At 64.7% G+C, this 48134-nt stretch carries 42 protein-coding genes (1 of these 42 cut by a window edge); 19 read left to right on the forward strand and 23 right to left on the reverse strand.

What is annotated here, in order from left to right:
- The 5 genes from QM467_RS09890 to QM467_RS09910 form a co-directional block, all read left to right on the forward strand.
- On the forward strand, positions 1-40 hold the 3' portion of the coding sequence (locus QM467_RS09890; protein WP_283366142.1) for a MarR family winged helix-turn-helix transcriptional regulator. It extends 407 nt beyond the left edge of the window; 40 of the gene's 447 nt are visible here — the last part of the coding sequence; the start codon falls outside the window, past its left edge; it ends in the stop codon at positions 38-40.
- A gap of 44 nt (positions 41-84) precedes the next feature.
- Positions 85-927, forward strand: a complete 843-nt coding sequence (trpA, locus tag QM467_RS09895) for a tryptophan synthase subunit alpha (RefSeq protein ID WP_283366143.1) — start codon at positions 85-87, stop codon at positions 925-927.
- Positions 924-1784, forward strand: a complete 861-nt coding sequence (gene accD, locus QM467_RS09900) for an acetyl-CoA carboxylase, carboxyltransferase subunit beta (RefSeq protein ID WP_283366144.1) — start codon at positions 924-926, stop codon at positions 1782-1784. Before trpA ends, accD begins: the two co-directional genes overlap by 4 nt.
- A gap of 10 nt (positions 1785-1794) precedes the next feature.
- A complete protein-coding gene (locus QM467_RS09905) occupies positions 1795-3108 on the forward strand; it encodes a bifunctional folylpolyglutamate synthase/dihydrofolate synthase (RefSeq protein WP_283366145.1) in 1314 nt (437 codons plus the stop codon).
- 68 nt (positions 3109-3176) lie between these two features.
- Positions 3177-3809, forward strand: a complete 633-nt coding sequence (locus tag QM467_RS09910; RefSeq protein ID WP_283366146.1) for a GNAT family N-acetyltransferase — start codon at positions 3177-3179, stop codon at positions 3807-3809.
- Here the strand turns inward: QM467_RS09910 and QM467_RS09915 are convergent.
- On the reverse strand, positions 3768-6110 hold the full coding sequence (locus tag QM467_RS09915; RefSeq protein ID WP_283366147.1) for an Orn/Lys/Arg family decarboxylase: 2343 nt from the start codon (positions 6108-6110) through the stop codon (positions 3768-3770). The genes QM467_RS09910 and QM467_RS09915 overlap by 42 nt on opposite strands.
- Positions 6111-6312: 202 nt before the next feature.
- Between QM467_RS09915 and QM467_RS09920 the strand changes: the two genes are divergently transcribed.
- The 5 genes from QM467_RS09920 to QM467_RS09940 all read left to right on the forward strand — a co-directional run bounded on the left by QM467_RS09920 (position 6313) and on the right by QM467_RS09940 (position 12860).
- Positions 6313-7659, forward strand: coding sequence for a TIGR03808 family TAT-translocated repetitive protein (locus QM467_RS09920; RefSeq protein ID WP_283366148.1), 1347 nt, complete (start codon positions 6313-6315; stop codon positions 7657-7659).
- A gap of 136 nt (positions 7660-7795) precedes the next feature.
- Positions 7796-8755 (forward strand): glutathione synthase, encoded by a 960-nt coding sequence (gene gshB / locus QM467_RS09925; protein ID WP_283366190.1) that lies wholly within the window; start codon positions 7796-7798, stop codon positions 8753-8755.
- A 77-nt stretch (positions 8756-8832) separates the two neighbouring features.
- Positions 8833-11565 carry a [protein-PII] uridylyltransferase gene (locus QM467_RS09930; protein ID WP_446737760.1) on the forward strand — a complete coding sequence of 911 codons (2733 nt, stop codon included), beginning with the start codon at positions 8833-8835 and terminating at the stop codon, positions 11563-11565.
- A gap of 67 nt (positions 11566-11632) precedes the next feature.
- Positions 11633-12229: a nucleotide exchange factor GrpE gene (gene grpE, locus QM467_RS09935; RefSeq protein ID WP_283366150.1), complete on the forward strand. Its 597-nt coding sequence runs from the start codon at positions 11633-11635 to the stop codon at positions 12227-12229.
- Positions 12230-12254: 25 nt separating this feature from the next.
- Positions 12255-12860 carry an alpha-ketoglutarate-dependent dioxygenase AlkB gene (locus QM467_RS09940; protein WP_283366151.1) on the forward strand — a complete coding sequence of 202 codons (606 nt, stop codon included), beginning with the start codon at positions 12255-12257 and terminating at the stop codon, positions 12858-12860.
- Between the two features lie 6 nt (positions 12861-12866).
- On the opposite strand, the gene QM467_RS09945 is transcribed toward QM467_RS09940, so the two are convergent.
- From QM467_RS09945 to dnaK, 6 genes are all read right to left on the reverse strand, one after another.
- Positions 12867-13490: a 2,3-bisphosphoglycerate-dependent phosphoglycerate mutase gene (locus QM467_RS09945; protein WP_283366152.1), complete on the reverse strand. Its 624-nt coding sequence runs from the start codon at positions 13488-13490 to the stop codon at positions 12867-12869.
- Between the two features lie 137 nt (positions 13491-13627).
- Complete coding sequence (gene dapB / locus QM467_RS09950; RefSeq protein WP_283366191.1) at positions 13628-14425, reverse strand: 4-hydroxy-tetrahydrodipicolinate reductase; 798 nt, start codon at positions 14423-14425, stop codon at positions 13628-13630.
- Positions 14426-14751: 326 nt separating this feature from the next.
- Positions 14752-15453, reverse strand: coding sequence for an orotidine-5'-phosphate decarboxylase (gene pyrF / locus QM467_RS09955; RefSeq protein ID WP_283366153.1), 702 nt, complete (start codon positions 15451-15453; stop codon positions 14752-14754).
- Between the two features lie 70 nt (positions 15454-15523).
- On the reverse strand, positions 15524-16315 hold the full coding sequence (locus QM467_RS09960; protein WP_283366154.1) for a class I SAM-dependent methyltransferase: 792 nt from the start codon (positions 16313-16315) through the stop codon (positions 15524-15526).
- Positions 16316-16441: 126 nt separating this feature from the next.
- Positions 16442-17575 (reverse strand): molecular chaperone DnaJ, encoded by a 1134-nt coding sequence (gene dnaJ / locus QM467_RS09965; protein WP_283366155.1) that lies wholly within the window; start codon positions 17573-17575, stop codon positions 16442-16444.
- 163 nt (positions 17576-17738) lie between these two features.
- Positions 17739-19634 (reverse strand): molecular chaperone DnaK, encoded by a 1896-nt coding sequence (gene dnaK, locus QM467_RS09970; RefSeq protein ID WP_283366156.1) that lies wholly within the window; start codon positions 19632-19634, stop codon positions 17739-17741.
- A gap of 413 nt (positions 19635-20047) precedes the next feature.
- On the opposite strand from dnaK, the gene QM467_RS09975 reads away from it, so the two are divergent.
- The 3 genes from QM467_RS09975 to QM467_RS09985 all read left to right on the forward strand — a co-directional run bounded on the left by QM467_RS09975 (position 20048) and on the right by QM467_RS09985 (position 22550).
- Entirely contained in the window at positions 20048-20851 is an 804-nt protein-coding gene (locus tag QM467_RS09975) for an OmpW/AlkL family protein (RefSeq protein ID WP_283366157.1), read from the forward strand.
- A gap of 142 nt (positions 20852-20993) precedes the next feature.
- Positions 20994-21914 (forward strand): hypothetical protein, encoded by a 921-nt coding sequence (locus QM467_RS09980; RefSeq protein ID WP_283366158.1) that lies wholly within the window; start codon positions 20994-20996, stop codon positions 21912-21914.
- Positions 21915-21971: 57 nt separating this feature from the next.
- On the forward strand, positions 21972-22550 hold the full coding sequence (locus tag QM467_RS09985) for an NnrU family protein (protein ID WP_283366159.1): 579 nt from the start codon (positions 21972-21974) through the stop codon (positions 22548-22550).
- 4 nt (positions 22551-22554) lie between these two features.
- Here QM467_RS09985 and QM467_RS09990 read toward each other — a convergent pair whose 3' ends face one another.
- The 4 genes from QM467_RS09990 to QM467_RS10005 form a co-directional block, all read right to left on the reverse strand.
- Complete coding sequence (locus QM467_RS09990; RefSeq protein ID WP_283366160.1) at positions 22555-24639, reverse strand: ABC transporter ATP-binding protein/permease; 2085 nt, start codon at positions 24637-24639, stop codon at positions 22555-22557.
- A gap of 90 nt (positions 24640-24729) precedes the next feature.
- Positions 24730-25713: a bifunctional riboflavin kinase/FAD synthetase gene (locus tag QM467_RS09995; RefSeq protein ID WP_283366161.1), complete on the reverse strand. Its 984-nt coding sequence runs from the start codon at positions 25711-25713 to the stop codon at positions 24730-24732.
- A gap of 155 nt (positions 25714-25868) precedes the next feature.
- Complete coding sequence (locus QM467_RS10000) at positions 25869-26915, reverse strand: patatin-like phospholipase family protein (RefSeq protein WP_283366162.1); 1047 nt, start codon at positions 26913-26915, stop codon at positions 25869-25871.
- Between the two features lie 21 nt (positions 26916-26936).
- The gene (locus QM467_RS10005; protein WP_283366163.1) at positions 26937-27722 is read right to left on the reverse strand and encodes a 3-hydroxybutyrate dehydrogenase; all 786 of its coding nucleotides are present in this window, start codon (positions 27720-27722) and stop codon (positions 26937-26939) included.
- 190 nt (positions 27723-27912) lie between these two features.
- Between QM467_RS10005 and ispG the strand changes: the two genes are divergently transcribed.
- Complete coding sequence (gene ispG / locus QM467_RS10010; protein ID WP_283366164.1) at positions 27913-29211, forward strand: flavodoxin-dependent (E)-4-hydroxy-3-methylbut-2-enyl-diphosphate synthase; 1299 nt, start codon at positions 27913-27915, stop codon at positions 29209-29211.
- 12 nt (positions 29212-29223) lie between these two features.
- On the opposite strand, the gene QM467_RS10015 is transcribed toward ispG, so the two are convergent.
- The 6 genes from QM467_RS10015 to QM467_RS10040 all read right to left on the reverse strand — a co-directional run bounded on the left by QM467_RS10015 (position 29224) and on the right by QM467_RS10040 (position 35988).
- Positions 29224-29919, reverse strand: coding sequence for a DUF1345 domain-containing protein (locus QM467_RS10015; protein ID WP_283366165.1), 696 nt, complete (start codon positions 29917-29919; stop codon positions 29224-29226).
- Between the two features lie 4 nt (positions 29920-29923).
- Entirely contained in the window at positions 29924-30856 is a 933-nt protein-coding gene (locus QM467_RS10020; protein ID WP_283366166.1) for a polyprenyl synthetase family protein, read from the reverse strand.
- Positions 30857-30964: 108 nt separating this feature from the next.
- A complete protein-coding gene (locus QM467_RS10025) occupies positions 30965-31411 on the reverse strand; it encodes a DUF4399 domain-containing protein (RefSeq protein ID WP_283366167.1) in 447 nt (148 codons plus the stop codon).
- 122 nt (positions 31412-31533) lie between these two features.
- Complete coding sequence (locus tag QM467_RS10030) at positions 31534-31914, reverse strand: META domain-containing protein (protein ID WP_283366168.1); 381 nt, start codon at positions 31912-31914, stop codon at positions 31534-31536.
- 302 nt (positions 31915-32216) lie between these two features.
- Entirely contained in the window at positions 32217-34667 is a 2451-nt protein-coding gene (gene gyrB / locus QM467_RS10035) for a DNA topoisomerase (ATP-hydrolyzing) subunit B (protein WP_283366169.1), read from the reverse strand.
- 124 nt (positions 34668-34791) lie between these two features.
- Positions 34792-35988, reverse strand: coding sequence for a penicillin-binding protein activator (locus tag QM467_RS10040; protein WP_446737759.1), 1197 nt, complete (start codon positions 35986-35988; stop codon positions 34792-34794).
- Positions 35989-36253: 265 nt separating this feature from the next.
- Between QM467_RS10040 and rsmI the strand changes: the two genes are divergently transcribed.
- From rsmI to rpmF, 3 genes are all read left to right on the forward strand, one after another.
- On the forward strand, positions 36254-37195 hold the full coding sequence (rsmI, locus tag QM467_RS10045; protein ID WP_283366170.1) for a 16S rRNA (cytidine(1402)-2'-O)-methyltransferase: 942 nt from the start codon (positions 36254-36256) through the stop codon (positions 37193-37195).
- A complete protein-coding gene (locus QM467_RS10050; protein WP_283366171.1) occupies positions 37192-37560 on the forward strand; it encodes a YraN family protein in 369 nt (122 codons plus the stop codon). Before rsmI ends, QM467_RS10050 begins: the two co-directional genes overlap by 4 nt.
- A gap of 134 nt (positions 37561-37694) precedes the next feature.
- Positions 37695-37883 carry a 50S ribosomal protein L32 gene (rpmF, locus tag QM467_RS10055; protein ID WP_283366172.1) on the forward strand — a complete coding sequence of 63 codons (189 nt, stop codon included), beginning with the start codon at positions 37695-37697 and terminating at the stop codon, positions 37881-37883.
- 180 nt (positions 37884-38063) lie between these two features.
- Here rpmF and QM467_RS10060 read toward each other — a convergent pair whose 3' ends face one another.
- From QM467_RS10060 to QM467_RS10070, 3 genes are all read right to left on the reverse strand, one after another.
- The gene (locus QM467_RS10060; protein WP_283366173.1) at positions 38064-39080 is read right to left on the reverse strand and encodes a restriction endonuclease; all 1017 of its coding nucleotides are present in this window, start codon (positions 39078-39080) and stop codon (positions 38064-38066) included.
- Positions 39081-39219: 139 nt separating this feature from the next.
- Positions 39220-39945 carry an acetoacetyl-CoA reductase gene (gene phbB / locus QM467_RS10065; protein ID WP_283366174.1) on the reverse strand — a complete coding sequence of 242 codons (726 nt, stop codon included), beginning with the start codon at positions 39943-39945 and terminating at the stop codon, positions 39220-39222.
- Between the two features lie 116 nt (positions 39946-40061).
- Positions 40062-41237, reverse strand: a complete 1176-nt coding sequence (locus QM467_RS10070) for an acetyl-CoA C-acetyltransferase (RefSeq protein WP_283366175.1) — start codon at positions 41235-41237, stop codon at positions 40062-40064.
- Positions 41238-41565: 328 nt separating this feature from the next.
- Here QM467_RS10070 and phaR point away from each other — a divergent pair, with 328 nt between their 5' ends.
- The gene (phaR, locus tag QM467_RS10075) at positions 41566-42177 is read left to right on the forward strand and encodes a polyhydroxyalkanoate synthesis repressor PhaR (protein ID WP_283366176.1); all 612 of its coding nucleotides are present in this window, start codon (positions 41566-41568) and stop codon (positions 42175-42177) included.
- Between the two features lie 21 nt (positions 42178-42198).
- Here phaR and QM467_RS10080 read toward each other — a convergent pair whose 3' ends face one another.
- Complete coding sequence (locus QM467_RS10080; RefSeq protein WP_283366177.1) at positions 42199-44001, reverse strand: bifunctional diguanylate cyclase/phosphodiesterase; 1803 nt, start codon at positions 43999-44001, stop codon at positions 42199-42201.
- A 125-nt stretch (positions 44002-44126) separates the two neighbouring features.
- Complete coding sequence (gloB, locus tag QM467_RS10085) at positions 44127-44897, reverse strand: hydroxyacylglutathione hydrolase (RefSeq protein ID WP_283366178.1); 771 nt, start codon at positions 44895-44897, stop codon at positions 44127-44129.
- Positions 44898-45064: 167 nt separating this feature from the next.
- Here gloB and QM467_RS10090 point away from each other — a divergent pair, with 167 nt between their 5' ends.
- Complete coding sequence (locus QM467_RS10090; RefSeq protein ID WP_283366179.1) at positions 45065-45838, forward strand: methyltransferase domain-containing protein; 774 nt, start codon at positions 45065-45067, stop codon at positions 45836-45838.
- Positions 45839-45876: 38 nt separating this feature from the next.
- Here QM467_RS10090 and QM467_RS10095 read toward each other — a convergent pair whose 3' ends face one another.
- Positions 45877-47919, reverse strand: a complete 2043-nt coding sequence (locus QM467_RS10095) for a M23 family metallopeptidase (RefSeq protein ID WP_283366180.1) — start codon at positions 47917-47919, stop codon at positions 45877-45879.
- Positions 47920-48134: the final 215 nt, after the last annotated feature.

Genomic DNA, 48134 nt, shown 5'->3' on the forward strand with positions numbered 1-48134 from the left:
GGCGGCAGACTTGCGGCAGGCTTTGCGCGATTTGGCTTGAAGCGCCCGTTTTCAAGGCCGGCGCATTGTGCTACCCCCACGGCCATGACCGCTCGCCTTGAAAACCGTTTCGCTGATTGCCGCGCGAAAAACCGCGCCGCCCTCGTCACTTTCGTCATGGGGGGAGACCCCGACCCGGCGATCTCGCGGGAGATCGTCAAATCGCTGCCCAAGGCTGGCGCCGACGTCATCGAAATCGGCATGCCCTTCAGCGATCCCATGGCCGACGGCCCCGCCATCCAGGCGGCGGGCCTGCGCGCGCTGCACGCCGGCATGAAGCTGAAAGGCGTGCTGAAGCTTGTCGCGGATTTCCGCCGCGAGGATTCCGACACGCCGATCATCCTGATGGGCTATTACAATCCGATCTACGTGTATGGCGTGGAAAAATTTCTCATTGACGCCAAGGCCGCGGGCGCGGACGGCATGATCGTGGTCGATCTTCCGCCGGAAGAGGATGAGGAATTGTGCCTCCCCGCGCTCAAGGCGGGGCTGGCCTTCATCCGTCTGGCGACGCCGACAACGGACGACGCCCGCCTGCCCGCCGTCCTCGCCAATACCTCCGGCTTTGTCTATTATGTCTCGATCACCGGCATCACCGGGGCGGCGCGGCCCGACTATTCCCGGGTCGCCGCGGCGGTGAAGCGCATCAAGGGTCATACGGCCTTGCCGGTCGCCGTCGGCTTTGGCGTCAAGGACGCCGCCGCCGCCCATGAAATCGCGTCCAACGCCGATGGCGTGGTGGTTGGCTCGGCGCTGATCGACGCTCTGGCCAAAACGCTCGACGCCCAGGGGCGCGGCGGGCCGGCGACGGTCGCGGCGGTCGGCAAGTTGGTGGGCGAACTGGCTGCGGGCGTCGCCAGCGCCGCGAAGGAGAGCGTGAACCCATGAACTGGATCTCCAATGTCGTTCCGCCGAAGATCCGCTCCTTTCTGAAGCGCGACACGCCGGAAAATCTCTGGGTCAAATGTCCCGAAAGCGGCGCGCTGGTCTTCCACAAGGATCTGGAAGCCAATCTCTTCGTGGTGCCGTCTTCCGGCTATCACATGCGGATTCCGCCGAAGGCGCGGCTGGAGGCCCTGTTCGACGACGGCGCCTATGACAGCCTTCCGGTTCCGGAAGTTACCGCCGATCCTTTGAAATTCCGGGACATCAAGCGCTACACCGACCGCATCAAGGACTATCGCGCCAAGACCGGCGTCTATGACGCCGTGACCCTTGCCGCGGGCGCCTTGCAGGGAACGCAGGTGACGGTCGCGGTGCAGGATTTCGACTTTTTGGGCGGCTCGCTCGGCATGGCGGCGGGCGAGGCCATTGTTTCCGGCATGTTCCGGGCCATCGAGAAGAAGACTCCCTTCATCATTTTCACGGCCTCGGGCGGCGCGCGCATGCAGGAGGGCATGTTCTCCCTGATGCAGATGCCGCGCACGACCGTGGCGGTGGAGCGGCTGAAGGCGGCGAAATTGCCCTATATTGTCGTTCTGACCAATCCGACCACCGGCGGCGTCACCGCCTCCTACGCCATGCTGGGCGACATCCACGTCGCCGAGCCCGGCGCGGTGATTGGCTTTGCCGGCGCGCGCGTGATCGAGCAGACCATTCGCGAGCGCCTGCCGCAGGGTTTCCAGCGCGCGGAATATCTGCGCCAGCACGGCATGGTCGACATGGTCGTTCCCCGCGCCGACATGCGCGAAACACTCGGCCGCATCTGCCGCCTGCTGACCAAGGCGCCCGCGCAAGCGGCCTGACAAGGCGGACATGACAGCGCCCGACGTCCTTCTCGGGCGCCTGCTCGACCTGCATCCCAAGCGGATCGACCTTTCGCTGGGCCGCATCCTGCGGTTGCTGGCGTCGCTCGGCGAACCGCAGCGCCGCCTGCCGCCGGTGATCCATGTCGCCGGCACCAATGGCAAGGGCTCCACCATCGCCTTCATGCGGGCGATGCTGGAGGCTTCCGGTCTCGGCGTCCATGTATACACCTCTCCCCATCTCGTCGCCTTCCGCGAGCGCATCCGGCTTGCCGCGCCGGGCGGCGGCAAGCTGGTGTCCGACGAGGCTCTGGCGCAGGCGCTGGCGGCGGTCGAGACTGCCAATGCCGGCGAGCCGATCACCTTTTTCGAGGCGACCACGGCGGCGGCGCTCAAACTCTTTGCAGATCATCCAGCCGATGTCCTTCTGCTCGAGGTCGGACTCGGTGGTCGCTTCGACGCCACCAATGTCATTGACGCGCCCGCCTGCGCGGTGATCACGCCGATTTCCATCGACCATGTGGAATTTTTGGGCGATTCCCTCGCCAAGATCGCCTTTGAAAAGGCCGGGATCATCAAGTCCGGAGCGCCCGTCATCGTGTCGGCGCAAAGCGACGAGGCTTTGGCCGTCCTGGAGCGCGAGGCCGCCCGGCTGCGTGCGCCGCTTTCGCTCTATGGGCAGGATTTCCTGTGCCGCGCCGAACGCGGGCGCATGGTGTATGAGGACGAGCGCGGCCTGCTCGATCTGCCTTTGCCGCGGCTCGCGGGCCGCCATCAGCTGGTCAATGCGGGAACGGCGATCGCCGCCTTGCGGCAATGCCTGCCGGACCTGCCCTTCGCGGCGTTCGAAACAGGCGTCGTGAAGGCGAACTGGCCAGGACGGCTACAGAATATTGGGCGCGGACGGCTCGCGGCGCTAGCGCCCAAGGGCGCCGAGCTTTGGCTCGACGGCGGCCATAACGAGGCCGGTGGCCGCGTGCTGGCCGAGGCTATGGCCGATTGCGAGGAGAAGGCGTCGCGCCCGCTGATTCTGCTCTATGGCGGCCTTCAGAGCAAGGACGCCGCCGGATTCCTGCGCCATTTCGTCGGGCTTGCGACGGAGGTTTACGCCCTGCCGGTGCGCGGCGAACAGGTGGGGCGGGCCCCTGAAGAGCTCGTGGCGATCGCGCGGAGTCTGGGCCTGAAAGCGGAGAGCTCCGCAGGCGCAGAAGGGGCCCTGCGCGCGCTCGCCCGCCATGATTCGCCGCCGCCGCGCGTTCTCATTGCCGGTTCGCTCTATCTCGTCGGCGAAATTCTTGCCGCCAACGGAACGCCGCCGGAATGACAGCCCTCCCGGCCGGCGCGAAAATCGGTTAAGGGAAGGCGCCCACGCCAAATAGAGCGGCCCCGCCCATGCAGCCCATCGCGCCGGACCAGCAGACCGATAGCCCGACGACGCCGGAAACCGGCAGGATCGTCGTCCGCCCCTCGACCGAGGCCGACGCCCCGGCGATGCTCGCCATCTACAAGGGCTATGTCACCCATGGCCTGAACAATGGCGCCGAATTCGAGCCCATGCACGCCGACGACATCAAGCGCCGGCGCAAGAACATGCAGAAGCATCGGCTGCCGCATCTGGTCGCGGAGCTGGACGGCGTGGTGATCGGCTACGCCTATGCCGTGCCCTTCCGCAAGCGGCCGGCCTATCGCTATTGCGTCAAGCATTCGATCTATGTGCATGAAAATCATCTGCGCGCCGGGGCCGGGCGCAGGCTGCTTCCAGCGCTGATCGAGGCCTGCGCCAATGCGGGCTACCGCCAGATGATCGCCTATGTCGATTCGGAAAATCAGGCGTCGCTCAACCTGCACGAAGCCTGCGGCTTCCGCCGCGTCGCCTTTCTCGAAGGCATCGGCTTCCGCTTCGGGAAGTGGACGGACAGCGTGATGCTCCAGCGCGCGCTGGGGCCGGGCGCCAGCGAACCGCCGCCCGGCTACGTCCCGATGTCACGCGTCGGGATCAGCCACATAAGTATGGAATCGGATTGAGCCGTCCGGGCCGATCTCGCGATAGACGCCCTGGATTTCCGCCTCGAAGCCGGGGAAGAGATTGGCGCCTCGCTCGAAGGTCTTGAGATAATCGAGCATGGGCTTGGCGCGCTCGTCGAGGATTTCGCCGGGCGCGATGGTCGCGATGCCCGGCGGATAGACGACCCAGAGCGTCGTGGCCATCTTGCCCTCGACCTGATCGATCGGCAGGTATTGGACCTGATTGCGGGTCAGTTTCTGCACCGCCTCCTGCGGAAGCAAGGCGGGGCGCGGCAGATGCTCCGGGCGGAACTGGCGGCGCTGGAGATCGCTGGTGCCGGCGTCGCGGTAGAAAGCGTGCATCTGCTGGCACAGGTCGCGCAGCCGCATCCCGGCGTAACGCTTGGCGCGCTTCGCCACAAATTCAGGGATGACCTCTTCCAGCGGCGCGTTCTGGTCGTGATAGGTCTTGAAGGCGACCAGCGCCGAGATCAGCGCGCCCGCCTTGCTCGATTCGACGCCTGGCGTCAGCAGGAAGAGCAGCGAATTGAGGTCGTTCTTCTCGGCGACGATCCGGTTCTCGCGCAGATATTGCGCGACCACCGGCGCGGGCACGCCATGATCGAGATATTTGCCATTGGTTCGGTCGAATCCCGGCGTGATGAGCGTGAGCTTGCAGGGGTCTGTCAGGGCATAGTTATCGGCGACATGGCGGAATCCATGCCAGACGGCGCCGGGCTGGAAGGTCCAGTAAGCCGGGTTGCCGGCGAGATCATCGGTCGAGACGTCTTCCCAGGCCATGCGACCATCCGGCGTGTCGACTTCGTCGGCGACGAAGGGATCGAAAAACCAGGCGCGGTCCTTGCTCTTGGCCTTTTCCTCGAACTCCTGGCCGAGCGCCCGGATTTTCTTGCGGATCTCGATGCCGAGACGGATCGTGTCGTCCCACAGGACCTCGCCGGACTTGCCCTTCATCATTTGCGCGCCGACGTCGAGCGAGGCGAACAGGGGATAGAAGGGCGAGGTCGAGGCGTGGACCAGGAAGGTCTCGTTGAAGCGGCGATGTTCGATACGCCGCGCCTGTCCCTTGATGTGCCGGTCCTTGACGTGAATCTGCGAGGCCTGTGAAAAGCTCGCCAGCTGCTTGTGGGTCGATTGGGTGGCGATGATTCCGGGCGCGTCTGGGCCGAGATCCTTCAGGCCCATGGCGAAATGACCGGAGAAGATCGGGTGGAACTTCATGAAGCCCGCCCAGGCCTCGTCGAACAGGATATAGTCGCAGAGCGGGCCGATCTTGGCGAGAATGGTCTCGGCGCTGTAGATCGTGCCGTCATAGGAGCATTGCTCGATCACGGCGACGCGGAACGGACGCTCCTTTTTCGAGGCCTCCTTGTCCGTCACCAGGGGGTTGTCGCGGATCTTCTTGCGGATTTTCTTTTCGTCCAGCGCCTCGTAATCGATCGGCCCGATCATGCCCTGCGCGTTGCGGTCGGTTTCGAGATAGATCGGCACGCCGCCGCCGAGCATCAGGGCGCCGTGATGGGCGGCCTTGTGATTGTTGCGGTCGAACAGCACCAGATCGCCGGGGGCGACCAACGCCGAGAGCACGATCTTGTTGGAGGCCGAGGTGCCATTGAGGACGAAATAGGTCCGCTCGGCGCCGAAGATCTTCGCCGCCTCTTTCTGGGCCCGCAGGGCCGGGCCCTCGTGGACGAGCAGATCGCCCAGCTCCAGCACGGAATTGTCGAGGTCGTCGCGGAAGATGGCTTCGCCAAGATGTTCGACGAAAATCCGCCCGATCGGGCTGCGGGAATAGAACACGCCGCCATTATGGCCGGGGCAGGTCCAGAGCTGGTTGCCCTCCTCGGCGTAATCGACCAGTTCGCCAAAGAAAGGCGTCTTCATCGTCTCGGCATATTGCTTGAGCTTGCTGACGAGATTCTTGGCGATGAATTCGGGGGTTTCCTCGGCGAGGAAGACATAGCCGTCGACATTGTCCAGCACGTCGATCGGCAGGTCCTCGAAACGCTTCCGGCGCACGAGCAGGATGATCGGCATTTCGAGGCCGCGGCGGCGGACATAGGAGATGAGGCTCGCTGTCTTGCTGGTCATGCCCTTCTTGCCCCAGTCGACGATCATGCAGCCGATGGCGGCGTCGGTCTTGATCGCGAGTTCGGCGTCCTCGACGCGGCGGGCGCGGATGACTTCGAAGCCGGATTTCTCCACCGCGGCGATGATTTGCCTCAGGCGCTCGCCTTCCAGCTCGTCGGCGTCGAAAGCCGGAGCGCAGACGAGAAAGGTGAAGCGGCGGAAATAATCCATGGCGGCCCCGGAAATTCGTGGATTCGAACGTTGATTTGACGCGTGGCGATGACTCTTTGATGAAATTTCGCGCCCTGCCAAGTCCGGAACGCGCCAGCGCGCAAATTTAACCCGGGCGCAGCGTCGCCGCGCCCGTGCCGATCGTGCAAAATCTCCGCGCCGTCTTTGCGCTTTTTCCATCTTCCTGCGCCGATAATGGCCGATGATCGAACTGCATGTTCCCCGGACCCGCCGCCGGCTTCTCGCGACCGTCGCGCGGGCGGCGGGCCTGATCCCGTTCTACAGCGCCATGGCGCGCAGCCAGTCCGACCCGGTCGCCGCCGCGACCTTGGATTTCATCGCCGGAATGACCGAAGCCGCCCGCGCGCAAAAGGCCTATCGCCTGAAGCGCGGCGTCACGACCATCTATCGCGTGGTCCTGCCGGAAGGCGCCCATCTTGTCGGCGCGCCGGGCGGCTCGATTCTGCGGCTGGGCTATGACGGCGGCATGCTGGCCAATGAAGGGCCGCTGCGATCGGTGACTTTGGAAGACATCGTCTTCGACGGCGCCAACCGCCCCATCAACGACGCCTTCGGCCTGCTGAATTTTTACGATGTCGCCCAGGTGGCGATGGAGAACTGCACGGTCCGCAACAGCGCGACCGGATTGTTCCAGCACCGCTGCGGCGGCAGGATCCGGCTTTGCTCGTTTCAGGACCTGACGGGAACCGCCATCCATGACGACAATTGCGCCGGCATGGTGATCGACGCCAACAGGATCCGGCGCTGCGGCGACAATGGAATCCACCATTGGAGCCTGCATTCGAAGCGCCATGACGGGTCGCGAATCAGCAATAATGTGATCATGGACATCTCCAACCGCTCCGGCGGCGTCGGCATGTTCGGCAATGGCGTGCGGGTGGCGGAATGCGGCCCCGTCACGGTCGAGAACAATGTCATCGAGCGCTGCGCCTATACCGCCGTGCGCAATAGCGGCGGCTGGGACGTCGTCGTCGCCGACAATCGCTGCAAGAGCTTCAATGAAAAGGCGATGTACGCCGAATTCGGCTTCCGCAACGCCACGTTTCGCAACAATGTCATCGCCGATTGCGGAGCGGGCATTTCCGCGACCAATTATCTCGGGCCGGGCGATGGCGCCGGCGCCCTGATCGCCGGTAATGTCATCAGCGGGCTGCGGCCCTCCCATCCCGACAAGGAATTTGGCCCGCGCATGGCCTGGCTCCATGGCGTCCATGGCGAGGGCGACGTGCGCATGGTCGGCAACACAATTGTCGGATCGCCCGCCGTCGGCGTGCTCGCCGGCTTTTTCCAGGCGCGCAACAATGTCGTCGTCGAGGCGAACCATCTGATCGACAATGAATACGCGATCGGCTTCGCCACACAGGGCGATCCCGGCCCCTGCGAGATCATCGAAAATGAAATGCGCGGCTCGAAAAAGGCGAATATCGTCGCCATGTTCCAGGAGCGGATCGTCAGCGGCGACCTGGCTGTGCCGGGCGCCGTGAACAGTTTCAAGAATGTCGTCATTCGCGGCAACCGCGTGCTGTAGGATCGCGTCGCGATTCAGGCGGCGATTCGGCGGGGCCGTGAAATTGCGTGATTTTTGAATTTATTAACAAAGGCGTTAACATCGCCGTCCGCCGCAGCGGCGATGTGTGGAATCCGGAGTTCTGGTTGCAATGAGCATGGTCAGGAAAGTCGCCGTCCAGATGGACCCCATCGACCGGATCAACATTGTCGGCGATTCGACCTTTGCGCTGCTGCTGGAAGCCCAGGCGCGCGGCTTCGAGCTGGTCTATTATACGCCCGATCGCCTGTCCCTGCGCGGGAGCGACGTCGTCGCCGTGGCGCAGGATCTGCGCGTGCGCGACGTGAAAGGCGATCATTACGATCTCGGCGCCCCGCGCGAGATCGCCTTGCGCGGCATGGATGTGGTGCTGCTGCGACAGGACCCGCCTTTCGACCTTTCCTACATCACCTCGACGCATCTGCTCGAAAAGATCGGCGGCCGGACTTTGGTGGTCAATGATCCCGCCAGCGTGCGCAACGCGCCGGAAAAGCTCTTCGTGATGGATTACCCCGAGCTGATGCCGCCGACGCTCATCACCCGCGACAAGGGCGCCATCGACGCCTTCCGCGCCGAGCATGGCGAAGTGGTGATGAAGCCGCTGCATGGCCACGGCGGGGCGGCCGTGTTCCGGCTGCTGGCGCAGGACGCCAATTACGGCTCGCTTTATGATCTGTTCGCGGCCAGTTTCCGCGAGCAATGGGTGGTGCAGAAATTCCTGCCCGCCGTCAGTCGGGGCGACAAACGAATCATTCTCGTCGACGGCGCGCCGGGCGGCGCGGTCAACCGCGTGCCGGCGGAAAATGACATCCGGTCCAACATGGTGCGCGGCGGGGCCGCCGAGGCGACTGAACTTTCGCCGCGCGAGCAGGAAATCTGCGCCGCCATCGGGCCCGAACTGAAGAAACGCGGCCTGATCTTCGTCGGCATCGACGTGATCGACGGCTATCTGACCGAGATCAACGTGACCTCGCCGACCGGCATTCGCGCCATCAAGCGCACCGGCGGCCCCGATGTCGCGGCGGCGATCTGGAATGCGATCGAAGGCAAGTTCGCGAGCCTGGAGGCCGTGGGATGACCCTGCAAGGCAGTCTCGCCAGCCGCGAACCGGCGGCGCCGGGATCGAAATGGACCGGCCCTCGCCTCGAATTGCCGATGAAGGCCCTGATTGACCGCGCCGCGCTCGACGCCCGGATCGCCAAGCTCGCGGAAAAATACGGCGGCGTTACGCCGGAATTCCGGAAGGCGGCGGTCGACGCGCTGGCGGAATGTCTCGCCCAGGGGTCAGCGACCGCGCGGACCACGCTGGAGGAAAAGGGTTCGGGTCTTGCTTGCGCCGCGCATCTCGCCTTCGTTGAGGATGAGATCATCCGCGCCATCCATTCCTGCGTGGTGAAATTTATCCATCCGGAAGCGCAGACGGGACGTCTCTGCGTCGTCGCCGTCGGCGGCTATGGCCGCGGCGCGCTGGCGCCGGGTTCGGACATCGACCTGTTGTTCCTGCTGCCGAGCCGCGGCCACGGGGCCGAAGAGGCGGTGGTCGAATCCATGCTTTACCTGCTTTGGGACCTGAAGCAGAAGGTCGGGCACGCGACCCGAACCATCGACGAATGCCTTCGGCAGGCCAAGGCCGACATGACCATCCGCACGACCTTGCTCGAATGCCGCTTCCTGCTGGGCGACCGCGCCCTGCTCGACAATCTGCTGGCGCGGTTCGATCAGGAAATCGTCCGCAATACGGCCCCTGAATTCGTCGCGGCCAAGCTCGCCGAACGCGACCAGCGGGTCCAGCGCGCGGGTTCGTCGCGCTATCTGGTCGAGCCCAACGTCAAGGAGGGCAAGGGCGGGTTGCGCGATCTCAACACCTTGTTCTGGATCGCGAAATACGCTTATCGAGTGAGCGACGCCGAAGCCCTCGTTGGCGTCGGGCTGTTCAGCGAAAACGAATTGCGGCTGTTCCGCCGGTGCGAGACCTTCCTGTGGAAGGTCCGCTGTTTCATGCATTTCCTGACCGGGCGCTCCGAGGAGCGCCTGAGTTTCGAACTGCAGCGCCAGGTCGCCGCCCAGCTCGGCTATACTGCGCGCGGCGGCCTTTCGGCCGTCGAACGGTTCATGAAGCATTATTTCACCGTCGCCAAACAGGTCGGCGACCTGACCAATATCGTCTGCGCGGCGCTGGAAGAACGTCAGGCCAAGCCGCGCGCGGTGTTCGACCGCTTCGTCGGCAAATTGCGCCGCCGCGCCAAGCCGCGCGACCTGGGTCCCTTCGCGCTCGAAACGGATCGCGTCACGGTCGCCTCGACCGACATCTTCGCCAAGGAGCCGATCAATCTCATCAGGCTGTTCCATGTCGCGGCGCGCAATGAATTGCCGATCCATCCGGACGCGCTGCGCCTGGTGACGCAGTCCCTGCCGCGCATCGACAACCAGTTGCGCGCCGATCCTGAAGCCAACCGGCTGTTCCTGGAAATCCTGACCTCGCCGAAATCGAGCGAGCGCGCCCTGCGCCTGATGAACGAGGCCGGCGTGCTCGGCCGTTTCATCCCGGATTTCGGGCGCATTGTCGCGATGATGCAGTTCAACATGTACCACCATTATACGGTGGACGAGCATCTGATCCGCGCGCTCGGCCAGCTCGCGGCGGTCGATGCGGGCGAGACCATCGCCGAACTGCCGCTGACCAGTTCGATCATGCCGACGATCAGCCATCGCCGCGCGCTTTACGTCGCCATGCTGCTGCATGACATCGCCAAGGGCCGCAAGGAAGATCATTCCATCGTGGGGGCCGAGATCGCCCGCAAGCTCGGCCCGCGCCTCGGCCTGAGTAGCGCGGAGACGGAAGCCGTCGCCTGGCTGGTCGAAAACCACCTGATCATGTCCAATATCGCGCAGAGCCGCGACCTCGGCGATCCGCGCACGATCGAGGGCTTCGCCAAGGTCGTGCAGACGATCGAGCGGCTCAAGATGCTGCTGGTTCTCACCGTCTGCGACATTCGCGCGGTCGGCCCGGGCGTCTGGAACGCCTGGAAGGGCGAATTGCTGCGCACGCTCTATTGGGAAACCGAAGTCGTTCTGGCCGGCGGCCATTCCTCGGTCGATCGCCGGCGCCGCGTGAAGAAATCGCAGGAGGAGCTGCGCGCGAAACTCCCCGCCTGGCCCGATCACGAATTCGACGACTATGCGGCGCGGCATTATCCGGCCTATTGGCTCAAGGTCGATTTGCCCCACCGCATCGAACACGCGCAGCTATTGCACGCCAGCGCGGTGGAGATGAATTCGCTGGCGACGGAGGTGGCGACCGACGCCTTCCGCGGCATTACCGAACTTACCGTGATCGCGCCGGACCATCCGCGCCTGCTGTCGATCATCGCCGGCGCCTGCGCCGCCTCCGGCGCCAATATCGTCGACGCCCAGATCTTCACGACGACGGATGGGCTGGCGCTGGACACCATCTCGATTTCCCGCGCCTTCGAGCGCGACGAAGACGAGCTTCGGCGCGGGCAACGGATCGCGCGCGCGATCGAACAGGCTTTGCGCGGCGAGATCAGACTCAGCGAAATCGTCGCGGCCAAGGCGGGAAACGCGCCCTCGCACGGGGAAACCTTCAACGTGCCGCCCGACGTCGTCATCGACAACAGCCTGTCCCATATGTACAGCGTCGTCGAAGTCTCCGGCCTCGACCGGCCGGGCCTGCTCTACGATCTGACCTTCGCTTTGTCCAAGCTCAACCTCAACATCGCGTCGGCCCATATCGTGACCTTCGGCGAGAAGGCGGTCGATACTTTTTATGTCAGCGATCTGACGGGCGCCAAGGTGGTCAATCCGGCGCGTCAGGGCGCGGTCCGCCGCAATTTGATGGACGTGTTCAACACCAAGCAGAAAGCTTGATTTTTGCCGCCTCCCGACCGATATGCAGGCGAAAGCAACCAAAGGGCTGCAACCAAAAGGCTGAATGATGAACGACGGCAATAATCCGCAGAACGAAAAGCTTTCGCAAACGGATGGCGACCCGGAGAACCAGACCTCCGCCGACACGGCTCCGGCCCAGGGCGACGCGGAGCGTGACGCCGCGGCCGTGCAGGCCCTGATCGCGGAAAACGCCAGCCTCAAGGACAAGGTGCTGCGCACGCTGGCGGAGATGGAGAATCTGCGCCGCCGGACGGAGAAGGAAGTCGCCGACGCCAAGGCCTATGGCGTGACCTCGCTCGCCCGCGACATGCTCACCTTCGCCGACAATTTGCGGCGCGCGCTCGACAATGTGCCGGCGGAAGTCCGCGAGGCCGCCGACAATGCGCTGAAGGCCTTTGTCGAGGGCATCGAGCTGACCGAACGCGATTTCCTCTCCCGGCTGACCCGTCACGGCGTGCGCAAGCTGGAGCCGAAGGGCCAGAAATTCGATCCGAATTTCCACGAGGCGCTGTACGAGGCCCATGACGAAACCGTTCCGCCCGGCACGGTCGCGCATGTGGTCGAAGAAGGCTTCGCCATTGGCGAGCGGGTTCTGCGCCCGGCCAAGGTCGGCGTGGCCAAGGGCGGCGCCAAGGCCAATTAAGGGCGGCGCAAAGCCGAACCGATCCATGCTCCTGCTGAAGCCCGGTCTGCGCCTTTACAAGACGGCGCTCGACCGGGCGGATCAGGAGGCGCTGCTCGGCGAACTTCGCGCGATCCTGCGCGAGGCGCCCTTGTTCCGGCCGAAAATGCCGCGCACCGGCAAGGAATTTTCCGTCCGCATGAGCAATTGCGGGCCGCTCGGCTGGGTGTCGGACCTTTCCGGCTATCGCTATCAGGCCCATCATCCCGAAACGGGCCGGCCCTGGCCGCCCATGCCGGAGAGCGTGCTTCGGCTGTGGCGCGATTTCGCCGAATGCGCGGTCGAGCCGGACGCCTGCCTGATCAATTATTATGACGAGACCGCCCGGATGGGGCCGCATCAGGATCGCGACGAGACGGATTTTTCTGCGCCGATCCTGTCGCTGTCGCTGGGGCTGTCCTGCCGCTTCCGCTTCGGCGGCGACTCGCGTCGCGACCCGAGCGCAACGATCCGCCTCGATTCGGGCGATGTTGTCATCTTCGGCGGCCCGGCGCGGAAGATGTTCCATGGCGTGGACAGAATCCTGCCTGGAACGTCAACTCTGCTGACGCCGCCCGGCCGGATCAATTTGACCCTGCGCCGGGCGGAATGAAAAAGCTCAGGCCGTCAGAACCTGTTTCGACTCGACGGTCGAATCCGCCTTGAGGCGGTAGACCAGCGGCACGCCGGTCGCCAACTCCATCGAGGGGATCGTTTTCGGCGTCAGGCGGTCGAGCACCATCACCAGGGCGCGAAGCGAATTGCCATGGGCGGCGACGATGGTGCGCTCTCCGCGCAGGACGGCGGGCAGGATTTCCTGATTGTAAAAGGGCAGCACGCGGGCGACCGTGTCCTTCAGGCTCTCGCCGCCGGGTGGGGGCACGTCATAGGACCGGCGCCAGAGATGGACCTGGTCCTCGCCCCACTGCTTGCGCGCCTCGTCCTTGTTGAGGCCCGAAAGGTCGCCGTAATCGCGCTCGTTGAGCGCTTGATCCCGGGTCACGGGCAGATCGCTCTGGCCGAGTTCGGCGAGGATCAGCTTCATCGTATTCTGGGCGCGAGTGAGGTCGGAGGTGAAGCCGGTGTCGAAGCTCAGGCCGAGCGCCTTCAGCCGCTGCCCGGCGGCCTTGGCCTCGTCAATCCCCTGTTCGGTCAGACCGGGATCTTTCCAGCCAGTGAAGAGGTTTTTCAGGTTCCAATCGCTCTGACCGTGGCGGACGAGCACAAGAAGGCGTTCGGACACTTGTTTCTCCTGGCTATCAAATCGCTTGCGCCGCGCTGGGCGGCTTCCGTTTTATGCGAAACCGCCGGGTCGCGGCGTTGTCGCGTTCATTGCTATGATTTGCCGCCCCGGCGCCGTGACAGAAATCAAAAGCCAGTTCAAATTCCGAGCACGTCGGCCATGGAATAGAGGCCCGGATTGCGGCCGCGTCCCCAAAGCGCCGCCTGGACCGCGCCGCGGGCGAAAATGCCGCGATCCTCGGCCCGGTGGATCAGTTCGATGCGCTCGCCCGCGCCAGCGAAGATCACGGAATGATCGCCGACGACCGTGCCGCCGCGCAAAGTGGCGAAGCCGATATCGCCGGCCTTGCGCGCGCCGGTATGTCCGTCGCGCGAGCGGACGGAATGTTCCGTGAGGGCGATGTCGCGGCCCTTTGCCGCCGCTTCGCCCAGGAGAAGCGCGGTGCCCGAGGGCGCGTCCACTTTCATGCGGTGGTGCATTTCCAGAATTTCGATGTCCCAGTCGATGCCGAGCGTGCCTGCGACTTTCTGGACCAGTCCGGCCAGCAGATTGACGCCGAGACTCATATTGCCCGAGCGGACAATGACGGCGTGGCGCGCGGCGGCCTCCAGCTTGCCGATGTCCTCGGCGCTCATGCCGGTGGTGCCGACGACATGGACGATGCGCGCCTGCGCGGCGAGGGCCGCGATCTCGACCGTTACGGCGGGGGCGGAGAAGTCGATCACGCCATCGGCATTGAGCAGCGCGGCGAGCGGATCGTCGGTGACGGGCACGCCCAGCGCGTCAATGCCGGCCAGCGCGCCGGCGTCGCGGCCGAGCGCGGCCGAGCCGGGGCGCTCCAAAGCGGCGGAGAGGACCGCGCCTTCGGTCGCCGCGATCGTCTTGACGAGCATCTGGCCCATGCGCCCGGCGGCGCCGACCACGACAAGACGCATCTCAGCCATTGCGATGTCTCCGGACCGGAAAAGAACCAATGGCGCGGAGGAGGGTCCGATCCCCCGCACTGTGACGATAGGGCCGCTCTATAGGCTTTTTCGCGCCAAGGCAAAAGCTGTCGGATCGATGGAGGCTTAACGGGCCGCCCTTGGCGAAAAGGCTTATGGCCGGTCTGACGGCCGACGGAATGCTGTCATTTCCGGGTCATGATCGGCGGCTAAGGTCCGGACTGTCCAAAGGCGCTGTCCCCCAGTACTCAGGACGTGACGCCGGGCCGGAGGTACGCCCGGCGTTTTTTTCTCCTTTCGGCTCTGGACGGATCAAGTCAGGCGCGGACTTGTGCGATTTCGCGCTGGATGGCGAGCGCCGCCTCGCGCGGGTCCTGCGCCGCCAGAATGGGCCGTCCGACGACGATATGATCCGCGCCGCGTGCAAAGGCTTCGGCTGGCGTCGCGACCCTTTTCTGGTCGCCGAGCGCAGCGCCGGCGGGGCGCACGCCCGGGGTCACCAGCAGCAGCTCCTTGCCGACCAGCGCGCGTGTCGCGGTCAATTCCCCGGGCGAGAGGATCAGGCCGGCGATTCCCGCTTCCTTGGCCTGTTGCGCGCGCAGCGCCACGAGCTCCTTCACGCCATAGCAGTAGCCAGCGGCCGCGAGATCGGAGTCGTCATAGGAGGTCATCACGGTCACGCCGAGAACCTGTAGCGTCGATCCTTCGGCGCCGCGCCGCGCCGCCGCCAGCGTCTGCGGAAAGGCGTGGACGGTCAGGAAGCGCACGCCGAGCCGCGCGATCTGCGCCGTGGCCTTTTCGACCGTATGGCCGATGTCGTGCAGCTTGAGATCGAGAAAAACCTGCTTGCCGGCCTGGGCGAGCTCGTCAACCAGGGCGAAGCCGCCCCCATAGGCCAGCTCCATGCCGATCTTGTAGAAGCCGACGCTGTCGCCAAGCCGCTCCACCATGGCGCGGGCCGCGGCGGGCTCGGGAAGATCAAGGGCGACGATAAGCTTGTCGCTTGTGGCGCTGGGCATGGGCGGGTTCCGTCACGGGAGGAAAACGCCGCCTTATAGGGGCGAAAACCGCCCGGCGCGACCGTGAATTTCAGAAGCGCCGCGATTTGGGGTCGATCAGGGATTTGCCGCCTTTTGGGGCAAGCCGGGAGCGCGCCACTTCCAGTTCGTCGCGGATTTCGCGGCCGAAGCGGCGCGACTGCCGCAGCAGCTTGTCGATCATGTCCGGCTGCGGTTCGATCGCATGGGGGCAATCGGCGTGACGATAGACGAAAATGCGCGCCGGCGGCAGATTGAGCCAGATCGGCGCGAGACTCTGCGTTCTGAGATGATGGCTCGCGGCGAGATGGGCCGGGACCGGCGATTTCACGCCATAGGTGAACTGGATGAACCTGCCGTCGGGACCCATCAGCTCGAAGGCCTGACGCAGCAGCGCCAGGCGCGCCGCTTCCGGCTTGGTCAGCAGGGGCAGGCTGGAGACGATCGCCGCGGGCGGCGCGTCAAGGGAGGCGGCCAGCGTATCGGCCAGCCGATAGGCGTCGCCGCGCACGATTTTCGCCTTCGGGAATTTCTGCGCGAGCAAATGGCAGAAAGTCGGCTCGAATTCGACCAGCACCAGACGCTCCTGGGCGATTCCACGCGCCAGCAGGGCCTGCGTCACCGGCCCGGTGCCGGGGCCTAGCTCGACGATCGGTCCCGTGGAGGCGGGATCGACGCATTGCGCCATCGCGCGGGCGAGGAAGCGGCCGGAAGGCGTGATGGCGCCGGCGAGCAGGGGGTTTTCCAGCCAGGAGCGAATGAAGCGCGCCTCATCGCTCAGGCGTAGGTCGATCCTGTTCTTCGGGCTGGCAAGCAGTTTCGCCTGACGTCTGTGCGCGCTCAATTTTTGCCCTTGCCTATTTTCCCGGCTTTTCGCCACGGCCTTTTTATCGGGCCTCGGGGGGCCGTCGGGAGGGCCGAGATTCGCTCACATTGACGAAAGCGTCAAGGAAAGCCGACAGGCTTTATCTCACGTCAGATCGAAAAAATCTTTCATTTTGGCGAAAAAGCCGGTCGATTCCGGGTGAGTCTTGTTCGTCGACTCGTTCTCGAACTCCGCCAGCAGCTCCTTCTGGCGCTTGGTCAGGTTTTGCGGCGTCTCGACATTGGCCTGGATATAGAGGTCGCCGAAATCGCGCGAGCGCAGCACCGGCATGCCGCGGCCCTTGATCTTGAACTGGCGGCCGGATTGCGTGCCCTCGTCGACCCTGACCTTGATCTCGGTCCCGTCCACGCCGTGGACCTTGATCTCGCCGCCAAGTGCGGCCTGGACCATGGTGATCGGCGCCCGGCAATGAAGGTCCGCGCCTTCGCGCTGGAAGAAAGGATGCGGCTTGACCGAGAGGAAAATATAGAGATCGCCGGAGGGTCCGCCGCGCAGGCCCGCCTCGCCCTCGCCGGTGAGACGGATGCGGGTGCCGTCCTCGATGCCCGCCGGAATGTTCACGGAGAGCGAACGATCGCGGGTGACGCGGCCAGCGCCGGCGCAATTGGGGCAGGGATTGTCGATGACCTCGCCGCGCCCGTGGCAGGCGGGGCAGGCGCGTTCGATCGAGAAAAAGCCCTGCTGGGCGCGCACGCGGCCGGCGCCGCCGCAGGTCGAACAGGTCTTCGGCTTGGAGCCCGCCTTGGCGCCGGAGCCGGCGCAAACGTCGCAGGAGACGGAAGTGGGAATTTTCAGCGAGGCTGTCTTGCCGCGAAAGGCCTCTTCCAGCGTAATTTCCATGTTGTAGCGCAGATCCGCGCCGCGCTCGCGGCCCGTGGAGCGCCCGCGCCGTCCGCCCATCACATCGCCGAACAGATCGTCGAAAATATCCGCCATCGAGGCGGCGAAGCCCTCGCCCATGCCGAAACCGCCCGCGCCTCCGCCGCCTCCATGCTCGAAGGCGGCGTGGCCGAAGCGGTCATAGGCGGAGCGCTTCTGCTCGTCGGAGAGGACCTGATAGGCCTCGTTGACTTCCTTGAATTTGGCTTCGGCGTGCTTGTCGCCGGGATTCTTGTCGGGATGCAACTGCATCGCCTGTTTGCGGAACGCGCTCTTCAAGTCGCTTTCGGAACAGGCGCGGGCGACGCCGAGAACTTCGTAATAACAGCGTTTGGCCATGGATGACGCCATCCGGATCTGCGGTCGGTGAAAAATGCGTGCGGCGGCCTCAGGGGCTAGACGTTACGTCTTGTCGACGCAACCCTTTTTTGTCCCGGGAGCCCATATCCGCAACGCGGCCGGGGCGATGACGCCCCGGCCCGATTGCTGGATTTTACGCGGATCAGGCGCCCTTCTTGTCGTCCTTGACTTCCTTGAAGTCGGCGTCGATCACGTCTTCCTGCGCGCCGGGAGCGGCGCCGGCGCCGGCCGACTGCTCGGCCTTGTACATGGCCTCGCCGAGCTTCATCGAAGCCTGGGTCAGCTCGTTGGCGCGGGCGTTGATCGCTTCCACGTCCTCGCCTTCAAGCGCGGTCCTGACGCTGGCGATAGCCGCCTCGATCGCGCTCTTGTCTGATTCCGCGACCTTGTCGCCGAAATCCTTCAGCGATTTTTCGGCGGAATGGGCCAGAGCCTCGGCCTGGTTGCGGGCGTCGACCAGTTCGCGGCGCTTCTTATCGTCGGCCGCATGAGACTCGGCGTCCTTGACCATCTTCTCGATGTCGGCCTCGGAAAGGCCGCCGGACGCCTGGATGCGGATCTGTTGCTCCTTGCTCGTCGCCTTGTCCTTGGCCGTGACCGAGACGATGCCGTTGGCGTCGATGTCGAAGGTCACCTCGATCTGCGGCACGCCGCGCGGCGCGGGCGGAATGCCGACGAGATCGAACTGGCCCAGAGCCTTGTTGTCGGCCGCCATTTCACGCTCGCCCTGGAACACGCGGATGGTGACCGCGGTCTGGGAATCCTCGGCCGTCGAGAACACCTGGCTCTTCTTGGTCGGGATCGTGGTGTTGCGGTCGATCAGGCGGGTGAAGACGCCGCCGAGCGTCTCGATGCCGAGCGACAGCGGGGTCACGTCGAGCAGCAGCACGTCCTTGACGTCGCCCTGCAGCACGCCGGCCTGGACCGCGGCGCCGATGGCGACCACTTCATCCGGGTTGACGCCCTTGTGGGGCTCCTTGCCGAAGAACTGCTTCACGATCTCCTGAACCTTCGGCATGCGGGTCATGCCGCCAACCAGCACCACTTCGTTGATCTCGCCGGGGGCGAGGCCCGCGTCCTTGAGCGCCTTGCGGCAGGGCTCGATGGTGCGCTGGATCAGATCGTCGACCAGGGCCTCGTATTTGGCGCGGGTCAGCTTCAGGGTCAGATGTTTCGGGCCCGAGGCGTCGGCGGTGATATAGGGCAGGTTGATGTCGGTCTGTACGGCCGAGGACAATTCGATCTTGGCCTTTTCGGCGGCTTCCTTCAGGCGCTGGAGGGCCAGCTTGTCCTTCTTGAGGTCGATGCCATTGTCCTTCTTGAACTCGTCCGCGAGATATTCGACCAGGCGCATGTCGAAATCCTCGCCGCCGAGGAAGGTGTCGCCATTGGTCGATTTCACCTCGAACACGCCGTCGCCGATTTCCAGCACCGACACGTCGAAGGTGCCGCCGCCGAGGTCATAGACCGCGATCGTGCCGGAGCCCTTCTTGTCGAGGCCATAGGCCAGCGCCGCCGCGGTGGGCTCGTTGATGATGCGCAGCACTTCGAGGCCGGCGATCTTGCCGGCGTCCTTGGTGGCCTGGCGCTGGGCGTCGTTGAAATAGGCAGGAACGGTGATGACCGCCTGGGTGACGGGCTGGCCGAGATAGGATTCAGCCGTTTCCTTCATCTTCTGCAGGATGAAGGCCGAGATCTGAGACGGCGAATATTGCTTGCCGTCCGCCGAGACCCAGGCATCGCCATTGCCAGCCTTCACGATCTGATAGGGGACGAGGCCGATGTCCTTCTGGGTCATCGGATCGGCGAAGGTGCGGCCGATCAGGCGCTTGATCGCAAAAAAAGTTTTTTCGGGATTGGTGACCGCCTGGCGCTTGGCCGGCTGGCCGGTCAGACGCTCGCCGTCGTCGGTAAAGGCGACGATCGAGGGCGTGGTGCGCGCGCCTTCGGCGTTTTCAATGACTTTGGGAGTGGAGCCTTCCATCACGGCCACGCAGGAATTGGTGGTGCCGAGATCGATGCCGATGACTTTAGCCATGAGAATTCGTTCCTTTCTTCGCAGAACCGTCGGACCCCGAAGCGGTCCGGTAATGGGCGTTTGGGCGGAGGTTGCCTCGCCCGGTTCCCGACTTCCGATCACATTGGGTTGAGGTCGCCCGCTTGCAAGAGCGCGCCTGATATAGGGTTCGGGAATTTCGCTCGCAAGCCGGATGGCGCGCACGGGCCTTCCGACACCCATGTCGTGACAAAATTACAACGAGCAGCGGAATAAATCTCGTCAAGCTGCCGCAATGGGCCAGTCGGGGCCGCATGGAAGCGCTTGTAAACACTGAGCTATGGCATAATCGCACAGGTGATTTGCAGATAGCCGACCGCTGCGAGCCAAATTGACAAAATTTGCTGACGGATGAATTCTGCCAGAAAGTTTAAATATAAACAGTGGAGGAATGAATGATCGAGGCATGGACCAGAAAGGCCCGTCGGCGAGGCGCCGCGCTTGGAGCGATGATGGCGGCGACGACTGCACAAGCTGCGGATCTCCCGAGCTACAAGGAGGCGCCCCCCGCGCCCGTCGTCGATAGCTTCCAGCCCTTTTTCGTCAAGGTGGGCTTCACCTATGCCCTCAACTCCAGCTCGTCGCGTCTGTGGGGGCAGGATCCAGCGGCCATGCGGCGCGGCAATTTTACGGCGTTTCCGGCGCATGTCGGCGCGACAATCGGCGATATCGCCACCGCGGGCTTTGAGGCGGGCGTCTATGTCACGCACAATATCTCGGTCAATATTTCGGGCGGAATTCCCTATTACGTGAATGACAAGACCAAGGGATTCAACCCGGCCAATCCGATCCTGACCAATGGCACCGTACTGGCTCAGATCGTACCGGCGCTCATTCCGATTACCGTGCTCTATCATTTCGACAATTTCGGCCCGATTCGCCCCTATCTGGGGACGGGCGTCGGAATCGGTTTCTCCCTTGGCAACAAGAACGCCTTCCTTAACGATGTTCATGTCTCCAGTTCGCTGGGCTGGGTGCTGCAGGGCGGCGCCGACTATATGATCGATCGCAACTGGGGCCTGAGCCTCGACGTGAAGAAAACCTTCGCCTATGTTGAGGCATACGCCAACGGAATCAATGTCGCGGGCATGACGCTCCCGGCCAAAGTCTATCAGCACACGAATTTTCAGCCCTGGCTGTTTTCACTCGGCATCGTCTATCGTTTCGGCGGCGGAGAGCCGATCCTCGCCAAATATTGACGCACCGCTCCGCGTGGAATCGAAACCCGGCGCGCTTCTCGCGCGCCGGGATTTAATGAAACATTCGGGGTCTTAAAGTGAGGGTTGGGTCTTGGACACGGCGAGGTTAAGATGGCCGCGCCCTGCCGAAGATGACCACCCCATGCGCCCCATTTTTCCGATCATTGCGTTCTTCCTCATCGTCGCGACGACCCAATCCCGGGCGCAGATGCAACTTCCGGGCGCCGTCGGCGCGCCCACGCCGGCCGGGCAGAGCATCGCCCCGCCGGCTTCGGCCCCGCGCGCGACGACACCGCCGCAAGGCGCCTATTCCGGCCATTTCGCCGCGGCCAAGCCGCCATCCGTCGATTCCATTATCGACAAGCCGTTCAGCCTTTCCGGCGCGCGCGGCGCGTTGCAGATCGAAAGATCGGGCGCGGACCTGCGCATTTCGCGGCTCACCGCCGTCGGCGACAAGATTTCGCGCCCCAACCAGTCCTGCGAGGTTTCCATGGGCGCAGAGGGGCCGATCGGGCTGAAGCCGCTCGGCTCGCCCGATGGGGTGCAGCGCTACGAACTTGAATCCACGGCCTGTCCGCTGCAGCTCGACGTTCTCAGCGGCGCCGTGCGCGCACGCAGCCCGAATGGCGCCTGCTCCTTCCCGCAGGCCGATTGCCGGATCGACGCCACCGGCCTGTGGGGTCCTGCGGGCAACAGCTTTTCGGAAACCCAGATCAAATCCATCGAGAAAGACCGCGGCGCGCTCGAACGCGCCATGCGCACGCATTTTCGCACGCTGCTCGACAAATATAAGAAGGACAAATCGGCGGCCCAGGCGGCGATCAAGGAACAGGCCGGCTTTTCCTCCGAACGCGCGCAGGTGTGCCGGGATTATGATCGCGAGGAGGCGGTCGGCTTCTGCTCCCTTCGCCTGACCGAAGCGCGCGATTTCCGCCTTCAGGCGCGGCTCGCGGGCGAGGAGGGCGCGGCCAGGGGCGACAAGTCCGAAAAGCCCGCCAGACCGGCCAGGCGCCCCGCCCCCAAACCGGCGCCGCAGGCCGCGCCTGCGCCCGCGGCGAACTGAATGAAGACATAGCCTGCCGAGGCGGTGCGACCCGGCGCGCGGCGCGGAGGATTTGCGATGACTTTTCTCATTCCCGGCCTGATCCTGTTCTTCGCTGCCCATCTGGTCCCGACCGCTCCGGCATGGCGCGCGTCGCTCATCGCGCGGTTGGGCGAGGGCGGCTACAAGCTCGGCTTCTCGCTGGCGGCGGGGCTGGGTCTAGTCTTGATCGTCTTGGGTGTTTCGGCGGCGCGCGGCTCGGCGGCGGATCCCCAGCTCTGGCATCCGCCCTTAGGGGCGAGGCATCTGGCCTTCGCCCTGATGTTGCCCGCCTTCATCCTGATCGTGAGCGCCTATCTTCCGTCCCATATCCGCGACGGGTCGCGCCATCCGATGCTGGCGGCGGTCGCCCTCTGGGCGGCGGCGCATCTCGCGGCCAATGGCGATCTTGTCGCCCTGCTGCTGTTTGGCTCGTTTCTCGTCTTCGCGATTTACGACCGGATATCGCTCTCGCGCCGCGCGCCTCCGACCCGAGCGCCGGGGCGCGGCTGGACGGGGGACGCCGCCGCCGTCGTCTTCGGCGTTGCGCTCTGGGCCGCGACGCTGTTCTGGCTGCATGCCTTGGCCGGCTTGCCTTTGCTGCCGCCGATGCGCTGACCCGTCAGGACGCGGGCGACAGCACGACGCCGCCGTCCAGCACCTTCGCCTTTTCGGTATGGAAAGCGGCGAGGGTCGAGCGATGGCCGATGGAGAGCAGGGTGGTCTGCGGCAGGCGCTCTGCCAGCATCTTGTAGATCGCGGCTTCCGTCTCCTCGTCGAGCGCCGCCGTGGCCTCGTCGAGCAGCAGCCAGTCGGGCCGCGCCAGGACGGCGCGCGCGATGGCGAGGCGCTGCTGTTCGCCGCCTGAAAGCCGCAGCGACCAGTTGTCGGCGATATCGAGCTTGTCCGCGAGCTGCGGCAGCCGCGCGTCGATCAGGGCGGCGGCGATTTCCTTGTCGTCGTAACGGCCCGCCTCGGCGGGATAGATCACGGCGTCGCGCAGCTGCCCGATCGGGACATAGGGCCTTTGCGGCAGCAGCAGCATTCGGCCGGGCGGCGGCGTCGCAACCTCGCCCGAGCCGAACGGCCAGACGCCGGTCAGCGCGCGGAACAAGGTGGACTTGCCCGATCCCGAGGCGCCCGAAACGAGCAGATTGCGCCCCGCCTCCAGCGGGAGGTCCACGCCGGCCAGCAGCGTCAGGCCGTTGGGCAAGGCGATGGCGGCGTCGCGCAGCGCGGGCGCCTGCGCGCCCGCCTCGACGGTGAAGCCCTGCTCGGTCTGCGCCGCTTCGATCGCGGCGTCGAAGGAGGTCAGACGGTCGAGCACGGCGCGAAAGCCCGCCAGCGAGGAATAATAGGTGATGAAGAAGGTCAGCGCGCCTTCGACATGGCCGAAGGCCCCCGCCGTCTGGGTCATCACGCCGAGGTTGATCTTGCCGGCGAAATAGAAGGGCGCGGCGAAGACATAGGGAATGATCGGGCTGAGCTGGCCGTAGAAACCGGTGAAGGCGGTCAGCTTCTTCCGCTGGTTGATCATTTCGAGGTAATTGGCGATCAGCGCCCCGAACTTCTTGCGCAGGTCGAGGGCTTCCGCCTTCTCGCCGTTCAACAGCGCCACCTGTTCGCTATATTCGCGCAGACGCGCCAGCGAGAAGCGGAAATCGGCCTCCACCTTCTGCCGTCCGAACATGATCCGCACGAGCGGCCGGCCGATCAGATGGGTGATGAGCGTTCCGGCGGCGGCATAGACCAGGGCGACCCAGAACAACAGGCCGGGGAAGGCGAAATTGGTGCCCGGGAAGGTGAAATTCGCCGACAGGCTCCAGAGCAGGATCGCGAAGGAGACCAGCGAGGACAGGGTCGAGATCAGCATGATCGAATAATTGTAAACGCCGTAACCGAAGGCGCCGCCCTCGCCGCCGCCGTCGATGAAGCGCGCGACGTCTTCCGCAATACGCTGGTCGGGGTTGTCGGCCGGCCCGCCGCTGAGCGACATGCGGTAATGGGCGTGGTTCTTGAGCCAATGCGCGATGTAGAATTGCGTCAGCCAGCGCCGCCAGCGGATGACCAGATAGGAGCTGACGACGAATTCGATCACCATGCTGGCGACATAAATGAAGGCCCAGGGCATAAAGACCCAGAGCAGCATGCGCCAGAATTCCGGGGCGTTCTTCTCCTGGATGGCGTTGAAGAAATCGCGATTGAAGAAGCTGAGCCGCACGGAGATCGCCACTTGCGCCTGGTTCAGCACGACGAGAAAGACCACCATGCCTGTGGCCAGAACGCGCTCGATGGTCTTGAAGCGCAGCGGCCCGAAGCCCGCCGTCGTCTCGTCGTCAGCGTTGAAGAAACGGTCGGCGATGCGGGTCAGCGACAGCACGACCGGCACATGAGAAACCGCGAAGACGATGATGGCGAACATGGCCACCGTGAGCGCCAGCGTCGGCGGAATCTGGGCGTCTTCGAGCGACTTGGGCCAGTAGCCGAACCGCGCGGCGAAATTGGCGAGGCCGAACACGATGGTCTCGACCGAGAACAGTGCGAGGAAGATCTTCAGGAAACGCGAGACAGGCCCGCTGCGCTCGCAGCAGAAAGCGACGATGAGGCTCGCGCCGGCGAGAAGGTCGAGCGTCGGGTCCGCCATCTGAAGCCCGACGATTCCCGACAGAACGCCGAAGATCGCGACAGCCAGGCCAAGAAGTCTCATGGTCTTCCTCGTCTCAGGGAGGGGCCGGCGAATCGGCGCCGGCGCGAAGTGCAGGAACTATAACGCGGACCGCGGGACTTGCCGAAGGCGTCACACGGCCGGATTTTTCGCGCCCAGGATTTTTCGCGCTTGCGCCTCATCGCGGCGGATCTGCTCGACCAGGGCGTCGAGCGAGTCGAATTTCGCCTCGGGGCGCAGGAATGCGACGAAATAGACCTCGATGTCCCGGCCATAAAGGTCTTCTGAGAAATCGAAGATGTAAACCTCCAGCAGAGGCGGGCCATTGTCCACGGTGGGACGGCGGCCGAAACTGGCGACGCCTTTCAGCCGGCGCCCCAGCGGCGCGCCTCCATCGAGCGCGACCTCGACCGCATAAATGGCGTGACGCAGGTGGCACGAGGGATCGACCGCGAGATTGGCGGTGGGAAAGCCGAGCTGACGTCCGAGCTTGGCGCCATGGACGACCGGGCCGGTCAGCGACCAGTAATGGCCGAGCAGGGCGGCCGCGGCGCGAACGTCGCCACATTGCAAGGCCTCGCGGGTGGCCGTCGAGGATACGGCGTCGAGCGAGCCTTCCTCGTCGGCCAAAACCTTTTCGACGATTTCGACCGCGATGCCGAGTTTCGGCCCCGTCTCGCGCAGGAAAGCGGGCGTGCCGGAGCGCCGCGCGCCGAAATGAAAGTCATAGCCGACCACCACGGCGCCGGCGCCCAGGCGCCGCAAAAGGATTTCGCGCAAAAAACTTTCGGCGTCGAGACCCGCGAGACCCGAGTCGAAGGTCAGCACGAACATGCCGTCGAGGCCGAGCTCCGCCATGCGGTGGGCCTTGGCGTCGCGGCTGGTCAGGCGGAAGATCGTGCCGGCGCCGCCAAAATAATCGGCTGGATGCGGCTCGAAAGTGAGGACGGCGCAAGGGCGCCCGAGCCGACGCGCCAGCGCCTGCGCCCGCGCGATGACCGCGCGATGGCCGCGATGGACGCCGTCGAAATTGCCGATGGCGACGACCGCGCCCGCCAGAGGTTCGGGCGGCTGCTGGGGATCGACGCTGAGAATGAAATTCGGGTTCAACGGCATCACGGGTTCCGGCGGACGTCGCGGTCTTGATGCGGCGCAAGGGAGACCGGGAAAGTGTTAAGGCCGTTCAGGGCGCCCGCGTCAAGACTTGCGCCGCGATTTGGCGGGAACGGATCTGATTTGTCAGGAAAAATCGTCACATGAAACGGACGTCGTCAGCAGGCGGAGGTATCGGAAGCCAGCGCTTTCCGCACGTCCAGCGTCGCGCACACGCCGATGCTGTCATGATGCGCGTCGAGGAATTTTTGCGCCGCCTGGCGACCGATATCGCGCAATTGCAGGAAGAAATCATAATCCGAGCGCATCCTGCTGGAGGCGCCGAACTTGTTGAGCTCGTCCTGCGCTTCGATGACATGCAGACGGATGGACTTGTAGTTCGTGCCCTCGAGACGCCCGTCGGCGACCAGCCGCGCGACGAAGTCGATGGCGCGGAATTCCTGCAGCAAAGCCGAATTGAAGGTGATTTCGTCGATCCGCCCGAGAATTTCGGCGACTGTGCCGGGCGCGCCCTTGCGGACGATGGGATTGATCTGGATGAGGACGACGTCGGTGGTCTCGGTCTCGTAAAAGAACGGAAACAACACCGGATTGCCCATATAGCCGCCGTCCCAATAGGGAACGCCGTCGATCTCCACCGCGCGGAAAACCGTGGGCAGGCAGGCGGAGGCCATGACCATGTCGATGGTCAGTTCGGGGCGGTGGAATACGCGCACCTTGCCCGTTTCGACATTGGTGGCGGCGATGAACAGCTTCAGGTGGTCGCTGGCGCGCAGTGCGGCGAAATCGACCTGCGCGGAGAGGACGTTGCGCAGCGGGTTGATGTTGAGCGGGTTCATTTCAGCGGGCGAGAGCATGCCCGCCGCCTGCTGGAACATGGTGGCGATCGGCGTGGCGTTCCAGAAATTCACCATGCCTTCGACGACATCGCGCTGAACCGGCGCAAGCCCGCCGTCGATGCTCGCAGCGCGCCAGAACTTCGCCAGCTGGTCGCGGGCGGCCTGATGGCCGCCCTTGCGCATGCCTTCGGCCATGCTGACGGCGTTCATGGCGCCGGCGCTGGTGCCGCTCATGCCGTCGACGGACAGCCGGCCGTCTTCGAGCAGGCGGTCGAGCACGCCCCAGGTGAAGGCGCCATGGGCGCCGCCGCCCTGCAGCGCGAGATTGACCTTTTTGGTCGTCGTCGGGGCGGCGGCGTTCGTCATGCCTATCCTCGCGCGGTCAGGTCAGGCCGCGGTCCAGCCGCCATCCATCGAGATATTGGCGCCGGTGATCTGCGACGCGGCGTCGCCGGAGAGGAACACGGCCAGAGCCGCGACCTGATCGACGGTGACGAATTGCTTGGTCGGCTGGGCGGCCAACAGCACGTCGTTGATGACCTGCTCCTTGGTCAGGTTGCGGGCCTTCATCGTGTCCGGAATTTGCTTCTCGACCAGCGGGGTCCAGACATAGCCGGGGGAGATGCAATTGACCGTGACGCCGAAGGTCGCCAGCTCCAGCGCGGCGGTCTTGGTCAGGCCGGCGATGCCGTGCTTGGCCGAGACATAGGCCGATTTGAACGGCGAGGCGACCAGCGAATGGGCGGAAGCCGTATTGATGATGCGGCCCCATTTGCGCGCCTTCATGCCCGGAATGGCGGCGCGGATGGCGTGGAAGGCCGAGGACAGGTTGATGGCGATGATCTGGTTCCATTTCTCGACCGGGAAATCCTCGATCGGCGAGACGAACTGGATGCCGGCATTGTTCACGAGGATATCGACGGAGCCGAAGGTCTTTTCCGCATGGGCGATCATCGCGGCGATTTCTTCCGGCTTGGACATGTCGGCGCCGTCATAGATCGCCTTGACGCCGAAATCCTTCTCGATGGAGACGCGCTCGGCCTCGATGGCGGCGGCGTCGCCGAAGCCGTTGATCAGGACATTGGCGCCTTCCTTGGCGAAGGCCCGGGCGATGGCGAGGCCGATGCCCGAAGTGGATCCGGTGACAACGGCGGTCTTGGCGGCAAGCGACATGGTCGGCTCCTAGATGGGAAGCACACAGAATTGGGTGCGAAGCGGCGTATGAGCTTCGCCGCGACTATAATTGGCGCCGAAAAAATTGCAGCCGCGAAATTCGCCTAATTCCGCTTGCGGGACAAAATTCGCGCGAGGCAAAAACCTCTGTTATAGAAGGCCGGATTTCGACGACCATGAGCCTCACGCAATGACCGAACCTGCTTTCCCGCCGCTCTGTGAAACCGAAATTCCGGCCGAGCCGCTGACCCGCCGCCAGTCCGTCGCGGTCCGGGTTGGCTCAGGCCCCGGCGCGGTGACGGTGGGCGGCGGCGCGCCGGTCGTCGTGCAGAGCATGACCAATACCGACACGGCGGATATTGACGCCACGGTGAAGCAGGTCGCCGCGCTGGCCCAGGCCGGTTCCGAGCTGGTGCGAATCACGGTGGACCGCGACGAGGCGGCTGCGGCCGTGCCAAAAATCCGCGAAAAGCTCGACGCCATGGGCGTTTCCGTCCCGCTGGTCGGCGATTTCCACTATATCGGCCATAAATTGCTGGCGGATCATCCCGCCTGCGCCGAGGCTTTGGCGAAATATCGCATCAATCCGGGCAATGTCGGCTTCAAGGAAAAGAAGGACAAGCAGTTCGGCGCGATCGTCGAACTGGCGATCAAGCATGACAAGGCCGTGCGCATCGGCGCCAACTGGGGCTCGCTCGATCAGGACATGCTGACCGAACTGATGGACGAGAACGCCAGGGCGGCGCGTCCCGTCGACGCCCGCGCGGTGATGCGCGAGGCCATGGCGCGCTCGGCCTTGCTGTCCGCCGCCCGCGCCGAAGAAATCGGGCTGAATCGCGACCGCATCATCCTCTCGGCCAAGGTTTCCGGCGTGCAGGACCTGATCTCGGTCTATCGCATGGTGGGGCGTCGCTCCGATTACGCGCTTCATCTCGGCCTGACCGAGGCCGGCATGGGCTCCAAGGGCATCGTCGCCTCCTCCGCCGCGCTGGGCATCCTGCTGCAGGAAGGCCTCGGCGACACCATCCGCGTTTCGCTGACGCCCGAGCCGAATGGCGACCGCACGCTGGAGGTTCAGGTGGCGCAGGAAATCCTGCAGACCATGGGCTTCCGCACCTTCGTGCCGCTTGTCGCCGCCTGCCCGGGCTGCGGCCGGACCACCAGCACAGTCTTTCAGGAGCTGGCGCGCGACATTCAGGGCTTGATTCGCGACCGAATGCCGGAATGGAAAAAGGTCTATCCGGGCGTCGAGACGCTCAATGTCGCGGTGATGGGCTGCATCGTGAACGGGCCGGGCGAATCGAAACACGCCGATATCGGCATTTCCCTGCCCGGCACGGGCGAAACCCCGGCGGCGCCGGTCTTCATTGACGGCAAGAAGGCCATGACCCTGCGCGGCGAAGGCATCGCCCAGGATTTTGAAAAGATCGTCGAGGATTACGTCGCCCGGCGCTTCGGCGGCAAATCAGACGCCAGCGCGGCAGAGTAAGGGCGAAGGCCCTTACCCTCCAATAAACCCCGCCCCGATATTGATGCTCATGGCCAGCACGGCGTTGTTGTAGAAAAACGCCAGAACGCAATGGGCGAGGGCGAGGCGTCGCAGCGGACTGCCTGTGATATTGACGTCGGCAGTGGCGCAGGCCACGCCGATGACATAGGAAAAATACAGAAAATCGGGATAATCCGGACATTTAACGCCGGGAAAATCGATCCCGCCATTCCATGTCCCGCTCTCGTCCGGCTTGGCGACGAGAAAAAATTCGTGCGCGTAATGCAGCGCGAAGATCAGGTGGACGAAAAGCCACGAGCCGACAATCGTGGCCAGCGCCAGAGCGATGTGCAGGCCTTTGTCCGCTGCGGGCAGTTCGTTGATCGAGGCCAGCTGGGCGAAGATCGCGCCAAAGGACACGGTCGAGGCCAGCGCGGTCAGCGCCAGGATCGCGTGGCGCCCTTCGTCCTGCAAGGCGGCGCGTCGGTGGATGTCGCGATGTTCCGACCGCATAATCATGATCCCGGCGGCGCCCATGTAAAGCCAGATCATGGCGTTCCAGCCAATCAGGCCGCGCGTGATCGAGCGCCAGTCGGCGGGCAGGGCCAGCGCGACGATGATCCCAAGCAGCGCGCAGGTGAACAGGCGCGGCCGCGCCCGGATCATCCGGAAGGGCTTGGGTAGTCGGCGGGCTGGCGCCGTGGTCATCAGCTCATGACTTCCGAGCGACGGTGAAGCGGGCGGCTTCGGCGAGAATGGCGCCCGAGCCGCCAAAGCCGCCGTCTTCAAGCGCCTTGATGGCCTCCTGCGCCAGCGCGTCGCGCACCTTGCGCGCTTCCTCGATCCCCAGCGCGGCGACGAGGGTCGCCTTGTTGCGGTCGGCGTCCTTGCCCGCGCGCTTGCCCAAAGCCTGCTCGTCGCCTTCGGCGTCGAGAATGTCGTCCGCGACCTGGAAGGCCGCGCCGAGCGCCGCGCCATAGCGGCTGAGCGCCGCCTTTTGCGCGGCGTCGGCGCCGCCCATGCGCGCGCCCGCCTCCACGGCGAACAGCAGCAGTGCGCCAGTCTTCATCGATTGCATGAGGGCGACGAAGCCGCGCGTATGCGGCTCCTTGCTCGCCTCGGCTTCGAGGTCCAACGCCTGTCCGCCGACCATTCCGCCGAGGCCAGCGGCGCGTGCGAGCATCACGGTCAGGTCCGCGCGCACGGCCGCGTCGGGATGGGTCGGGGCGTCGGCGACGATGTCGAAGGCATAGGTCAGCAAGCCGTCGCCCGCGAGAATCGCGGAGGCCTCGTCAAAGGCCTTGTGAACGGTGGGGCGGCCCCGGCGCAGGTCGTCATTGTCCATCGCGGGCAGATCGTCATGAACCAGCGAATAGCAATGGATCATTTCCAGCGCGCTGGCGGCGCGCAGCACGCCCGGGCCCTCGACGCCGAACAGGCGGGCGGTTTCGACCAGAAGAAAGGGGCGCAGCCGCTTGCCGCCGCCCAGCGACCCATAGCGCATGGCTTCGAGCAGGCGCTCGGGCCGGGTCTTTTCCCCGGGCAGTCCATGCGGCTGGAGCAGCGCGTCCAGCATTTTTTCCGTCGCATCGGCGACCGAAACAAGCCGGGCCGCAAATTCCTGTGGTGCGATCTGAGCCGACATGCCGCATATTCCCTTTTCGCGCGATTTGGTCTTGCGCGGATCGCTTGCCCGATGCGCCGGCGCGGGTCAAGACCGCCCCGGCGCATCGCGCCTCGCAAGGCCTCGCGGCTATTTCACTTCGATCGTTATCTTCTCGGAAACCAGCGGCGGGTCATGCGGGACATGGGCCGAATCGCCGAGGATGAGCTGAAGCGTGTGTTTCCCCGGGGGCAGGTCTAGCGTCGTCTCGGTCTGGCCGCCGCCGAAATGGCGCACATGGGCGTCGGTGGGCGGTATGGACTGGCTCAGCTTTTCGCCGGAGGGCGCATCGATGTCGATCAGCAGATGATGATGCCCGGTATTCGGCTTTTCGACGCCAGCCGGCGCGACGCCCATGCCCGAAAGGCCGAATTTGACGGTGACTTTCCCATTGATCACGGCGCCATTGGCAGGCTCGATGAAATAGATTTTCGCATTGGCGGGCCAGGGCGATTCCGCCGAAGCGACGCCGGCGAAGCCGAGGCCGGACAGGCCGACGAAGGCGGCGGCGAAAGCGCTTCGTGCAATTTTCGACATGGATGGTCCTTCCGTAGTCCTTCAGGCGCGAGGCGCAAAGGGACGCCTCCTCCCGTCGGGGCGGCGCGGAAGGCGTTCCTTCCGGCTGGGCGAGCGAAGTGTGTCAAGGCGACGCCCGGGCGTCAATCCGCGCGGCGGAAGACGATCAAGGGCTCGTTTTTCTCATCGGCGAAGGTCAACTTCGCGCCCTCGATCCGATAGGTCCGCGTCGCTTCCAGCGCGGCGGAAAATTTCCATTCCAGCTGGTCGAGCGGTGGGGGGCAGGCCATGCGCGTTCCCGCCACCTGGCTGAACGAGATCTTGTCGCCGTGGATTGCGGGCTCGCCCATCATCCGGTTGCAGCCGAGGGTCGCCGCCATCCGGCCATTGGGGAGAAATTCGAACGAGGTCTTGGAGGCGTCGAAGGCGCCGCCGTCCCTGACCTGCTCCACCCGCCATTTTCCGGTGAGCGCGTCGCCGTCCGCCAAAGCTGGCGCCGCAGCCAGAGCGACAAGCGCAACCATCACAGCCCTTCGCATCAAGATCCCCCGCAAATTTCTGCTGAATGAACAGTCCGGCATGGCGCAAGCTATGCGGATCCGGGCGGAGGTTCAATGAATTAGCCGGAATATGGCAAAGACGCTGGCGCGCGTCAGGCGGGCGTTGGCTGCAAGGCCGGCCATGTTCCCGGGCCGGGCGCGCCGGCGCCATTCATCGCCCGGCAGATCGTCGCGAACTAGCCGATCAGCACCGTCAGCTCCCCCCACGCCGGAGATGCCGAAAATCCGTTCGGCTTCCGCAAAACTGGCGTCTGACAGTCTCCCGATCAAACGTCGAGATTGGCGACGTTCAGGGCGTTGTCCTGGATGAATTCGCGCCGGGGCTCGACGACGTCGCCCATCAGCTTGACGAAAAGGTCTTCGGCCTCGTCGCCTTCCTTGATCTTGACTTGAAGCAGCGAGCGGGCGTTGCGGTCGAGCGTCGTCTCCCAGAGCTGTTCCGGGTTCATCTCGCCAAGGCCTTTGTAACGCTGTTGGGTCACGCCCTTGCCGCCGGCGGCGAGTATGGCTTCCAGCAGGGTCGTCGGCCCGCTGATGCGGCTTTCGTCGCCACGACGCAGCAGCAGGGCGGGGGTCGAATAGGTCTGGCGCAGGCTCGCGGCGCGCTCGTCGAGCCGCCGCGCTTCCGCCGAGGCGAGCAGTCCGGCGTCGAGCGTCAGCGCCTGCTTGACGCCGCGCAATTCGCGCACCAGCACATAGCCGCCATTTTCGGAACGGCCTTCCCAGCCGCGTTCGGTCTCATCCGCCAGAGCGTTCAGCCGCGCCGCGATTTCCTGCGCCCGCGCCGCCGCTTCTTCCTCGCCGATGGTGGAAAGCGGCTTAAGCGCGCCCGCGATCGCGGCCTGTTCGACGGCGGCGCGGTTATAGCGATTGTGCAATTGCGCCAACACGTAGCGCGTCAGCCGCGCTTCCTCGACCAGGGCGCGGAGATCGCCGCCGGCGCGCTCTTCGCCCGAGGGCAGGCGCAGAATGGCGCCTTCGACGCCATTGCCGATCAGATAATCCTCCATCGCCTTCTCGTCCTTGAGATATTGCTCGGACGAGCCGCGCTTGACCTTATAGAGCGGCGGCTGGGCGATATAGAGATAGCCGCTGTCGATCAGCGGCCGCATCTGGCGGTAGAAGAAGGTGAGCAGCAAGGTGCGGATGTGGGAGCCGTCCACGTCGGCGTCGGTCATCACGATGATCTTGTGATAGCGCAGCTTGTCCAGATTGAATTCGTCATGGCCGATGCCGGCGCCGAGCGCCGTGATGAGCGTGCCGATCTGCTCGCTCGAAAGCATCTTGTCGAAACGCGCGCGCTCGACATTGAGGATTTTGCCGCGCAACGGCAGGACAGCCTGAAATTCACGCGCGCGGCCCTGCTTGGCCGAGCCGCCCGCCGAATCGCCCTCGACGATGAAAAGTTCGGCCTTGGCCGGGTCGCGTTCCTGGCAATCGGCGAGCTTGCCGGGCAGGTTGGCGACGTCCAGCGCGCCCTTGCGCCGGGTCAGCTCGCGGGCCTTGCGCGCGGCCTCGCGGGCGGAAGCCGCCTCGACCACCTTGCCGACCACGGTCTTGGCTTCGCCGGGATGTTCCTCCAGCCAACGCCCGAGCGCCTCGTTGACGACGCCCTCGACGACAGGCCGCACCTCGGACGAAACCAGCTTGTCCTTGGTCTGCGAGGAGAATTTCGGGTCCGGGACCTTCACCGAAACCACGCAGGTCAGGCCCTCGCGGCAATCGTCGCCGGTGAGATCGACCTTTTCCTTCTTGGCGAGGCCGGAGCTTTCGGCATAGCCGTTGACCTGCCGCGTCAGCGCGGCGCGGAAGCCGGCGAGATGGGTGCCGCCGTCGCGCTGCGGGATGTTGTTGGTGAAGACCAGCACGTTCTCGTGATAGGAATCGTTCCACCACAGCGCAACCTCGACGGCGATGCCGTCGCGTTCGCCGCGCACCTGCACCGGCTTGCCGAGCAGCGGCGACTTGGCGCGGTCGAGATAGCGCACGAAAGCTTCCAAGCCGCCTTCGTAGAAGAGATCTTCGGTCTTGATCTCGGAATGGCGTGCGTCGGTGAGGACGATATGCACACCGGAATTGAGGAAGGCCAGCTCCCGCAGCCTATGCTCGATGGTGGCGTAATCGAAATCGACATGGGTGAATGTTTCGGTGCTCGGCAGGAAGGTCACTTCCGTGCCGCGCTTCGGCTTGCCGTCGACGAGGGGCGCCGGGCCGACCACCACCAGCGGCGCGACGGCGTCGCCATGGGCGAAATGGATCTCGTGCTCCAGCCCGTCGCGCCAGATGCGCAGGTCCAGCTTCGAGGACAAGGCGTTGACGACCGACACGCCGACGCCATGCAGGCCGCCGGAGACCTTGTAGGAATTCTGGTCGAATTTTCCGCCGGCGTGGAGCTGGGTCATGATGACCTCGGCGGCGGAAACGCCTTCCTCCGGGTGCAGGCCGGTCGGAATGCCGCGCCCGTTGTCCGTAACCGTGCAGGAGCCGTCGGCGTTCAGCGTAACCGTGACGAGCGTGGCGTGGCCGGCGAGCGTCTCGTCGATGGCGTTGTCCACCACCTCATAGACCATGTGGTGCAGACCCGAGCCGTCATCGGTGTCGCCGATATACATGCCGGGGCGTTTACGCACCGCGTCGAGCCCACGCAAAACCTTGATCGATCCGGCGCCGTATTCTTCCTGGACGAGCTCCGGAGTGATTTCGTTTGCGGCAGTCAATGCGGATGTCCCTCGGTCAAAATTGTCGCGCGCCGCGCCATATCCGCGCGCGCCATGATTCGTTGGCCGCCATCATAACGGAAAATCAGGCGAAACGGCGGGAGAAAGCGCTTTTCCCGTTGGGTCACAACGTGCGCGGGGCGGGGCTGATCACCGTGGTCGTCCCATTGTTGATCTGGACGACGGCGAGGCCGCGTTCATTGCTGCCGTCCGGCTTGAAGCGGAACACGCCGTCGGCGCCATTGAAGCCGGTCGGATTGGTCAGAACTTCCTCGCTGAAGCGCCGCGGACCCTGCGTGCGCGCCAGCGCCGCCGCCAGCGAGACGGAATCATAGGCCAAAGTCGCCACACGCGTCGGATCGGAGCCGAATTTGGCGCGGTAACGCTGGGCGAAGGCGGCGAAGCCGGCGTTCTCGGGCGTGGCGAACCAGGCGCCCTGCAGCGCGGGCAGGCCGAGGACGCGGGCGTCGTTCCACAGTCCGGTGCCGAGAATCTGGACCGCGCGGGGGTCGATCTTGCTGGCGGTCAGCGCGCGCGCAACCTCCGGCATGGCCGCCGCCTGTTCGGGGATGAACAGGCAATCGATCTGGGCGCCGAGCGCGCCGATATTGGCGGCCGAGGCCGCGACGCCGCCCGCCTTGTAGCGCTCGATCAGGGCGACGCGGATATCGCGCCGCGCCGCCGCCTGTTGCAGCGCGCCGGTGGCGACATTGGCGTAATCATTCTCCGGCGCGAGCACGGCGATGGATTTTTTGCCCTTGCTGGCGGCGAATTCGACGATCCGGTCGACGTAATTCTCGACCAGGAAGGACAGCAGATAGACCCCGCGCGAGGCCGTGGAGAGATCGGTTGAAAAGGCGATGACCGGCTTGCCGGCGCCCTTGGCGACTTCCGCCGCCGCGCGCACGTCGCCCGCGAATAGCGGTCCGAGAATCAGCTCGGCGCCCTGACTGATCGCGGTCTGCGTCGCCTCGCGGGCGCCCCCGGGCGTGGAGCGGTCGTCGCGGACCAGCAAGGTGATGTCATTGGCGCCGGCTTCGGAAATCGCCAGCTCCGCCGCGTTGCGCATCGAGACGCCGACGACGCTCGCGCCCGAACCCTGCGTCAGCGGCAGGACGAGCGCGACTTTGACCGGACCATTGCCGAGCGTCTCGGAGCCAGTTGCGGGAGCCGAATTCGGATTGGGCGCGCCGGCGTCTTCCCGGGGGCCGGGGCCGGGTCCGGTCAGCGAACAGGCGGAAAGCGCGGCGGCGCTCCCCAGCAAGGCGACCCGCAGGAAAGAACGCCGCGCGGCGGCAAATTGATCTGTCGGTATGCGCAATTCTTTCTCCGCGGCCTCGTTCGGCGCCCTTTGCGACGCCCTTTTGCGGCGCGCAATTCCTTCGTCCGGTTTGCGGCGTCTGAGGCTCCCGGCCGGCGAGCGGCTTGACAGACCCATCCAGTCCTGTCTTACGGCATAGGCGCAGGATCTGGCAACATCGCCTATCGGCGCGCGGTCCGGATCGCTTGCGAGGGCGAGGCTCCTGATCTATACCTCGTTCTATAAACAGAACGATCGTTATTTTTATAGAACGAAAGGCGCGCCCATGGCGCATCCGGAGCCTTCCTCGCCCTCCCTGCCGGCGTCTTTCGTCGCCTTCGGCCTTCGCGCCGAGGCCGAACCCATCGCGCCCGGCCTGCATGTCGTGGCGACGCCGATCGGAAATCTGCGCGACATCACCTTGCGTGCTCTGGCGACGCTGGCCGCCGCCGACGCCGTGATCGCCGAGGACACCCGTGTCAGCCGCAACCTTCTCGCTCATTACGGCATTGCGACGCCGCTGGTCGCCTATCACGAGCATAACGCCGAACAGATGCGGCCTCTTTTGCTCGCCCGGCTGCAAAAGGGCGAAAGGCTCGCCCTGATTTCCGACGCCGGCACCCCTCTGGTGTCCGATCCGGGCTTCAAGCTGGTCGGCGAGGCGGTCGCGGCCGGAATCCCGGTCACTTCGGCGCCCGGACCCTCCGCCGTTCTGGCGGCGCTGGTCATCGCCGGCCTGCCGACGGATCGTTTCTTCTTTGAGGGCTTCCTGCCGGCCAAGAGCGGCGCGCGCCGCGCCCGCATCGCGGAGCTGGCGTCCATTCCCGGCACGCTGGTGCTATTCGAATCCGCGCGGCGGCTGGCGGAGACGCTGGCCGATCTCGCCGCAGTGCTCGGCCCGCGCCAGGCGGCGGTCGCGCGCGAACTGACCAAGCATTACGAATCGGTGCGCCGGGGCGCGCTGGATGTTTTGGCGGCTGATTACGAGCGCGACGGGCCGCCCAAGGGCGAAATCGTGCTGCTGGTGGCGCCGCCTGGGGAAGACGCTCCGGCGCTCGATGGCGCCGCGCTCGATGACAAGATCCGCGCGGCGTTGCAGAAATTCTCGCTCAAGGACGCCGCAAGCGTCGTTTCCGCCGACACGGGACAGTCGCGTCGAAAAGTCTATGCCCGGGCGCTGGAGCTATCCGGCGAGTCCAGGGCCAAAGGCCAAGGCGAGAGCGAATGAGCCGCCGCCGTTCCGCGCGCGTTTTCGGCCTGCGGGCGGAGGCGCTGGCGGCCCTGTGGCTGCGCCTGAAATTTTTTCGCATTCTGGCGCGAAACTATGCGGCTTCGGGCGGCGAGATCGACGTGATCGCCCGGCGGGGCGATCTGCTGGTCTTTGTCGAGGTCAAGGCGCGGCCCGAATTCGAGGCGGCCCAGATGGCGATCGATGCGCGCAAGATTGCGCGCATTTCCCGCGCGGCGCGGGTCTGGCTCGCCTCCCATCCGCGGCTCGCGCCATGCGCCTTGCGCGGCGACGCCATTCTCGTCGCGCCACGCCGTCCGCCACGCCATGTCCCCGGGGCGTTCGAGCTCGATCTGTTTGCGTGACGCCGGCGCCCGCGCTTTTTTACCCGGCGGGCTAGTCTTTTCGGGTTTTTGCCTGTATGAGACCCGTTCTTGAATTTCCCCGCGCGCCCCTGACCATTTCCGGACGGACGCCGCGGCCGGACCGGAGTTTTGAAATGGCTGTTCCGAAAAGAAAAACCTCGCCGATGAAGCGCGGCTTCCGCCGCTCGGCCGACGCCATCGCCGCCCCGACCTATGTCGAGGACAAGGACTCGGGCGAACTGCGCCGTCCCCATCACATCGATCTGAAGACCGGCATGTACAAGGGACGTCAGATCCTGACGGTCAAGTCCGCCGAAGACTGAGCCGAAAAGCTCGTCGAGATTTAAAGGCCGGCGCTTCGCCGGCCTTTTGTCATTGGGTATTATACCAAGCCTCACATGTCACATGTTGTGACATGTGAGGCTTGGCTAGGCGCGACTGCGCCGCCGAGCTGATGCGAGGGGTCCTTGACCACGACAAGTCGCGGTCAAGGAGAAATAGATCTATTGATCGGGCAGGACATCCGGCACCAGCATGCGGCGCAGCGGGATCTGCTTACGGAATTTCAGATCGAGCCCGTCGTAATATTTCTCGATCAGACTGACGAATTCGACGCCGTCGACCAGCTTCAGATTGCCCTTGGCGGCGGCGAAATTTTGCGCGGCCGCGGTATAGCCGCCGGTGGTGATGAAGATCCCGACGTCGCGGTCATGGATCATCGCATAGAAGGCCTTGACCAGATCGGGGCCGACATTGCCCTCATGCGCCTTGACCTGAATCTTGAGGATCGGCGGCTCGATCCCGAGTTCGTCGCGATGGGCGACGACGTCAATGCCATCGTCGCGCACAGCGCGGGTGGCGTGCGCATTATAACCCATGGCGCGGAACAGGTCGGCAACGAAGGGCTCCAGCGGAAAGCCCTTCAGGTCGGTCTTGATGCGCTTGGAAATAAAATCCTTGGTCGTCTCCGCGATGTCGCGCGCGACGCGAGCCTCGGTCTCATCGTCATTGGGCGCCGATGACTTCTGCGGTCCGGCGCCTGACGGCGGCTCGAAGCGGCGGATGAATTCCGCGGCGAAATTGCGCACCTCGAACGGCGTCAGGACCGAGCCCAGCTCATAGAGCGCGCCTTGCGAAAAGACGTCGCGGCTGAGCGAGGCCATCCAGCGCACGCGGCGCCGGTGCGGAAAGTCCGGATTATTGGTCCGGTCGTAAATATAGGGCGTGGCGATTTCGCCCCAAAGCAAGGTTCGGTCGATCTTGCGCGGATAGATCACGCGGTCGCCAATCTTCATCTCATGCACGAAGCGGAACAATTGGCCGGCCTGGGCCGGGATCGCGCTCGGCTTCGCTTCGCCGTTCTGGGCGAAGGCGTCCTTGAAGGCCGATCTTTGCGCAGGCAAGGCGCTGACATCCTTGTTGACGTCGCGGAAGCTGACGGCAATCTGGCCATTCTCGATGAAAAGCGGATCGGCTTCGCTGTCGCCGCCCGCGCGGACCGCCCAGACTCGGAAGCTCATCTTTCGGAGACCTGCACAAAAAAGACGGCCGGGAGAATCCCGACCGTCAAGCTGTCTAGTCGATTTTATTTCACGGCGATATCGCCGTGCAGTTGTATTCGCGGGCGTCGCGCAGAGGAACGCCGCCCGCGAAATCCCATCAGATCATGTACTGGCCGCCATTGGCCGAAAGGGTCGAGCCGGTGATGAAGGCCGCGTCGTCGGCGACGAGGAAGACAACCGCGCGGGCGATTTCCTCCGGCTCGCCGAGACGGCCGACGGGGATATGCGGCAGAATCGCCTTCTCGACCACCGCCGGGTCGATCGCCTTGACCATTTCAGTGGCGATATAGCCGGGGCAGATGGCGTTGACGGTGATGCCGGCCTTGGCGCCTTCCTGGGCCAGGGCCTTGACGAAGCCGATGTCGCCGGCCTTGGCGGCGGAATAGTTCACCTGGCCCATCTGGCCCTTCTGGCCATTGACCGAGGAGATGCAGACGACGCGGCCGAACTTGCGGGCGCGCATGCCTTCCCACACCGGGCGGGTCATGTTGAACAGCGAGTTCAGATTGGTGTTGATGACGCCGTACCACTGGTCCTTGGTCATCTTGTGGAACATGCCGTCCTTGGTGATGCCGGCATTGTTGACCAGCACCTCGACGGGACCCAGTTCGGCTTCGACCTTGGCGATGCCGGCGGCGCAGGCGTCGTAGTCGGACACGTCCCACTTGTAGACATGGATGCCGGTTTCGGCGTTGAAAGCCTTGGCGGCTTCGTCATTGCCGGCATAGCTGGCGGCGACCTTGTAGCCGGCGGCCTTCAGCGCCTTCGAGATGGCGGCGCCGATGCCGCGCGTTCCGCCGGTGACGATTGCGACTCGAGACATGTTTCCCCCTTGTTATTCTGTGTGTTGCGACGAAAAGGCGCCGGCCGCGCCAAAAAGCGTCGACGACGCCTGCCTTTCGACGGGCTATCGCGGCCGGCGCCGATGTTGCGTTGAGATCAGCGTTCGACGGCCAGGGCGACGCCCATGCCGCCGCCGATGCACAGGGTGGCGACGCCCTTCTTGGAGTCGCGCTTCTGCATTTCGTGCAGCAGGGTGACGAGGACGCGGGCGCCGGAAGCGCCGATCGGATGGCCGATGGCGATGGCGCCGCCATTGACATTCACCTTGGTCGTATCCCAGCCCAGTTCCCGGTTGACCGAGATGGCCTGCGCCGCGAAAGCCTCATTGGCTTCGATCAGGTCGAGGTCCTGGATGTTCCAGCCGGCCTTGGCGAGAGCCTTGCGGACGGAGGGAATCGGGCCCGTGCCCATGATGGCCGGATCGACGCCGGCGGTCGCCCAGGAGGCGACGCGCGCCAGCGGGGTCAGGCCGCGCTTGGAGGCTTCCGCGGCGGTCATCAGCACGAGGGCGGCGCCGCCGTCATTGATGCCCGAGGCGTTGCCAGCCGTCACGGTGCCTTCCTTGCTGAAGGCGGGGCGCAGCTTGGCGAGCTGATCGTAGGTGACGCCGTCGCGGATGAACTCGTCGGTGTCGACGACGATGTCCCCCTTCTTGGTCGAAATCGTGAAGGGAACGATCTCGTCCTTGAACTTGCCGGCCTTCTTGGCGGCTTCCGCCTTGTTCTGCGAGGCGGTGGCGAACTTGTCCTGCTCTTCGCGAGTGATCTGGAACTTGGTGGCGATATTTTCCGCCGTCGTTCCCATGTGATAGCCGTGGAAGGCGTCGGTCAGGCCGTCGCGCAGCATGGTGTCAAGGAATTTCAGGTCGCCCATCTTCACGCCATTGCGCAGGAAGGCGACGTGCGGCGCGAGCGTCATGTTCTCCATGCCGCCGGCGACGATGATGTTGGCGTCGCCATTGGCGATCTGCTGCAGGCCGAGCGCGACGGAGCGCAGGCCGGAGCCGCAGAGCTGGTTCAGGCCCCAGGCGGTCTTTTCCTGCGGGATGCCGGCCTTCATAGCGGCCTGGCGGGCGGGGTTCTGGCCCTGGTTGGCCGAGAGAACCTGGCCGAGGATGACTTCATCCACTTCGTCGCCAGCGACTTTGGCGCGCTCCAGGGCGGCCTTGACAGCGGCGGCGCCCAGTTCAAAGGCCTGAACATTGGCAAACGCTCCGGCGAAGGAGCCCACCGCGGTGCGGGCGGCGGAAACGATCACGACATCGGTCGACATGCAAAATCCTCCGGAATGTCGCCTGGCGCCCCATGGGCGTGATGGACCTGGCGACTTGGCGGCTAGTTTGACCATTTTGGCGCGTGCGCGGTCAAGGCGTCAGGCGGTTCAAATTATGCTCTTTTGGTTGTAGGGCCTTCGCCGGAGACGAAGTATTGAAGAAGAAGTCGCTTTGCCTTTGCGCCAACGGGCGTTATCGTCGTTCTCGCCGGAAACGCGGGCCACGCCTGACGTCCGGAAGGGAGGGCGGACTGGAAGCGCGGGCTGCAGGAGCCAATTTCAAGGGCGACTTGCAGTGCGACATCGCCGCCGGGCATGGGAATGAATAATGACCAACGAAAAAAAACCCGTCACCATCAAGAAATATGCGAACCGCCGTCTCTATAATACCGGCGCCAGCGCTTATGTGACCCTGGATGATCTGGCCGAAATGGTGAAGCACGGCGAGGACTTCGTCGTCTATGACGCCAAGAGCGGCGACGAAATAACACGCTCGGTTCTCGCCCAGATCATCTTCGAGCAGGAAGGAAAGACGGGGCAGAACTTGCTGCCGATCCGTTTCCTCCGCCAGCTGATCCGTTTCTATGGCGACAGCATGCAGATGTTCGTGCCCAGCTATCTCGAATTCTCGATCGAGCGACTCACCAAGGACAGCCAAAAGTTCCGCGAGCAGCTGGATATCGCGATGAGCGGCAACCCGCTCGCCACGCCTACGCGGCAGATGTTCCAGACGATGGAGGAGCAGGCGCGCAAGAACATGGCCATGTTCCACGAAGCTCTGGACATGTTCTCGCCCTTCGGCGCTCCCATGGGCGGCGCCATCGGCGAAGCCGGCAAGGCGGCGGCGCCCGCGGGCAAATCCACGGACGATCTGAGCGAAATGCGCGCACAGCTGGCGGAAATGCAGAAGCGCATCGACAATATCGCCAAGAAGGAATAACGGCGCCGGTCCCGGCCGGGATCAGGACGGGACGTAATTCCCGCCGTGCATATCCGCCGGGGCGACCCGCGCGGCGGCGAAATAGTCCCCCTGGAGAAATTCGACGCCCCAGTCGCGCAGGATCTTGGCGGTTTCGCCGTCCTCGACCCACTCGGCCACGATCGGAATGCCGATATGGCGCGCAAGGTCGATCAGCGTGCGCACGAAGAAGCGATCGTCCACCGAGCGCGAAAGGTTCTGTACGAAGGCGCCGTCGATCTTCACGAGATCGACATTGAGCCGGCGCAGGTTCTTGAACGAGGTATGGCCGGAGCCGAAATCGTCCATAGCCACTTTCGTTCCGAAGTGCTGGAGCGCGGCGATCGCGTCGGCGGTGGCCTCGACATCAGCGATGACGCAGGTTTCGGTGAGTTCTACGGTCAGGCGGCGCGCCAGGTCGTCGTCGGCGCCGAGCAGGGTGCGGAACCGCGAGATGAAATCCGGCTCGTGGAGGGTCTGGCCCGACATATTGACGGCGATGCGCATCTCGGGATGGTCCTGAAGCTTTTTCAGGGCCAGCTCCAGCACGCGCTGGTCGATCATCTGAATGAGGCCGGCTTTTTCGGCGGTCGGCAGCACGGCGGCCGGGGCCGCGAGCGATCCGTCCGAACGCCGCAGTCGCATCAGCGCCTCGAACATGGCGGGTTCGCCGCTCGGAGCGTCGACAATTGGCTGAAGGGCGATGAGGATGCGGTCGCTGTTCAGCGCGGAGACGATTTCATCCGAGATCTTCAGCGCGCGCATGCGCGCATCGTCGCGGGCGAGCGAAGGTTCATAGGCGACGAAGCGCGAGGCCCCCGGCTGGCGGGCGAGGTCAAGCGCCTCCTCGGCGTGCTGGAACAGGACATGCGCCGCGCGGCCGTTGCGCGGCGCCACGACGCCGCCGACGCGTAGCGACAGAGGCGCCGGGCCGACCGTGGTCTCGAAAGGAGCGGCGGCGGCGATCTCGACGAAACGCTCCGCAGCCGCCGCCATTTCCGCCGCGTCGCAATTTTCAAGCACGACGGCGAATTTATTGCCGGCGTAGCGCGCCAGAAGGTCGCGCTCCCGGCAATTGGCGCGCAGGCGCTGGGCGAGGCCGGCCAGCATCTGGTCGGCGATGTCGTAACCGTGGGTCCGGTTCAGGACGAAAAGATTGTCGACGCTGATCAGAAGCGCGGCGAAGGATTGTTTGCGCCGGGCGGCCTGGTCGTAGAAATTGGCTGTCAGCTCCAGCAGGCAAGCGCGGTTCAACGCGCCGGTCAGGGCGTCGAAGCGCGCTTTCAGCGCCAATTGGCGTTCCTGCTTGTAGCGGTCGGTGATCACGCGGACCAGGCCATGCGCGCGCGCCGGCTTGCCGTCGGGCCCGGCGAACCAGCGTCCCGCGTCGTCGATCCAGACCGTCGCGTCGCGCGGCCCGTCCGGGGGAATCAGTCCGTAGCAAATCTGGAACGGGACGCCCGCGCCCTCGTCGGTCGCGGTGGATCGGGAAATCACGTCGAAACGCGAGCTTTCGCTGTCGTGCGACAGCCAGTCGGCATAAGCGCGGCCGGTCTGGATCGATTCGATCTTCTTGACGCCCAGCACGGCGGCGGCGTTCGGCCCCCACTGGATGCGGTCGGTATGGAGATCCCAGTCATAGACGGTCTGGCCGATCGAATCGAGGATCGCCCGCGGGTCCGGCGCGCCATGGGCCTCGGGCCTGAGGCGGGCGGCGACTCGGGCGGCCAGCGATTGCAGAGCCTTCAGGTCGCCTGACGCCTCTGGCGACAATGCGTCATCGTCGCCCAAGGCGACTTGCCGCATGGCGGTTTTCAGGGAGCGGGACGCCAAATAGCCAAGCTGCACGTTTTAAACTTCCGGAACCAGGGAATTGCCCGCCAAATCATGGCGGGCGGCGCGTTAATTCCACGTATCGCAGCGTGAAGAATCTAGAACCGATTCTTGCGTTCCCGCAATATTGTAAAAATTTCGACAGGATCGGCGCCTTCGAGGCCGAGCGCCTTCTGCAGAGGCGGGTTTGCCGCGCGCAGAAAAGGGTTCGTTTCCAGCTCGCGTGCGATCGTGGTCGGCAGCGTGAAGGCGCCCCGAGCGCGCAGCTCGTCCACTTCCTGGACGCGTTCCGTCAGCAGGACATTGTCCGGATCGACGGCGACAGCGAATCGCGCATTGGCCTGGGTATATTCATGCCCGCAATAGACCTGGGTTTCGGCGGGAAGGCGGGCGAGACGCATCAGCGTCTCATGCATCATCGGCATGGTGCCCTCCATGACCCGGCCGCATCCCAGAGAAAACAGGGTGTCGCCGACAACGACGACATCGTCGTCCTCGAAATAATAGGCGAGGTGGCCGAGCGTATGGCCGGGCGTCTCCATCACGATGGCGCCGCTCTCGCCCAGTCGAAGCATGTCGCCTTCCGCAACCGCGACATCGAGCGGCGGCAGGCGATGCGAATCCTTGCGCGCGCCTACGACCCGCGCCTGCGGATAGCGCGCCTTGAGCGCCCCGGCGGCGTCGATATGGTCGTTATGGTGATGGGTCAGCCAGATATCCGTCAGCATCCAGCCCTTTTCGGACAGGGCGGCGAGAATGGGGCCTGCTTCGGGCGCGTCGAGCGCCGCGGTCGCGCCGCTGGCCGGGTCGTGGACCAGCAGGCCAAAATTGTCCGAAAGACAAAGAAACTGGTGAAATTCGAGCGCCATGTCCCACTCCTTTCCATGTAACTGACCGAAGCCCGAAACCTAGCCGAGACGCAGCCGCAGGCATACCGCAATCGGCGAGGCGGGGCGCGACTTCGCCCCGAAAATTCTCGCGGGACGATCCTGCGCGTTGTTCTTGCTCTTGCGGCGGTTTTGGTCGATTTTGGCTCATGGCGCTTGATGTCACCGATTTGCGCAGCTTTTACGCCTCGCCGCTCGGCGAGACGACCCGCCGCCTTGTCGGCGGCATATTACGCCAGCGCTGGGAGGCTGTGACGGGGCTTTCGATCGTGGGCCTCGGCTATGCGACGCCCTATCTCGAATTGTTCGAGGGGCAGCCGCTCCGGCTGCTGGCGATGATGCCGGCCGAACAGGGCGTGGTGAACTGGCCGGCTTACGGGCCTTCCGCCTCCGCCCTGATCGACGATTCGATGCTGCCGCTGCCGGATGCCTGCGTCGATCGCATCCTGCTCGCCCATGCGCTCGAAAACGCCGAGCATCCGCGCGAATTGCTGTCCGAGATCTGGCGGGTGCTGACGCCCGGCGGGCGGCTGATCGTCGTCGCCCCGAACCGGTCGGGCCTCTGGGCGCGGCTCGACACCACGCCCTTTGGCCATGGAAGGCCGTATTCGCGCGGCCAGCTGCTCGACTTGATGCGCGAGACCCTGTTTTCGCCGGTCTATTGGAGCGAAGCGCTCTATACCCCGCCGCTGCACCGCGCGACCCTGCTGCGTTTAGCCCCCGCGATCGAGCGCGTGAGCGGAAAATTGTCGCTGCCGGGCGCGGGCGTCCTGATCGTCGAGGCGACGAAACAGCTTTATCGTCTGGTTGGAGTCCGGCGCTCGCGGCGGTCCCTGCCGGAATTGGCGCCGGCCCTGGCGCCCGCTTTGGCCCCGCGGCCGTTCGGCTCCGGCCGCGTCGGCGCGGAGCGGCGCGAGGATTGACGCTAATGCCGGCAGCAAAAACGGAAAAGTCAGAAGGATTATTGTCCGGCGACGCGGGTCGCGTTGGGCGCCTTGGCCATCAGGGCGTCGATCCGGTCGCGTTCACGTTTGAAATCTGCGAGCGCCTTGCCATCGACCTGGCGCGTGCGCGCCAGCTTCACGCGCATGGGATCGACAAAATGGCCGTTGACGACGACTTCGTAGTGAAGGTGCGGGCCGGTCGCCAGGCCGCTCGCGCCGAGATAGCCGACGATCTGGCCCTGATTGATATGGGCGCCTTCCGTCACGCCGCGCCCGAACCGCGACATATGATTATAGGTCGTCACATAGCCGTTGACGTGTTCGATTTCGACTCGCCGGCCATAGCCTGAATCCCAGCCGGCCTTGAGGATGATTCCATTGCCGGCGGCGAAGATCGGGGTGCCGATAGGGGCGGCCCAGTCCACTCCATTATGCGGTCGCGTATAATGCAGGATCGGATGATAGCGGGCGCCGAAGCCCGAGCGGAATTCGCCGGTGGCCATCGGCTTGCGCAGCAGGAATTTGCGCGTCGAATGGCCGATCTGGTCGAAATAGTCGACGCCCTGGTCGTCGGGCGACTGGAAGCGGTAATATTTATAGGTTTCGCCGCGCGATGTGATCGAGGCGTAGAGCAGTTCGGGATGGCCGCCCTCCGCGTCGTCGCCATCTTCATAAAATGCGTCGATGGAATCGCCAGCTGACACGGCGCGTTGAAAATCGACATCATTGCCGAAGATCCGCACCATCTGGTCGATGATCGGATGGGGGATTTCCTGCTTCAGCGCCGTCTCATAGAAGGAATTGTAGAGCCGCATGCCGGAATCGTCGTCGCTCTCGTCGGAATCGTCGTCGCTGGCGGGCTTGGCCTTTTTCGCAACGGTCGGCGCTCTTTCCAGCATCAGGTAACGCCCGTCGTCGGCGAGCGCGACGGCCGCCTTGAGATTGTCAGCGTCATAGACGCTGAGGCGGGCGAGGACCGGCGTGTCGCTCTTCTCGGTCTCGGCGAAGGATAGTTTGACCCGTCGCCCTTCAGACAGCAGGTCGCCGAGATTGGCGCCGCGGAACGACGCCTTGACGTTGGCGGTGACGTCTTTGCCGATTCCGGCTCCGGCAAGGATATCGTCAAGGCTTTCGCCGCGCCGCGCCACCACCAGCCGGTCCGAAGCCATCGGCGATCCGGCCGAATCGGACTGAGGCGCCGTGGTTCGCGGGGCGATGGTGACATTTTCGGGCACCATCCGGACCTCGATGGCGGAAAAGGGCGAATTGGTCGCGCCGCCGCTGGACGCGCCGAAGCCGAGGCTCGGCCCGCCCAGTTCGAGCGCCGCGCGGCTGGTTCGCATCAGGAGGAGTTGCGGCGGCAAGGGAAGCGGCGCGCGGGCGCCGCTGCTCTGCGCGCTTTTCACGGTCTCGTCGACCTGGGCGCGCACCTCGTCGACGGAAAGCGATGCGCTCTGCGCGCCGAGTGAAACCGTATAGAGATCGCTCGAGGTGAAACTGACTTCGGCGTCATCCTGCGCGGGCGCCGGCTCGGGCGCGTCCGGCGCGGGATTGTTGGAGTCCGCGAGCAGCTTCAACGGATTGAAACTCGGGACGTCGGCGCCGAGCCCGGTGTCGGTCAGGGTGAGCGTGGTTGAAACCCGGGTAAAGGCGCGGGATTTCATCACTTCCTTGTCGCCGACCTTGATCGCGGTCGGCGTCTTGAACGTCTGTTTCGCCGCGACAATATCCACCGCCTTGAGAATGCGGTCGCCCTTCTTGGGGTTGACGCTCGCATCTTCCGCCTGCTCGCGACGGGCGAGAATGGCGCGCGTCGGCGCCTCGGCGAAATTCGCCTCGCGATCGAAAGCGGCGTAGATCGCGCCGCCCAGCAGGCCAGCGCCGATCACGCCGGTTAGCGCGGTGCCCGCGAGCCAGCGCGGCGAGACGCGCCGCTGGCTTTCCGTGCCCAGCCTGTCGCCCTGGGCGTCAATCGGCGGCTCCGCGCCAATGGAGGCGAGGAATGAGCCACGTTTGCCAGTGCGGGACGATCGGACGACGCCGAAGGGAACGGAACGCAATTTGGAACAGGTCTCCAGAGGAAGCGCGCCGCAACAGATAGCGTTAAACCGCGGTTCTGTCTCTCGCTTCTGAGCATGCAATGGGATCTGGAGATAGACAGCGCAATGATGGCTCAATTGCGGCGTCGGCGCCTCAGGCTCGGCGGCGCTGCCCGTCCTTCGCAATTTGTTTGTTTTTCAACGGCTTCCAACTTTTTTCCAATTTTTTGAAAATT

The sequence above is a fragment of the Rhodoblastus sp. 17X3 genome, assembly GCF_030056575.1.
In the GTDB taxonomy this organism is placed as follows: domain Bacteria; phylum Pseudomonadota; class Alphaproteobacteria; order Rhizobiales; family Beijerinckiaceae; genus Rhodoblastus.

Bases quoted from the DNA above. Each gene is read 5' to 3' on its own strand.
- grpE (WP_283366150.1), top strand. From the start codon at position 11,633: ATGAACGACGGCAATAATCCGCAGAACGAAAAGCTTTCGCAAACGGAT.
- QM467_RS09910 (WP_283366146.1), top strand. From the start codon at position 3,177: ATGCAGCCCATCGCGCCGGACCAGCAGACCGATAGCCCGACGACGCCG.
- QM467_RS10005 (WP_283366163.1), bottom strand. From the start codon at position 27,722: ATGTCGCTTGCCGCCAAGACCGCCGTTGTCACCGGATCCACTTCGGGC.
- QM467_RS09930 (WP_446737760.1), top strand. From the start codon at position 8,833: ATGAAGGCCCTGATTGACCGCGCCGCGCTCGACGCCCGGATCGCCAAG.
- QM467_RS09920 (WP_283366148.1), top strand. From the start codon at position 6,313: ATGATCGAACTGCATGTTCCCCGGACCCGCCGCCGGCTTCTCGCGACC.
- QM467_RS10020 (WP_283366166.1), bottom strand. From the start codon at position 30,856: ATGTCGGCTCAGATCGCACCACAGGAATTTGCGGCCCGGCTTGTTTCG.
- gshB (WP_283366190.1), top strand. From the start codon at position 7,796: ATGGTCAGGAAAGTCGCCGTCCAGATGGACCCCATCGACCGGATCAAC.
- QM467_RS10050 (WP_283366171.1), top strand. From the start codon at position 37,192: ATGAGCCGCCGCCGTTCCGCGCGCGTTTTCGGCCTGCGGGCGGAGGCG.
- QM467_RS10060 (WP_283366173.1), bottom strand. From the start codon at position 39,080: ATGAGCTTCCGAGTCTGGGCGGTCCGCGCGGGCGGCGACAGCGAAGCC.
- QM467_RS10025 (WP_283366167.1), bottom strand. From the start codon at position 31,411: ATGTCGAAAATTGCACGAAGCGCTTTCGCCGCCGCCTTCGTCGGCCTG.
- QM467_RS09980 (WP_283366158.1), top strand. From the start codon at position 20,994: ATGCGCCCCATTTTTCCGATCATTGCGTTCTTCCTCATCGTCGCGACG.
- dnaJ (WP_283366155.1), bottom strand. From the start codon at position 17,575: ATGGCCAAACGCTGTTATTACGAAGTTCTCGGCGTCGCCCGCGCCTGT.
- QM467_RS09995 (WP_283366161.1), bottom strand. From the start codon at position 25,713: ATGCCGTTGAACCCGAATTTCATTCTCAGCGTCGATCCCCAGCAGCCG.
- dapB (WP_283366191.1), bottom strand. From the start codon at position 14,425: ATGCGTCTTGTCGTGGTCGGCGCCGCCGGGCGCATGGGCCAGATGCTC.
- QM467_RS10090 (WP_283366179.1), top strand. From the start codon at position 45,065: ATGGCGCTTGATGTCACCGATTTGCGCAGCTTTTACGCCTCGCCGCTC.
- rpmF (WP_283366172.1), top strand. From the start codon at position 37,695: ATGGCTGTTCCGAAAAGAAAAACCTCGCCGATGAAGCGCGGCTTCCGC.
- pyrF (WP_283366153.1), bottom strand. From the start codon at position 15,453: ATGCCCAGCGCCACAAGCGACAAGCTTATCGTCGCCCTTGATCTTCCC.
- rsmI (WP_283366170.1), top strand. From the start codon at position 36,254: ATGGCGCATCCGGAGCCTTCCTCGCCCTCCCTGCCGGCGTCTTTCGTC.
- accD (WP_283366144.1), top strand. From the start codon at position 924: ATGAACTGGATCTCCAATGTCGTTCCGCCGAAGATCCGCTCCTTTCTG.
- QM467_RS10080 (WP_283366177.1), bottom strand. From the start codon at position 44,001: ATGCGGCAAGTCGCCTTGGGCGACGATGACGCATTGTCGCCAGAGGCG.
- QM467_RS10015 (WP_283366165.1), bottom strand. From the start codon at position 29,919: ATGACCACGGCGCCAGCCCGCCGACTACCCAAGCCCTTCCGGATGATC.
- QM467_RS09915 (WP_283366147.1), bottom strand. From the start codon at position 6,110: ATGGATTATTTCCGCCGCTTCACCTTTCTCGTCTGCGCTCCGGCTTTC.
- QM467_RS09940 (WP_283366151.1), top strand. From the start codon at position 12,255: ATGCTCCTGCTGAAGCCCGGTCTGCGCCTTTACAAGACGGCGCTCGAC.
- trpA (WP_283366143.1), top strand. From the start codon at position 85: ATGACCGCTCGCCTTGAAAACCGTTTCGCTGATTGCCGCGCGAAAAAC.
- QM467_RS10030 (WP_283366168.1), bottom strand. From the start codon at position 31,914: ATGGTTGCGCTTGTCGCTCTGGCTGCGGCGCCAGCTTTGGCGGACGGC.
- ispG (WP_283366164.1), top strand. From the start codon at position 27,913: ATGACCGAACCTGCTTTCCCGCCGCTCTGTGAAACCGAAATTCCGGCC.
- gloB (WP_283366178.1), bottom strand. From the start codon at position 44,897: ATGGCGCTCGAATTTCACCAGTTTCTTTGTCTTTCGGACAATTTTGGC.
- QM467_RS09985 (WP_283366159.1), top strand. From the start codon at position 21,972: ATGACTTTTCTCATTCCCGGCCTGATCCTGTTCTTCGCTGCCCATCTG.
- QM467_RS09905 (WP_283366145.1), top strand. From the start codon at position 1,795: ATGACAGCGCCCGACGTCCTTCTCGGGCGCCTGCTCGACCTGCATCCC.
- phbB (WP_283366174.1), bottom strand. From the start codon at position 39,945: ATGTCTCGAGTCGCAATCGTCACCGGCGGAACGCGCGGCATCGGCGCC.
- QM467_RS10070 (WP_283366175.1), bottom strand. From the start codon at position 41,237: ATGTCGACCGATGTCGTGATCGTTTCCGCCGCCCGCACCGCGGTGGGC.
- dnaK (WP_283366156.1), bottom strand. From the start codon at position 19,634: ATGGCTAAAGTCATCGGCATCGATCTCGGCACCACCAATTCCTGCGTG.
- QM467_RS09990 (WP_283366160.1), bottom strand. From the start codon at position 24,639: ATGAGACTTCTTGGCCTGGCTGTCGCGATCTTCGGCGTTCTGTCGGGA.
- QM467_RS09975 (WP_283366157.1), top strand. From the start codon at position 20,048: ATGATCGAGGCATGGACCAGAAAGGCCCGTCGGCGAGGCGCCGCGCTT.
- QM467_RS10000 (WP_283366162.1), bottom strand. From the start codon at position 26,915: ATGACGAACGCCGCCGCCCCGACGACGACCAAAAAGGTCAATCTCGCG.
- phaR (WP_283366176.1), top strand. From the start codon at position 41,566: ATGACCAACGAAAAAAAACCCGTCACCATCAAGAAATATGCGAACCGC.